This window comes from Enterococcus plantarum (assembly GCF_001730295.1).
Taxonomy (GTDB): Bacteria; Bacillota; Bacilli; order Lactobacillales; family Enterococcaceae; genus Enterococcus_L; species Enterococcus_L plantarum.
In genome coordinates this window covers 1-57671 of record NZ_MIKA01000013.1, presented here as the reverse complement: position 1 = coordinate 57671, position 57671 = coordinate 1, and the positions used below count along the sequence as shown (strand labels likewise).

At 36.1% G+C, this 57671-nt stretch carries 48 protein-coding genes and 2 pseudogenes; 42 read left to right on the top strand and 8 right to left on the bottom strand.

The window, feature by feature from the left end:
- Nucleotides 1-418: 418 nt before the first annotated feature.
- The 3 genes from BCR22_RS07145 to BCR22_RS07135 all read right to left on the bottom strand — a co-directional run bounded on the left by BCR22_RS07145 (nt 419) and on the right by BCR22_RS07135 (nt 3026).
- A complete protein-coding gene (locus BCR22_RS07145; protein WP_069654262.1) occupies nt 419-1549 on the bottom strand; it encodes a baeRF6 domain-containing protein in 1131 nt (376 codons plus the stop codon).
- Between the two features lie 417 nt (nt 1550-1966).
- Nucleotides 1967-2644 (bottom strand): ImmA/IrrE family metallo-endopeptidase, encoded by a 678-nt coding sequence (locus BCR22_RS07140; protein ID WP_069654261.1) that lies wholly within the window; start codon nt 2642-2644, stop codon nt 1967-1969.
- 4 nt (nt 2645-2648) lie between these two features.
- Nucleotides 2649-3026: a helix-turn-helix domain-containing protein gene (locus tag BCR22_RS07135; RefSeq protein WP_069654260.1), complete on the bottom strand. Its 378-nt coding sequence runs from the start codon at nt 3024-3026 to the stop codon at nt 2649-2651.
- Between the two features lie 443 nt (nt 3027-3469).
- Between BCR22_RS07135 and BCR22_RS07130 the strand changes: the two genes are divergently transcribed.
- Together BCR22_RS07130 and BCR22_RS07125 are read left to right on the top strand one after the other, a co-directional pair.
- Nucleotides 3470-3889 (top strand): ArpU family phage packaging/lysis transcriptional regulator, encoded by a 420-nt coding sequence (locus tag BCR22_RS07130; protein ID WP_069654259.1) that lies wholly within the window; start codon nt 3470-3472, stop codon nt 3887-3889.
- 178 nt (nt 3890-4067) lie between these two features.
- On the top strand, nt 4068-4451 hold the full coding sequence (locus BCR22_RS07125) for a phage holin family protein (RefSeq protein WP_373681192.1): 384 nt from the start codon (nt 4068-4070) through the stop codon (nt 4449-4451).
- A 68-nt stretch (nt 4452-4519) separates the two neighbouring features.
- Here BCR22_RS07125 and BCR22_RS14980 read toward each other — a convergent pair.
- Nucleotides 4520-5022, bottom strand: a pseudogene (locus tag BCR22_RS14980) (MFS transporter); the annotation flags it as partial.
- A 536-nt stretch (nt 5023-5558) separates the two neighbouring features.
- Here BCR22_RS14980 and BCR22_RS07115 point away from each other — a divergent pair.
- From BCR22_RS07115 to BCR22_RS07100, 4 genes are all read left to right on the top strand, one after another.
- Nucleotides 5559-6881: a DRTGG domain-containing protein gene (locus BCR22_RS07115; RefSeq protein ID WP_069654256.1), complete on the top strand. Its 1323-nt coding sequence runs from the start codon at nt 5559-5561 to the stop codon at nt 6879-6881.
- Between the two features lie 13 nt (nt 6882-6894).
- On the top strand, nt 6895-7851 hold the full coding sequence (locus tag BCR22_RS07110; RefSeq protein ID WP_069654255.1) for a DHH family phosphoesterase: 957 nt from the start codon (nt 6895-6897) through the stop codon (nt 7849-7851).
- Between the two features lie 199 nt (nt 7852-8050).
- Entirely contained in the window at nt 8051-8893 is an 843-nt protein-coding gene (locus BCR22_RS07105) for a histidine phosphatase family protein (RefSeq protein ID WP_069654254.1), read from the top strand.
- A gap of 112 nt (nt 8894-9005) precedes the next feature.
- A complete protein-coding gene (locus tag BCR22_RS07100; protein WP_069654253.1) occupies nt 9006-9350 on the top strand; it encodes a zinc ribbon domain-containing protein YjdM in 345 nt (114 codons plus the stop codon).
- A 137-nt stretch (nt 9351-9487) separates the two neighbouring features.
- Here BCR22_RS07100 and BCR22_RS07095 read toward each other — a convergent pair whose 3' ends face one another.
- On the bottom strand, nt 9488-9811 hold the full coding sequence (locus tag BCR22_RS07095) for a hypothetical protein (protein WP_069654252.1): 324 nt from the start codon (nt 9809-9811) through the stop codon (nt 9488-9490).
- A gap of 188 nt (nt 9812-9999) precedes the next feature.
- Here BCR22_RS07095 and BCR22_RS07090 point away from each other — a divergent pair, with 188 nt between their 5' ends.
- Both BCR22_RS07090 and BCR22_RS07085 read left to right on the top strand, forming a co-directional pair.
- Nucleotides 10000-11175, top strand: coding sequence for a VanZ family protein (locus tag BCR22_RS07090; RefSeq protein WP_069654251.1), 1176 nt, complete (start codon nt 10000-10002; stop codon nt 11173-11175).
- 66 nt (nt 11176-11241) lie between these two features.
- Entirely contained in the window at nt 11242-12594 is a 1353-nt protein-coding gene (locus BCR22_RS07085) for a DEAD/DEAH box helicase (RefSeq protein ID WP_069654250.1), read from the top strand.
- A 28-nt stretch (nt 12595-12622) separates the two neighbouring features.
- On the opposite strand, the gene BCR22_RS07080 is transcribed toward BCR22_RS07085, so the two are convergent.
- Nucleotides 12623-13057: a GNAT family N-acetyltransferase gene (locus BCR22_RS07080; protein WP_069654249.1), complete on the bottom strand. Its 435-nt coding sequence runs from the start codon at nt 13055-13057 to the stop codon at nt 12623-12625.
- Between the two features lie 127 nt (nt 13058-13184).
- On the opposite strand from BCR22_RS07080, the gene BCR22_RS07075 reads away from it, so the two are divergent.
- From BCR22_RS07075 to BCR22_RS07030, 10 genes are all read left to right on the top strand, one after another.
- Nucleotides 13185-14291: a DUF7278 family profilin-like fold-containing protein gene (locus tag BCR22_RS07075; protein WP_069654248.1), complete on the top strand. Its 1107-nt coding sequence runs from the start codon at nt 13185-13187 to the stop codon at nt 14289-14291.
- A 366-nt stretch (nt 14292-14657) separates the two neighbouring features.
- A complete protein-coding gene (gene alaS / locus BCR22_RS07070) occupies nt 14658-17297 on the top strand; it encodes an alanine--tRNA ligase (RefSeq protein WP_069654247.1) in 2640 nt (879 codons plus the stop codon).
- 460 nt (nt 17298-17757) lie between these two features.
- Nucleotides 17758-18468 carry a tRNA (adenine(22)-N(1))-methyltransferase gene (locus tag BCR22_RS07065; RefSeq protein ID WP_069654246.1) on the top strand — a complete coding sequence of 237 codons (711 nt, stop codon included), beginning with the start codon at nt 17758-17760 and terminating at the stop codon, nt 18466-18468.
- Nucleotides 18458-19576, top strand: a complete 1119-nt coding sequence (locus tag BCR22_RS07060) for a Nif3-like dinuclear metal center hexameric protein (RefSeq protein WP_069654245.1) — start codon at nt 18458-18460, stop codon at nt 19574-19576. The genes BCR22_RS07065 and BCR22_RS07060 overlap by 11 nt, the downstream gene beginning before the upstream one ends.
- A gap of 22 nt (nt 19577-19598) precedes the next feature.
- On the top strand, nt 19599-20828 hold the full coding sequence (pepT, locus tag BCR22_RS07055; protein ID WP_069654244.1) for a peptidase T: 1230 nt from the start codon (nt 19599-19601) through the stop codon (nt 20826-20828).
- Nucleotides 20829-20958: 130 nt separating this feature from the next.
- Nucleotides 20959-21867, top strand: coding sequence for a diacylglycerol/lipid kinase family protein (locus BCR22_RS07050; protein WP_069654243.1), 909 nt, complete (start codon nt 20959-20961; stop codon nt 21865-21867).
- Between the two features lie 85 nt (nt 21868-21952).
- Nucleotides 21953-22231, top strand: a complete 279-nt coding sequence (locus BCR22_RS07045; RefSeq protein WP_069654242.1) for a DUF1294 domain-containing protein — start codon at nt 21953-21955, stop codon at nt 22229-22231.
- Between the two features lie 30 nt (nt 22232-22261).
- Nucleotides 22262-23308 (top strand): lysylphosphatidylglycerol synthase transmembrane domain-containing protein, encoded by a 1047-nt coding sequence (locus BCR22_RS07040; RefSeq protein WP_069654241.1) that lies wholly within the window; start codon nt 22262-22264, stop codon nt 23306-23308.
- A gap of 130 nt (nt 23309-23438) precedes the next feature.
- The gene (locus BCR22_RS07035) at nt 23439-24881 is read left to right on the top strand and encodes a catalase (protein ID WP_069654240.1); all 1443 of its coding nucleotides are present in this window, start codon (nt 23439-23441) and stop codon (nt 24879-24881) included.
- 397 nt (nt 24882-25278) lie between these two features.
- The gene (locus BCR22_RS07030) at nt 25279-26712 is read left to right on the top strand and encodes an amino acid permease (protein ID WP_069654239.1); all 1434 of its coding nucleotides are present in this window, start codon (nt 25279-25281) and stop codon (nt 26710-26712) included.
- Between the two features lie 49 nt (nt 26713-26761).
- Here BCR22_RS07030 and BCR22_RS15930 read toward each other — a convergent pair.
- Nucleotides 26762-26941 (bottom strand): annotated as a pseudogene (locus BCR22_RS15930) (hypothetical protein).
- Between the two features lie 200 nt (nt 26942-27141).
- Between BCR22_RS15930 and BCR22_RS07025 the strand changes: the two are divergent.
- The 15 genes from BCR22_RS07025 to BCR22_RS06955 all read left to right on the top strand — a co-directional run bounded on the left by BCR22_RS07025 (nt 27142) and on the right by BCR22_RS06955 (nt 46979).
- Nucleotides 27142-28650, top strand: a complete 1509-nt coding sequence (locus BCR22_RS07025) for a hypothetical protein (protein ID WP_069654238.1) — start codon at nt 27142-27144, stop codon at nt 28648-28650.
- A 289-nt stretch (nt 28651-28939) separates the two neighbouring features.
- Nucleotides 28940-29692, top strand: coding sequence for a trypsin-like serine peptidase (locus BCR22_RS07020; RefSeq protein WP_240485863.1), 753 nt, complete (start codon nt 28940-28942; stop codon nt 29690-29692).
- Between the two features lie 412 nt (nt 29693-30104).
- Nucleotides 30105-30821, top strand: a complete 717-nt coding sequence (locus tag BCR22_RS07015) for a YcjF family protein (RefSeq protein ID WP_069654236.1) — start codon at nt 30105-30107, stop codon at nt 30819-30821.
- Nucleotides 30822-31233: 412 nt separating this feature from the next.
- A complete protein-coding gene (locus BCR22_RS07010) occupies nt 31234-31737 on the top strand; it encodes a DNA topology modulation protein (protein WP_069654235.1) in 504 nt (167 codons plus the stop codon).
- Between the two features lie 195 nt (nt 31738-31932).
- Entirely contained in the window at nt 31933-34701 is a 2769-nt protein-coding gene (locus BCR22_RS07005; protein ID WP_069654234.1) for a helicase C-terminal domain-containing protein, read from the top strand.
- A gap of 76 nt (nt 34702-34777) precedes the next feature.
- Complete coding sequence (locus tag BCR22_RS07000) at nt 34778-35284, top strand: cell wall elongation regulator TseB-like domain-containing protein (protein ID WP_069654233.1); 507 nt, start codon at nt 34778-34780, stop codon at nt 35282-35284.
- A gap of 145 nt (nt 35285-35429) precedes the next feature.
- On the top strand, nt 35430-36620 hold the full coding sequence (locus tag BCR22_RS06995; protein ID WP_069654232.1) for a pyridoxal phosphate-dependent aminotransferase: 1191 nt from the start codon (nt 35430-35432) through the stop codon (nt 36618-36620).
- Between the two features lie 49 nt (nt 36621-36669).
- Entirely contained in the window at nt 36670-37968 is a 1299-nt protein-coding gene (asnS, locus tag BCR22_RS06990; protein WP_069654231.1) for an asparagine--tRNA ligase, read from the top strand.
- Nucleotides 37969-38128: 160 nt separating this feature from the next.
- A complete protein-coding gene (locus tag BCR22_RS06985) occupies nt 38129-39055 on the top strand; it encodes a hypothetical protein (protein ID WP_167351513.1) in 927 nt (308 codons plus the stop codon).
- 240 nt (nt 39056-39295) lie between these two features.
- A complete protein-coding gene (gene murC, locus BCR22_RS06980; RefSeq protein ID WP_069654229.1) occupies nt 39296-40633 on the top strand; it encodes a UDP-N-acetylmuramate--L-alanine ligase in 1338 nt (445 codons plus the stop codon).
- Between the two features lie 140 nt (nt 40634-40773).
- Nucleotides 40774-41256 (top strand): MaoC family dehydratase, encoded by a 483-nt coding sequence (locus BCR22_RS06975; RefSeq protein WP_069654228.1) that lies wholly within the window; start codon nt 40774-40776, stop codon nt 41254-41256.
- The gene (locus tag BCR22_RS06970) at nt 41249-41929 is read left to right on the top strand and encodes a Bax inhibitor-1/YccA family protein (RefSeq protein ID WP_069654227.1); all 681 of its coding nucleotides are present in this window, start codon (nt 41249-41251) and stop codon (nt 41927-41929) included. The genes BCR22_RS06975 and BCR22_RS06970 overlap by 8 nt, the downstream gene beginning before the upstream one ends.
- A 236-nt stretch (nt 41930-42165) precedes the next feature.
- Nucleotides 42166-43323 carry a bifunctional glutamate N-acetyltransferase/amino-acid acetyltransferase ArgJ gene (gene argJ / locus BCR22_RS06965; RefSeq protein ID WP_069654226.1) on the top strand — a complete coding sequence of 386 codons (1158 nt, stop codon included), beginning with the start codon at nt 42166-42168 and terminating at the stop codon, nt 43321-43323.
- 146 nt (nt 43324-43469) lie between these two features.
- A complete protein-coding gene (locus BCR22_RS06960) occupies nt 43470-45827 on the top strand; it encodes an ATP-dependent DNA helicase (protein ID WP_069654225.1) in 2358 nt (785 codons plus the stop codon).
- Between the two features lie 186 nt (nt 45828-46013).
- Complete coding sequence (locus BCR22_RS06955) at nt 46014-46979, top strand: asparaginase (protein ID WP_069654224.1); 966 nt, start codon at nt 46014-46016, stop codon at nt 46977-46979.
- 56 nt (nt 46980-47035) lie between these two features.
- Here BCR22_RS06955 and BCR22_RS06950 read toward each other — a convergent pair whose 3' ends face one another.
- Nucleotides 47036-47530 carry a YajQ family cyclic di-GMP-binding protein gene (locus BCR22_RS06950; protein WP_069654223.1) on the bottom strand — a complete coding sequence of 165 codons (495 nt, stop codon included), beginning with the start codon at nt 47528-47530 and terminating at the stop codon, nt 47036-47038.
- A 273-nt stretch (nt 47531-47803) separates the two neighbouring features.
- On the opposite strand from BCR22_RS06950, the gene BCR22_RS06945 reads away from it, so the two are divergent.
- The 9 genes from BCR22_RS06945 to BCR22_RS06905 all read left to right on the top strand — a co-directional run bounded on the left by BCR22_RS06945 (nt 47804) and on the right by BCR22_RS06905 (nt 57524).
- Nucleotides 47804-48739 (top strand): YitT family protein, encoded by a 936-nt coding sequence (locus BCR22_RS06945; RefSeq protein WP_069654222.1) that lies wholly within the window; start codon nt 47804-47806, stop codon nt 48737-48739.
- A 228-nt stretch (nt 48740-48967) separates the two neighbouring features.
- Nucleotides 48968-50581 (top strand): alpha-glucoside-specific PTS transporter subunit IIBC, encoded by a 1614-nt coding sequence (locus BCR22_RS06940; protein ID WP_069654221.1) that lies wholly within the window; start codon nt 48968-48970, stop codon nt 50579-50581.
- 22 nt (nt 50582-50603) lie between these two features.
- On the top strand, nt 50604-51935 hold the full coding sequence (locus BCR22_RS06935) for a 6-phospho-alpha-glucosidase (protein ID WP_069654263.1): 1332 nt from the start codon (nt 50604-50606) through the stop codon (nt 51933-51935).
- A gap of 102 nt (nt 51936-52037) precedes the next feature.
- Entirely contained in the window at nt 52038-52811 is a 774-nt protein-coding gene (locus tag BCR22_RS06930) for a MurR/RpiR family transcriptional regulator (protein ID WP_069654220.1), read from the top strand.
- Nucleotides 52811-53260, top strand: coding sequence for a hypothetical protein (locus BCR22_RS06925; RefSeq protein ID WP_069654219.1), 450 nt, complete (start codon nt 52811-52813; stop codon nt 53258-53260). Before BCR22_RS06930 ends, BCR22_RS06925 begins: the two co-directional genes overlap by 1 nt.
- A gap of 214 nt (nt 53261-53474) precedes the next feature.
- Nucleotides 53475-54341: a class II fructose-bisphosphate aldolase gene (locus BCR22_RS06920; RefSeq protein ID WP_010760933.1), complete on the top strand. Its 867-nt coding sequence runs from the start codon at nt 53475-53477 to the stop codon at nt 54339-54341.
- A gap of 245 nt (nt 54342-54586) precedes the next feature.
- Complete coding sequence (locus BCR22_RS06915) at nt 54587-55867, top strand: UDP-N-acetylglucosamine 1-carboxyvinyltransferase (RefSeq protein WP_069654218.1); 1281 nt, start codon at nt 54587-54589, stop codon at nt 55865-55867.
- A complete protein-coding gene (rho, locus tag BCR22_RS06910; protein ID WP_069654217.1) occupies nt 55864-57156 on the top strand; it encodes a transcription termination factor Rho in 1293 nt (430 codons plus the stop codon). Before BCR22_RS06915 ends, rho begins: the two co-directional genes overlap by 4 nt.
- Nucleotides 57157-57254: 98 nt before the next feature.
- A complete protein-coding gene (locus BCR22_RS06905) occupies nt 57255-57524 on the top strand; it encodes a type B 50S ribosomal protein L31 (RefSeq protein WP_069654216.1) in 270 nt (89 codons plus the stop codon).
- Nucleotides 57525-57671 lie beyond the last annotated feature (147 nt).

Sequence of the window (57671 nt, the reverse complement as noted above, 5' to 3'; positions counted from 1 at the left end):
GGAAGATGTTTATTTGAAACAGCTACACATATATTACCGAACAAAAACTACACTCTTACTATAGCATATTTAGGCCCACTTGGCTAGTAATATCTCTCCTAAAAATAAAAATTTGTTAAGAAATGAGGATTAATTGTCAAAATAAGTGTATTTCTGTTATAGTATAGTAGTATTGAGCGTTAAATATGAAAGTAATGATAGAGTTATATCGTAGAAATCTATTCCGAAGGCGCAGCCTTGGAGCTGCATAGATTTGAAAGTAGGAAGGGTTCAGATTGTTTAGATGAGAATAAGGTTATCCTTACTAATAGATAGTTTTTACATGGTTTTATAGCTAACAAAATATTTAATTAACTTAATTAAAGAGCCACTCAACGTATCTGTTGAGTGGCTCTTGTCCATTTCATAGGTGAAATTCTTAGTAGCGCAGAATCGCTAATAAAGTTTTTTCATCTGGAGCGGCTTTTTGATCTAACACAAACACTTTTCCGCCTGTTCTAAGAACATTATCGGTTACTTTGTTCAAGACTTTTCGACGGTCAAATTCTTCTGTTGACATGTCAGTTGTTTCATTAACAAAATTAGCCGTGGAGATGAAGAAATGGGATACCTTCCCTTCATCAGAAGCAGGTACGATATCAACAAGTTGATCAACGAATTTTTTGTCTAATAATTGATTATAAGCTGCTGTTTCTATTGCTTCTAATTCTTGATTGATTTTATAAGCACCTTTTTCGATGTCCTGAAATGAAACTTGGGCAGGAGAAAGTGAAACAGAGGCATCTGTTACGAAGTAAGGATTTTTTGCAATTTTTTTAAATAATGTTTGATTTTCAGGCAAAGCGTATAAGCGAATAGGTAAATTATCAGGGTTTGAGAATGTGTCCTTTAAGTAACTATCGATGGCTTGATAATAGTTAGTCCAATCAATTTTTACTTCTTCATCTTTGGTGTTGACACCATGATAAGCAACGCCTTCTTTAGATGAACCATTGTACCCGTTTCCGCCTTGAATAGAGTAGTTCATACTGCCACCAGTCAACTCATCACCTAAAGTGCCCACAAGATCAGTTGGTGCATCAGCAGGTAATTCAATCGCTTTTACCCGATTGTTTTCAACTAAATACAGTTGCATAGCATCACGGTTTAAAGCCATTAAATAGTAACGATAGTTGAATTGGTTATTTTTGATGATGCCTAGGAGATAAGGTCGGTCGTCAACGTAATATTGATTATCAACGGGAACATTTAATCGATGAATAAAGATGTCTTTTTCACTTATAATGATGGATACACTTTTTGTTGCATTACGCCAAAATGAAGCATCAGCAAGCAATGCATCGATTTTTTCTTGAAATGGCACCCAAGACAAGTCAGTATACTTTTTTTCGAAGCGGACTTTTGCAGCTTTAGCAAAATTTTTTAATACTAAAGAATCTTTTTCGACATCTTGGTGAGCGACATGAGTATTTAGAATAAATGTTACAAAGGGACCTTGAACTTCGTCAGAGAACAGAACAGATAAATTGTCTTTTTCTTGATCTAACATAATACATTCCTCCTAAATTTAAAGATGTAACAAGCTATTCGATGAAGCCTATAATGCTCAAGTAACCATTAGTAGCTACTATTAAAAGTGTAGCACAGGCATAAAAATGTTGGAACTAATAAGGGTTAGAAGAATAGAAACAAAAGCAAATCATAAAGAATCATTGTATGAGTAATTCCTCATAGTTTTTTTATGAAATACAAAATAGGGATTCATTTTTATTTTAAGGAGAGATGCTAATATGTCCTCATGCCAATTATCCCGAATTGGTTTTTCATACTTACTCCTACCAAGAGTAAATAACAACCTTCATTTCCACCACAGACGACGGTCGTGGTGGTTTTTTTGTTTTAGTAGACAGAAAGAGTGGAGCTAAAATCAAAAAAATGATTTTAGCTCCACTTTTTTCATTTGTAACTACAATGCTTCAATAAATCGATTTGTTCGAAACAATCGTGTTTCCAAATTTTTTCCTAATTCAATAGCCGCATGTTGCCCTTTACCACTAAATTTATACCGAATAGCATCTGCATTTGTTTTGGCAGCGATATAAGAAACACCAAAATTAGCCTGCATTGTATGAATCAAACGAATATAAAGGGCACTTTCTGATATCCCAAAACGACTCGACAGTTGTGATAAATTCCATCCTTCTTTTAAAAAGCGAAAGAATACCACATCAGGTACAAGGATTGCAGAAGCGCCAATATTTGCTTGGAACTCATGAAGTACTTCATTATAAGAGTAGTGCAAACTACGTTCTGTATCAGTAAAAATCGTATCATTTTCAGTCATATGAAATAAATAATGCGTAATCTCATGACTGATTGTAAAGTTCTTTCTTTTTTCACTCATGTTTTGATTATAGCCAATCGTTGTCTCTAAAGAGTCTTTAACAATCATACCAGAAATACGATCTCTTGCGACACCATCAAATGGAAAACTGCGCATTGAAACTCCCTTAGATCTTACGAAATCCCAAAGATAGGAACAATCGTAATTTTCATAACCGATATTATTTGCGACCATCAAAGCCGAGATATAATCGTTTATTTTATCCGAAAAACTAAGATATTCATCAATTTGCTCTGTCATCCAATCACGCCTTGTCGTCTTGTTTTAATTCTCGTTCTCGTTCGATTTCTGACCGTCTGAAACGCAAAAACCGATTTACTTCATCTTTCAATTCATCTACTTCGTTTTCAGATAATCCTTCGGTATTCATCCGAAACATGATTTGGGAAGAAAGATGTTCTTCTTGATGTGCTTCTTTAATAGAAGGTATTTCCGATCTTCCTAATAAATAGTCCGTTGATACGTCAAAATAATCGGCCACTTTTTGGATATTTTCTATTTTAGGGGAAGAAGTATCCCAGCGACGAATTTGCCCGTTTGAAATACCTGTATTTCGTTCGATTTCAGCAAATGTAACTTTTTTCTTGTCTGCGAGCTCTTTGATTCTGTAAGTTAAACTCATGTTTTTCAACCTTTCATAAGCTTAAATGAAAAAAATGTTAGCTTTTAAGCTATTTTTAGTTGACAATTAGCTTTTAAACTATTAGTATATTCTTATAAGCTAATTTATCAGTAGATAGTTAGGCAAAGCCATTCTAGCAGTCAATTTCTAAAATCAGAAAGCGGCGGAAGTAGAATAGAGCTTATTTAACTATACTTACATGATAGCGTAAATGCTAATTTTAGTCAATGATTTTATCGTATAATAGCTAATTCACTAAAAATCAAGAGACAAAATGGAGGGCATAAAAGAACTGTGCGGTACTAACGTATTACTTTGATTTACTTCAGCAGTATCAGAGGACTACCTTAGGGTCTAAAGAGAAGAAATTCAAACCATCATACTATCAAAAAAGAGTTGCTATTGTGTTGAGTCAAACCATTAAGAAAAGGAGAGGATAAAAGATGCTATTATTTCCTGAAATCGATCGAAAGAAAACAAAAAAGAAAGTTCATGCTTTATTAAAGACTTACCGTTCCTTAGTAAGAATCGCTGGTGAAAAACATTCGCCTAAAGTAACAGCAGCCTATACATTTGAAATGAAAAATGCCAATGGAGAATTTTCCCGTAAAGTTGATAAAGTAGTGGACCGAAAATATCTTGCTGAAGTTGAGCTAGCCAAGATTATAGAGGCTATCAACCAGTTGGATACTTATGATAGACAACTATTGTACGATAAGTATATGGACCGCAACTTTACAACAAACATCGCGATTTATATGAAGCATCACATGAGTGAAAGTAAGTTTTACCGAGAACTAGATAAAGCGATGATCCGATTTGCGGAGTCATATGAAAGCGGGAAACTCTTGAGTGAAAAGTGACATCATTATGGGAGAGATATGCCAGTTTCATCATAGAAAAACCGAGTAAACTATTCTTATAGCGTTAGTTAAACAATGATCAAAAATAAACGAGAAAAGGCATTAGGTTTGAACTATCGTTTCTATTCAAAAGCAATAATAACTGTAGGAAAAAAAGTAAAAGGTGGTAATTATGAAGATGTTTGAGTATTTAGATCGTTTTTTAGTTGATACAGATCATAAAGCAATTTATGTTTTAACCTTGATTTGTATCGCGATGATCATCGATTTTTTAAGCGGCAGCTTAGCTGCAAAAATCAATCCCAAGATCGATTTTTTAAGTAAAGTAGGAATCAATGGCATTTTAAGGAAAGTGGCTAGTATGGTTTTGCTGATGTTTTTTATTCCCTTAGCGCCATTGATTCCAGGTGGAGCAGGTGTAGGATTAATTTATGTGTTATATGTTGGTTATCTGTTAATGGAATTAAAGTCCATTCTTGAAAATTATAAAAAGATGGGGATCGGGACCGAATTATTTGAGGATTTTATCAAAAATATTAAAAGTGGCAATGAAGATAAATAGCTCTACATAATGTTGGGTCCATAAAAAATGAAACTGTAATCAGATGTATCTGCCAGTTTCATTTTTTTCTATTTCATTTTCTCAGCTTTGAATGAACGAAAGAACGTTAGTCCTAAAGCCGTTAAACATAATATAAAAGAACCAAAAAAGTGATTCTCATTCCAAAAATAAAGACATCAGGTCGCTCACTTATAGACGTTGTGACACGTTGACCATAAACCGCGCTCATCGCGTTATAAAAAATGGTTGTAGCTCTAACCCAATACCTAGAACCATTCCTACCTTACGAGCAAAGGAGTCCATACTTCCAGCTACACCAAAATCTTCTTTTGAAATACTACTCATGACGGTCGTGTTATTGGGAGGTTGGAACAACACATTACCTAATCCCATAATGCTAGTCGCTAAAATATAATACCAAAGTGGAGATCCTTGATTTAAAACCATATACATTAAAGTGGTGACCGACAACAAGACTAAGCCAGAAAACGCTAGAATTTTTGTTCCGATTTTTATCCGTTAAAAAACCACTGATTAGAGAGCCAATAACCATTAATAAAGGAAAGACCATCCGATTTTTTTGTACAAGGGGATTCTCTTGAAATTTATTCACTGATTCCATATAGTCATCTCCTTAAAAAAGTATAAACAGTCTGCTATTATCTTACTCCTTTTTAAAAAAGGAGTGAAAAAAGCTTAGTTTTGTTTTCAAAAGTCAGATCATAAATGAATTTAGGAACTTTGGAGCAAGGAAAGGCAAATTGAATAGAAATTAAGTTTGTTTATTTTTAACTTCTGTTACAATAAAAGAAGAATAACTGTACTAAAATATCTATTTTTTTGTTATACTTTTTAAATGAAGTCAATAACTGAGGAACTTGTATCTGTTTCAAAATCTCCTTAAGAGACATTAAAACAGATTGCGTATTCAAAAAAGAAAGCTCCTGATTTCTATAGAAACTAAAATCGATTAATGACGACTGAAAGTAGTTCCAATGACTAGATACTTAAGACTATGAATTTTGATTTATCTTCATGAACCTACTTTTTAGGGAAAGAAATAAAAACGGAATGCGCTCATTGTGCGTATAGAATAAGGAGGATATTATGGCGACGAAACATGATCAAATATTAAAATATATTGAAGGTTTACCGATTGGGGATCGTATTTCAGTTAGAAGTATTGCCAAAAATCTTGGTGTTAGTGAAGGAACAGCTTATCGTGCAATCAAAGATGCTGAAAATATCGGATTGGTTTCAACGATTCAGCGTGTCGGAACGATTCGGATCGAGCGCAAATTAAAAAAACATATTGAAAAATTAACATTCGGCGAAGTAGTTCGAATCATCGAAGGTGATGTTTTAGGGGGCTCAGCTGGTTTAGATAAGGTTTTAAATAAGTTTGTGATCGGTGCGATGACTGAAAAAGCAATGACTCGCTATATTACCCCAGGCTCATTGATGATTGTCGGAAATCGCCAAGGCGTTCAAAAATTAGCCTTAGAAAACGGGGCTGCTGTTTTAATTACTGGTGGATTTGATACAGAAAACGAAATTGCTGAACTGGCAGATGAATTAGAAATGCCTGTATTAAGAACAACGTACGATACGTTTACCGTAGCGACAATGATCAATCGAGCGTTAAGCGATCAATTAATCAAAAAAGATATCATGTTGGTCAGTGATATTTATACAACCTTAGAAAAAACAAACTACTTATTTTCAACCAATACCATTGCGGATTACCAAAAACTTTCTGAAAAGACGCATCATTCTCGTTTCCCTGTAGTCAACAAGAGTCTAAGATTGGTCGGAATCGTTACAGCAAAAGATGTTTTAGGCAAATCAGAAACTTTAACGATGGACAAAGTTATGACAAAAGATCCAATCGTTGTGAAAAAAATGATGAGTGTAGCAAGTGTCAGCCATCAAATGATTTGGGATGGATTGGAAGTCATGCCGGTTGTTGAAGATGATTTATCTTTAGTGGGCTTTGTTTCTCGGCAAGATGTGATGAAAGCGATGCAATTGGTTCAACGGCAACCGCAGATTGCAGATACGATTTCGGATCAAATTTCTGGTGAAGTCATGCCAATTGAAGAAGTAAGTAAATCAGATGAGCCACAATTTAAATTCTCAGTCACGCCTCAGATGGTCAATAGTGTAGGGACAATTTCTTTCGGTGTATTAAGTGAAATCATCTCAAATGTGACTCAGCGCACGATGATCACCAATCAACGAAGAAATGTCTTGATCGAACAAATGAGTTTGCATTATCTGCGTTTGATTCAATTAGAAAGTGAACTGGATATTCGTCCAAGAGTCTTAGAAATCGGTCGTCGTTCGGCCAAATTAGATATTGAAGTTTATTTAGAGAACGCTCTTGTAGCCAAAGCAATCGTGGTGTGTCAAGTGATGGAACGGACATAGGAGGAAATAGAATATGGATGTTGTAAAAGAAATTTTAACAAAAATAAAAGCGTATCAAACCATTATTATTCATCGTCATCAACGACCTGATCCAGATGCAATTGGTTCACAAGTTGGCTTAGCTGAAATCTTGAGAGCAAGCTTTCCAAATAAGAAGATTTATCAAGCGGGTGGTTCGGTTGAAGGGTTAGAATTCTTAGCTGAAATGGATGAAGTGTCTGACGCAACCTATCAAGGGGCATTAGTTATTGTTACTGATACAGCTAATTCTCCTAGAATCAGTGATGAGCGCTATCATTTAGGGGCAGAATTGATTAAAATTGATCATCATCCTAATGACGATCCATATGGTGACATCGTTTGGGTCAATACGAAAGCAAGCAGTTGTAGTGAGATTATTGCTGATTTTTATCATCTAAATGAAGATAAGCTGATTATGAGTAGTAATGCTGCTCGTTTGCTTTATGCTGGCATTATTGGTGATACAGGGCGATTTTTATACCCTGCAACAACACCGCATACTTTAGAAGTAGCTGCCAAATTGAGGACATATAAGTTTAATGCCGCTGAGCTGACTCGTGAATTAGAACAAATTCCGATGAACGTGGCGAAACTAGCGGGATATGTGTATCAAAATATTGAAGTAGATGACTATGGTGCAGCGAAAGTTATGCTACCTCAGGCATTACTGAAGGAGTATGGGATAGTGGATTCAGAGACGGCTGCGATTGTATCTTTACCAGGCGTGATCGACGAAGTTTTAGCATGGGGGATTTTCGTAGAGCAGCCAGAAGGCTATTATCGAGTACGTTTACGTTCAAAAGGACCTGTGATCAATGAGTTGGCCAAGGAGCATCATGGTGGTGGGCATCCTTTAGCTAGTGGAGCTAATGCCAAAAATCAAGAAGAAATCGATGCTATTTACAATGAAATCAAACAATTATGCAAAGAATTTAAAAATAACAGCTGAAAGCATTTACATATACAGCGATATCCGTTATACTAAAGCTAGTTAAATAGCGGATAGTGATTGTTTATAACAAGCTAAACCTGATTATGCCAAATAACGTTATTTGGTGTAGTTGGGTTTTTTCTTTTTTTCTAAAGGACAAAAAGTATCCAAAAATTATTTAACTAAAAATAAGGAATAGCATGGAGGAGAAAGAGTGATGAAATTTAAAAAGATGGTTGTTGGTGCAGCATTATTGTCGATGGTTTTAGTTGGATGTAGTAATGGCACTGCAAAAGAAGAAAAGAAAACCAATGCAAAAGAGAAAGAACATTCGGAAGTGGTGGTTTATCTTGCTCGTCATGGTAAAACAATGTTGAATACCGTAGATCGCTCTCAAGGATGGATCGATGCACCATTAACACCGGCTGGCGTTGAAGTGGCGGAGCAGTTAGGAAAAGGGTTGTCTGATATTACCTTTGATAAAGTCGTGACAAGCGATAGCGGACGAGCAATCGAAACGGCTGAATTAGTCTTAAAAAATAATGGTCAAGAAAAAATGATGAAAGAAATGACGAAAGACAAACGTTTAAGGGAATATAATTTTGGTACGTATGAAGGCTTGATGAACGAAGAGATGCAGACAGCTGTAGCGAAGGAACAAGGAAAAACGTTTGAAGAATACAATGAATGGATGAAAGAAGTCGGTTTTTACAAAGGTATTATCGAATTTGCCGATGTATTGTCTGGATTAGATAAGAAAAATGTGGAAGAAGGCGTGAACTGGCCAGCAGAAGATAGTAAAACAATCGTTGCTCGTTTAACAGCTGGATTAGATGATATCGTGAAGGACGCTGAGAAGGAAGGCGCAAACAACGTATTGGTTGTGTCCCATGGAATGAGTATTATTACGTTATTAGGTGAATTAGATGCAAATGCAGACCTACCAGACGACGGATTAAAAAATGCGAGTATCTCAAAAGTAACGTACAAAGACGGTAAATACACAATCGATAGTGTCAATGACCTTTCTTACGTTGAAAATGGCAAAGAAAGTAAATAAATCCAATTAACGTTACTATTTGTAAATAGAATAGTTCTTTTCTTTCGTTTAGAAGTACGCTAAAATGAAGTGATAACACTTTAAAAGAGAACGATAATGAAGGAGAATTTAAATGGAAAATTTACCAAGTTGCCCTGAATGCGGCTCAACATACACTTATGAGGATCGTGGCATGATGATTTGTCCAGAATGCGCACATGAATGGTCAGAAGCAGATGCTACAGAAGATAAAGCGACGGTGATTAAGGATTCAAATGGCAATGAGTTAGCTGATGGCGATAACGTGACAGTTATTAAAGATCTAAAAGTCAAAGGGGCAAGTGGTGCAATCAAACAAGGAACGAAGGTTAAAGGCATTCGTTTAGTGGTTGATGCGGCAGATGGTCATAATATTGATTGTAAAGTTGAAGGCTTTGGTCCGATGAAATTGAAATCTGAGTTTGTGAAGAAGAATTAATAATTACTGATTTTTAGAGGAGGCTGGGACAGAAGCTTATTTCCGAAAGGATTGCTTCTGCTCCCACCGTTTATTCGCATTTAGGGTGTGAAACAAAAGTGATTTCTACTTTTGTCTCACACCCCTCTTGTGTACTCTTAAGTTGAACCCTCTCGAAATGACTTCACTCTTTTCACTCCGCGCCAAAGATTCACAATAGCTAATAGACCACCCAAAACAAGTGGAATCCATAATAGTTCAGACGAGTAATTCAACTTATCTAGTTGCTCAATAGCATGACTCTCTTCCAAAGTCCATAAACCTTGTAATACTTGGAAACTAAATGCCATCATAAATGTAGCAATCAGTAAAAGAACAAACCCAATATAATGAAGAGTGCTTTTTTTTCTAATGATAGCAAAAACAACATATAAAAAAAGTAGAAAAACAGGAACACCAAAAGCAAAATATGGATTTAACATAAAACAAGCCTCCGTAAGTAAAAATTGAATAGTTTAATCCGGTGGAGCATTCTTATCTAGTACTCTACAACACAATCATACTGCAATTTTTTCAATTTGCAAAATATATTTTTTGTTAAAGCTATAGTTGTTAGAAATGACAAAGCGTTTAATTTCTACTAAACTAAAGAAGAAGGAGTGATTTCTAGATGTCAGCATATGCCGTACCAATCAAAACAGCGATAATCGTTTTTCCTTTTTTAGCCTTTGCGATTTCATTTGTGCTTGTGATTCGTGAATACCGGAAATACGGAACATTTTTATTCAGAAGAGCACTAATACTTTATTCATTTGTTTTCTATTTATTATGCGCTTATTTTTTAATTATTTTACCTTTGCCGCCTCGATCTGAAGTGGCCCAATACACAAGTCAAATGTTAGAATTACGGCCATTTTATTTTGTCAGTCGCTTTTTACAGGATACAGTATTGAATATCCATGATCCAAGTACGTTTATCCCAGCTTTAAGACAAGGCGTCGTGTTGGAGCCGGTCTTCAATGTTCTATTGCTGGTTCCTTTTGGGGTGTATTTACGCTATTATTACAAACTTTCATTCAAAAAAGTCGTTCTCGCTAGTTTTCTCTTATCTTTATTTTTTGAGTTGACGCAGCTGAGTGGGTTGTATTTTATTTATCCTAGACCATATCGATTAGCGGATGTAAATGATTTGATCAACAATACTTTTGGTGGAATTGTCGGATACGCGATCACACCGATGTTGACCTTTTTATTTCCAACAAGAGATGAATTGGATGAAGCGGCGTACGAAAAAGGGCAATCAGTCAGCTTGTTTAGACGTTTTGTGGCGTTTCTAATTGATTGGTTTGTGATCTCAATTGTCCAAACAATACTGATGCTTCTTTTTAATTTAATTCCAGAGTATCATCAATGGTTTTCAGGTTATTCTGCATTTGAAAATCAAGTCTGGTTTTTCCTTATGGTATTTATCGTATTTATGTTGATACCTAAACTTACAAATGGCGAAACAATCGGTAAGAAAATCGTTCGTATTCAGATAGTAGAAGAAGGGTATGAAAAAATTCGTTTTAGAGCGTTATTTATCCGTTATGGCTACTTATATTTTGTTTATGGGTTGATTAGTTCATACTTGACAAGTTCTGCTGGCTTGTTGAATTCAAACAATCGGATGTTGCAGCTAGTGAGTTTTATGCTATTTCTATTTTGTTCATTTTTACTGCTTCTGTTTTTCATCAATGTATTATATGTATTGGTCAGAAAGAAACGGCGCCTGTTTTATGAAAAAGCAAGTCATACCTATACGATCAGTACGATAAAAAGAGAGAAAAATACAGAAAATCAATAAGGATTTGCGGTTTTTGTGGTATAATGCATGAGGACTTACACAACAAGTTTGAAAGAGGTGAGGTAAATGAGTTCATTTAAACAATTTCAGTTCAACGATTTTATCATGGAAGCATTAGCAGATAAAGGGTTTGAACAACCAACAGAAGTACAAGAAAAATTGATTCCAGTGATTACAAAAGGCAAAAGTGTCATCGGTCAATCCCAAACAGGAAGCGGTAAGACCCATACATTTTTATTACCTTTGATGAATAAAGTAAATCCTCAATTGGATGAGGTACAGATTTTGATCACGGCACCTAGTCGTGAGTTAGCGAACCAAATTTATCAAGAAGCGATCCAAATCGCAAAATTCAGTCAGCCTGAAATTCGTGTGACAAATTTTGTAGGTGGAACGGATAAACAACGACAAATTGCTAAATTAAAACATCAGCAACCACATGTGGTTATTGGGACACCAGGTCGTATTTTAGACTTGATGAACGAGCAAGCGCTAAAAGCACATACCGCATTTGCTTTTGTTGTCGATGAAGCTGATATGACGCTGGATATGGGCTTTTTAGAAGAAGTGGATCAAATTGCAGGACGTTTGCCTAATAAACTACAAATGTTAGTTTTCTCTGCGACGATTCCAGAAAAATTGAAACCTTTCTTGAGGAAATACATGGAAAACCCAGTTATAGAGCATATTCAACCGAAAAACATCATCTCGGAGACAATCGATAATTGGCTGATTTCTACAAAAGGAAAAGATAAAAATCGTTTGATTTACCAATTATTAACGATTGGTCATCCGTATTTAGTGATTATATTTGCTAATACGAAACAACGTGTGGATGAAATCACTGATTATTTAAAAGATCAGGGCTTAAAAGTAGCGAAAATCCATGGCGACATTTCTCCGAGAGAACGCAAGCGTGTCATGCGCCAAGTGCAAGATCTCGAGTTTCAATATGTGGTAGCAACTGATTTAGCTGCACGTGGAATCGATATTGAAGGCGTTTCTCATGTGATCAATGCGGAAGTCCCAAGTGATTTAGATTTCTTTATTCATCGTGTCGGTAGAACGGGACGAAACGGATTGGATGGAACAGCGATTACACTTTATTCGCCGGCAGACGAAGAGGCGATTTCTGAAGTGGAACAATTAGGAATTGAGTTTCATCCAAAGGAAATCAAAAATGGTGAAATGATCGATACTTATGACCGTAATCGAAGAACCAAACGTGAAAAATCAAAAGATGCTTTGGAAGATCCGACCTTGATTGGGTTGGTCAAAAAGAAAAAGAAAAAAATCAAACCAGGCTATAAAAAGAAAATTGAATGGGCAATTTCTGCTAGCAATAAGCAAAAACGCAAGGTAGAACGCCGTCAGCAAACTCGGACAGCGAAAAAGTCTAAAAAAAATAGTTATAAATAATAGTAAGCAGCGAGATGAGTAGTTCATCTTAGCTGCTTAATTTTTTGATCATTTCTACGCAGACAATGCCATCTTCTAGATACTCTTTAGAATTTATTGAGTAATTTAAGGCTTGATAAAAAGACAAAGCAGTTTTTTCAGCAGAAAGAATACTATATTTAAAGCCATCTTTCATAGCTTTATCTTCTAAAAGCAGCAATAAATTTCTGCCAAGGCCTTTGCCACGATATTCTTTTCTTACACAAAAACGATCTGGTTGAATCGTGTCATCGTCTTTTTTTTGATAACGAATCGTTGCAACGGCAAGTGACGCTTCATAAACAACGAAATAATTACGCTCTTCTATATCTAGTTCATCAAATTCATTCTGTAATGAAATTCCTTGCTCTAAAACAAAAACATCATAACGTAGTGCAAAGGCTGCGGCTTGGTGCCAGCGTTCACAACCAAAGTGAGTATGCATATAATTCCTCCAGATAATATTCTTATAGAATGTTTCATTCAATGGTATACTTAATCATAGCAGATAGTTTTGATGTCATCTAGCTTTAGTGACTAGCTCTGTTGTTAACATACGAGGAGGGGTTAGCTTGGATCTGTTTGAACAAATTGAGTGGGCAAATTGGAAAAACTTAAAAGATGCTGAAAAAGAAGCACTTTTACACCAATTATTGATGTATTTTGTTCCACCTACAATAGAAATTAATTCAATGGAACTAGTAAATTTTGAGCTCTATGGCATTAAATGCCGTACATTTGAATTAGAATTAGATGGTGAACTATTTATTTTTATTCCTGGAAATAAAGAAGCAATCCTCGGCTGGGATTTAGGCGCAGAAGGGTTACGACCTCATGAATTGTTAGGTTTTGATGCGGCGCATTTTGCCAAGAACACCTTTAAAACCACGCTGACAAATGAAGCCATCGATTCTGTCGCTCAGTGGACTGAAAAAGAATCGACGGATGAGTTGACTTCCTTGGAAGGCATTTCAGCATACATAAACAAACATACAACAGACTTAAGAAAAGTTAAGATTCCTGCGATGATAGTTCAGAAATATGCCTTACCAGCAGGGACAGAGTTTTTAGGGATCTTTGATACAGTCACAGGGACCTTTGAAGGAGAAATTGAGCAGTATGTTCCCTATGAAAAAGAGATTTGCGAAACATTCTTTCCAAGACTGTCCGCTGCCGAAAGCCTCAGTTGGTCATTTCCTAAAACTATGTTAATAAAAAATAAAGTGTATTTGGAATTTTTGCCTGAATCAGATTATTATTTCGTCTATAGTCATTCAGATTGGACTCATGATGAATTGAAGCATGCTCTTAAGCGTGAGGGTTTTGATTTATTATCAGAAGATCAGTGGGAATATGTCGTTGGTGGGGGGACTCGACGCTTATTCCGTTGGGGCAATGAGTTATTACTCCAAGAGAATGAGTCTGGTCGGCAAATCAAAAATAAGATGGATGGCGCCAATATGTTTGGATTAATGATTCCTACGGAAAAAAATCGTTTTGAGCTAACGGATGATCGAACAATTGTTAAATTAATGAAGCAATCAAAAGATAAAACGCATTTGATTGAAAAAATGTTGCCTTTATCAAGCTATTTTCGATCTTCAAACCCAGTATCTCTCAATCAAAAACTAGATCCGAATGATTATCTATATCGAAAAGTAATCAAAGTTGAGGGATAAATTGATCTAAGTAGATTGAATGATCGTAATCAACAATGAAAAAAAATGAATCCATTGACATTTTTTTGAAACTTCATTATAATTTGTAAGGAAACTAAAGGATATGGTTCGTTTTCTCGTGCTTACAGAAAGTTCTTCATTGCTGAAAGAAGAATAGCTCAAAAACGTAATTGCTCCCTTTACGTCATTTTTGATAGAAATATCAACGCTACTCTGCGTTATAGAGTTTAAGAGGTAATGAATGGTTCAAGTGATTTCATTGCAAACAAGGTGGTACCGCGATTTTTCGTCCTTGTATTGCAGTGAGTATCACTTTTTTTATTGCTTAAGATCAACTAATCCAGTGAGGAAAGTAGGAATCGAACAATGAAACAATTATCAAGTAGTCAAGTTCGTCAAATGTATTTAGATTTTTTCAAATCAAAAGGACACTCTGTGGAGCCGAGTGCTTCGTTAGTGCCTGTCAATGATCCAACCTTATTATGGATCAATTCAGGTGTTGCAACATTGAAGAAATATTTTGATGGCTCAGTCGTTCCAGAAAATCCAAGAATCACGAATGCGCAAAAATCGATTCGTACCAATGATATTGAAAACGTTGGGAAAACAGCGCGTCATCATACCATGTTTGAAATGTTAGGGAACTTCTCGATCGGTGATTATTTTAAAACAGAAGCAATCCATTGGGCGTGGGAATTTTTAACGTCTCCTGAATGGATGGCCTTTGATCCTGAAAAATTATATGTCACAGTTTACCCAAAAGACACCGAAGCAAAGCGGATTTGGCATGAAGAAGTCGGGTTATCAATGGATCATATCATTGATATTGAAGATAATTTTTGGGATATCGGTGCAGGGCCTTGTGGTCCAGATTCAGAAATCTTCTACGATCGTGGTGAGTCGTTTAACGATGTTGCCGAAGATGATCCAGAAAATTATCCTGGTGGTGAAAATGAACGTTATTTAGAAATTTGGAACTTAGTATTTTCTGAATTTAACCACCAAGCAGATGATACCTACGAGCCGTTACCTCATAAAAATATTGATACGGGCATGGGCTTAGAGCGTATGGTCTCCATCGTTCAAAATGCACCGACGAACTTTGAAACAGATTTATTTATGCCAATCATACATGCAGTAGAAAAATTAAGCGGACGAGTAACCTATGGCCAATCACCGCAAACGGATATTTCATTTAAAGTCATTGCTGACCATATCCGTGCATTATCGTTTGCAATCGGTGATGGAGCGTTACCATCAAATGAAGGTCGTGGCTATGTCTTGCGTCGTTTATTACGTCGTGCGGTTATGCATGGCAAAAAATTAGGAGTTAACGAAGCTTTCTTGTACAAACTAGTTCCGGTAGTTGGCGAAGTAATGGTAAGTTATTATCCAGAAGTACTACAACAAAAAGAATTTATCGAAAAAGTTGTACGCACAGAAGAAGAACGTTTCCATGAAACAATTAATGAAGGATTAGATATTTTAAATGAGTTGATTGAAAAAGTAAAAGCGACCAAGGAAGATACGTTAAATGGAAAAGATATCTTCAAATTGTACGATACGTATGGTTTCCCTGTGGAATTAACAGAAGAAGTTGCAGAAGATTCAGGCTTGAAAGTAGATCATGCTGGATTTGAAAAAGAAATGGAAGCTCAAAGAACACGGGCTCGTTCTGCTAGAAGTAAAGCAACATCAATGGGTGTTCAATCGGCTGTTTTAACGGATATTAAAGTTGAAAGTAAATTTGTCGGGTATAGTCATTTAGAAGGGACAAGCAAACTTTTAATTATTTTAAAAGAGGAAGAAATTCTTAGCGAGCTTTCAGAAGGGACAGCTCAACTGATTTTTGCTGAAACGCCTTTCTATGCAGAAATGGGAGGACAAGTTGCCGATCACGGAACAATCAAAGATCAAAATGGCACGATTGTAGCTCAGGTAGAAAATGTCTTAAAAGCACCAAATGGCCAATTCTTACACACGGTTCAAGTGACTGGAAAACTAGTTGAAGGTGCAATGTACGAATTACATGTAGATGAAAAAATGCGCAATCGTATATTGAAAAATCATACTGCGACGCATTTACTACACCGCGCATTAAAAGATATTTTAGGGGATCATGCGAATCAAGCAGGTTCATTAGTTGCTCCAGGACATTTACGTTTTGACTTCACTCATTTTGGTCAAGTGACAGCAGAAGAGTTAGTTCAAATGGAAGCGATCGTTAACGAAAAAATCTGGGAAGCAATTCCTGTTGAAACAGTCGAAACAGATATTGACACAGCGAAAAATATGGGTGCTATGGCTTTATTTGGTGAAAAATACGGGAAAGAAGTCCGTGTTGTCAATATAGGTGGCTATTCAATCGAGCTTTGTGGAGGGACGCATGTAACAAATACAGAAGATATCGGTATTTTCAAAATCGTTTCTGAATCAGGAATCGGTGCCGGTGTTCGCCGAATCGAAGCTGTTACAAGTAAAGAAGCGTATGAATTAATGAATGAAGAAGAAAAACAATTAAAAGCAATTGCAGGAATCGTTAAATCACCTCAATTGAAAGAAGTTGTGTCAAAAACGGAACAATTACAACAACAATTACGTGATTTACAAAAAGAAAATGAGCAACTGGCTGGCAAATTAGCCAATCAACAAGCTGGTGACATCTTTAAGGAAATCAAAGAAGTTGCTGGTACAACGTATATTGCCGCACAAGTAAACGTAAAAGATATGAATCAATTGCGTCAGTTAGCGGATCAATGGAAACAAAAAGAATTGTCAGATGTCTTAGTTTTAGCAACAGCGCAAGAAGACAAAGTCAGCTTATTAGCAGCGATGTCTAAGGCAGCGAACGAAAAAGGTCTAAAAGCTGGCGACTTGATCAAAACAATTGCACCAAAAGTAGGTGGTGGCGGTGGTGGCCGTCCAGATATGGCACAAGCTGGTGGTAAAAATCCAGCAGGAATCAGTGATGCTTTGAAAGAAGTCGAAAACTGGTTGTCAAAATAAAATGAATAGCAGAGGTTCGGATGTAGCTGGAAGAGTTAGATCCGAACCTCTTTTTTATGATAGAGCACAAACCAAGAAATCGATCTGTATTGGAAGGATCAGAAAATGTGGAAACACTTAGTGAAAACAGCAAAGGAAGAAAATTTTTATTTGCAGAAATGAAGTCGATGATACTTGGATTAATATCAAAAATCAGTTGATCCTCACAAAGTAGGCACCTAGCTGTAGTAGAAAAAATGCGCCAAGAAACACCGTTGAAAGCAACGCTTTTTGGATCGCAATTATTCAATTAAAATGAAGGAGGGCGCTAAATATAAGGCAAAAAAGCTGATTGTTGTACTATGTTTGTATCAGCTAAATCATTTAATTGAGCTGAAAAAGAAATTGTAACTAAATTCCTTCTTTCAACGTTTTCAACCTGATTTTTGAATGGTATAATAACCACGGAGGAATATGTCAAATGAATGAAAATCAATTATCAAAACGTTTAGCACGTGTGGGAGAATTAGTTCCTGAACAAAGCCGTTTAGCAGATATCGGTTCTGACCATGCGTATTTACCAGTAGCATTAGTTTTACAAAAGAAACTTAATTTTGCGGTGGCGGGGGAAGTCGTAACAGGTCCGTATGAAGCAGCCAAAAAACAAGTGAAGAAAAATGGTTTGACAGATCAAATCGTTGTTCGCTTAGCGGATGGTTTAGATGCTATAGAGAAATTAGATAAGATCACAGCTGTTACAATTTGTGGTATGGGAGGTGTCTTGATTCGTGATATTTTAGATGCAGGTTGGAATAATCAGCGTCTTCAAGGAAATGAACGTCTTGTTCTACAACCCAATATTGGGGAGAAACCATTGCGTGATTGGTTGACAGTGCACGGGTACACCATTATAGAAGAAGATATTTTAGAAGAAAATAATAAAATTTATGAAATAATTGTAGCTTCTAGACAAGAGGTAAGAGTCGCATACTCAGAAAAAGAGCGACTTTTCGGCCCTATTCTACTAAAAAAGCAATCACCTATTTTTCAAAAAAAATGGCAAGGAGAATTAAAACAGAGAGAAACCATTTTAGCACAATTAGCTAAAGCAGCTGGAGATCAACAAGCAAGAATACAACAAATAGAAAATGAACTCACTGAAATCAGGGAGGTTTTGCAAAATGAGTCTTGATGGGCCTGTTTTTATTGAACGTTTTGAAGAGTATTGTCCGCAGTGGCTAGCTGAAGCAGGTGATCCTGTAGGGTTACAGATTGGAACAGTGAATAAAAAGATCGATCGAGTGATGGTGACACTGGATGTTCGACCGGAAGTAGTTGCTGAAGCAATCGAAAAAAACGTTGACTTGATTATCGCCAAGCATCCCCCTATTTTCAGACCAGTCAAACGGTTAGATACAAATGATTTACAAACCAACATGTACGCTGATTTATTAAAACATGATATTGCTGTTTTTGCAGCGCATACGAATATGGATATTATTGATAATGGCTTGAATGACTGGTTTTGTGAATTGTTGGGGATTCAAGATACGAGTTATCTAACGAAAACGCATACGATAGCATATAAAAAATTAGCTGTTTTTGTACCTGTAGATGATGCAACAAAGATGCGTAAAGTGCTAGGTCAAGCAGGTGCAGGACTTCAAGGGGATTATATCAATTCAAGTTATTCATTGATTGGAACAGGACGATTCACACCAACGGTTGGTGCGAATCCAACAATTGGCTCGATTGGCAAAGAAGAAGCAGTACAAGAAGCAAAAATCGAAGTGATATTCCCAGAAACAATCGAAGAAAACGTCATTCAAGCAATGTTGGAGGCACATCCTTATGAAGAACCAGCATATGATGTGTACCCAATAGAAAATATCACTAAAGAATACGGTTTGGGCCGAGTTGGAAACTTAAACAAAGCAGTCTCTTTAAAAGAGTTTGTTTCCTCTATAAAAGAAACCTTTGATTTAGATGGTCTGAGAATTGTAGCTGAAGATGAGAACAAGCGGATTCAACGCGTTGCAATTTGTGGGGGCAGTGGTGAAAAATTCTTCCGAGATGCCCTTAAAAAGCAGGCAGATGTTTATATTACAGGAGATGTCTATTATCATACTGGGCATGATATGTTAACAGAAGGATTAACTGTAATCGATCCAGGGCATTATATCGAACAATTATGCAAACCGAAGTTGGTCGAACTATTCAATCAATGGAAAAAAGATTATAATTGGGATATAACCTTTATCGAATCAGAAGTAAATACGAACCCGTTTAAATTTAGATAATGTAGAAAGAAGGAACCGACGAATGTATGAAAATTTATTGCCACGTTTTTTACGCTACGTAAAAACAGAAACACGCTCTAATCCAAAAAGTGAAACAACGCCTTCAACGCAAACGCAAGTTGATTTTGCCCAAACGCTAAAAAAAGAGTTGGAAGAAATTGGTATGAGCGATGTTGTATATAACGAAACAAATGGTTTTGTGTTGGCTACTTTACCGAGTAACGTAGACAAAGAAGTTCGTTCAATCGGCTTTATTGCTCATATGGATACAGCAGATTTTAATGCGGTAAACGTTAATCCACAAATTATTGAAAAGTATGATGGTGAGTCAACAATCAATTTAGATAGCGAAGGGAAATACACGTTAAATACGAAGGATTTTCCGAACTTAAAAAACTATGCCAATCAAACGTTAATCACCACAGATGGTACGACGCTTTTAGGTGCCGATGATAAATCTGGGATCGCCGAAATTATGACAGCTATGGAAATTTTGATTAAAAATCCCTCAATCAAACATGGAACGATCCGAGTAGCTTTTGGTCCTGACGAAGAAATCGGTGTTGGAGCGGATAAATTTGATGTAGCGCAATTTAATGTTGATTTCGCTTATACAATGGATGGTGGTCCAGTGGGTGAATTACAATATGAAACATTCAACGCAGCACAGGCTGAAGTAACGATACAAGGGAAAAATGTACATCCAGGAACAGCCAAAGATACGATGATCAATGCGCTACAATTAGCAATCGATTTTCATAACCAATTACCGCAAAATGAAGTTCCTGAAAAAACGGAGGGTGACGAAGGATTTTTCCATTTAGCACAAATGAGTGGAACGCCAGAAGAAGCGCAAATGACGTACATCATTCGTGATCATAATCGTGAAAAATTTGAAGCACGGAAAACATTGATTCGTAACATTCAAGAAATCATGAATCAGCCATTTGACCATGAACGAGTTCAGATTGATTTGTTTGATCAATATTACAACATGGGGGAAATAATCGAGAAAGATATGAGCATTATTGAATTAGCGAAAAATGCGATGATCGAGCTTGATATCGAACCATTAATCGAACCTGTCCGAGGCGGAACGGATGGCTCTAAAATTTCATATTTAGGTATTCCAACACCTAATATTTTTGCTGGTGGCGAAAATATGCATGGTCGTTTTGAGTTTGTCTCATTACAAGCGATGGAAAAAGCAACGGATGTTATCGTGAAAATTGTAGAATCCAACGCAAAATAAAGGAAATCACTATTCATAATTGTAGTAAAATTTAAAAAGAGGGAGTAATGTTACAGGTAGTGACTTACTTCCTATTTTTCTGTCAGAGCAGGATGAGCCCGCTATACTTTAAATTTTAGGAGGAACTTAAATGGAAAATGTAATGATACTTTTTAATAAAACATCTGGTAAAGATAAAGGCAAAGAATTAGCCGAACAGTTTGTAGACTATGCCAAAAATCATGGTCAAACAGACACGCATTTTCTATTAGAACAAGTTGGTCCAGATTGTGATAGTCAAAAGACCGTTAAAAAAGCAAAGACTGAAAATATCGATACACTAATCTTTATCGGTGGTGATGGTACGATCAATCATAACGTTGAAGACTTTCAAAAAGAATTACCACATCTAAATGTTGGATTATTGCCTGGTGGTACTGTTAATAATATGGCAAGGGTTTTGGGGATCCCGCTAAAATTTGAAGCAGCCGCTGATGTGATTTTAGGTGGAGTAACAAGAAAAATCGATTATGGCATGATCAATCAAAAAGTCATCGTTAGCACCATGACGATCGGTATTTTAGCAGATACAGCGGCTCGAATTAGCCAAAAAGAGAAACAAAAATATGGTAAACTTATTTTTATTAAAAACTTTTTCAAATTACTCGCAAAGAAAAAACGTTATCGGTTAGAAATCAAAACAGAAAAAGAGCAGTGGCAAGGGAAAACACAGCTTGTTACCGTGACGATGACTAATTCTGTGGGTGGCTATACGAATTTTGATAATTCAGCATCTCCAGATGATGGTTTGTTTCATCTAACGATTTTACCAAAATTAAACTTTTTTAAACTAGCTTTTTACCTACCCAAAATTATTTTAGGCAAAATCTATGAACTTCCTGGAATCAAGTATATGACGGCAGCTGAAATAACCATTAAAAGCTTGAGCGAAAAGAAAGTTGGGACTCGTGTCGATGGAGATCCAAGTGAGGATCTACCGATTCAAATGAATGTTATTAAACACGGCTTGACCGTATTTGTTCCAGAAGAACAAGTGTAAATTTTTATGAAATGATCAAATTAACGTTACATGACTTGGTCTTTCAATATGTTCCATTAAGAGACTAAAAGTTGGAGGAAAATCAATGACAGGTTTGTTGAAACATTTGCCATGGGTGTATTTGCTCATCGTAAATTTGGTTGAATTTTTTGTGATGTATCTTGATAAACAACGAGCTAAAAGAAGAAAATGGCGGGTTCCTGAATTTGATCTTTTGTTTATAGGGTTGATAGGTGGAGGAATGGGCGGCTTACTCGCGCAACAACTTTTTCATCATAAAACGAGAAAATTACGCTTTTATTTTTTCTTTATCTTTGGTACACTTGTAGCTATTGCAATTAGTTTTGTTAGTTATAAAAGATAATCGTGAATTTAAATTTAGTAAGGAGAGACTATGAAAAGCAATTCAAAAACAAAGGTTTTCCTGAATATCGGCTTGTTGGCCATTATTATCGGAGTAATTATTTATGTAATGGATAATTCTCTTAGCGATATATTTGCTCAATTGATGAAAACAAGTTGGATCGTTGTCGCTCTTGTTATTTTGTTAGGTGTCATTTATCAAATTGTTGAAGGTCGCTCTATCAAAGAGATTGCTTCTTATTTTCAAAAGGATTTCTCAACAAAAGATGGTTTTTTCACGTCTTGTTACGTGGCCTTTTATCGTGTGATCTCGTTTGGAACGGGAACATTACTTTCTGAAATTTACTTTTATAAGAAAAAAGGATTGGCCGTTTCTCAAGGAGTCGGTGTAACGGCCTTGCATATGATTATGTATAAAGCTGCTGTTATTTTTTTATCAGTCCTAGGACTGATTGTGCAATTTTCATTATTTTATGAGCATGCACCAAAAATGATTCCGTTCATTTTAGTAGGTGTTGTTTTGACGTTTGTGATTATATTGTCACTACTGATTCTTTCAAGTAGTATCAATCTTCAAGTTTTATTGATTAGTTGGAGTAACAAGCATTTTAAGAGAAAAAAATTGCGAGATTGGGTAGATAAGTGTAATTTGCAAATCTATTCATTGAGAGAAACAGTTCAAACAATTACGAAAGATCGTTCAGCGATGATTCGGATTTTCGGTTGGAATGTAGCGAAGTTACTTTTTTGGTACGTGATTCCATATGTTGTATTGGTTGAAAATCATCCGAATATTGATTTACTGCTAGTTCTTTCTTTTACCAGTTTTTCAGTTATTTTATCGGGAGTATTTCCAACGCCAGCTGGAATTGGTCCATTTGAATTTGTGTATTTATTACTATTTAAACCTTTAGTGGGAACGGTCGATGCAGTGTCTTCTTTGTTATTGTACCGTTTTGGTAGCTTTGTATTACCATTTTTGATTGGGTTTATCTACGTTTTAGTTCAAAAAAGACAAGAGATAAAACTAGGGCTTCATGCTGTTAGAGAAGAAAAAAACGAAGCTGCTGATGAGTAATGCAGCTAAAACGATTAATAGAAGGAGAGTCGGTTGAAACCTTTACGTTTCAACCGACTCTCTTTTATTTGAACAAAAATCTCGTTAGAGTTATTATTATTATGTAAAGAATATATAGGAGAGTGAAAATATGAGTAAAAAAATGACCACAAGTGAAGGACAACCTATTGCCAATAATCAACACTCGCAAACTGCGGGAAAAAGAGGACCAGTATTGATCCAAGATGTTCACCTTTTGGAAAAACTAGCTCATTTTAACCGCGAAAGAATTCCTGAAAGAGTCGTTCATGCTAAAGGAGCTGGTGCTTTTGGGGAGTTTGAACTAACAAATGACATGAGTAATTACACAAAAGCTGGACTTTTTAACGGGGTAGGAAAAAAGACAAGAGTTGCGATCCGTTTTTCTCAAGTTGCTGGGGAATCAGGATATATCGATACGTACCGTGATGTCAGAGGTTTTGCAGTCAAGTTTTATACAGAAGAAGGAAATTATGATATTGTCGGCAATAATACACCAGTTTTTTTTGTTCAAGATCCATTGAAATTTCCTGATTTTATTCATTCTCAAAAGCGCGATCCTAAAACACATTTACGCGATCCGTATATGCAGTGGGATTTTTGGTCTCATTCCCCTGAATCTGTCCACCAGGTAACGATTTTGATGGCTGATCGTGGCATCCCTGCAAGCTACCGCACGATGCACGGATACGGTAGTCACACATTTAAATGGGTTAATGATCAAGGCGAAGTATTTTGGGTAAAGTATCACTTTAGAACCAATCAAGGAGTGAAAAACTTAACAGATGATGTTGCTGCCCAAATTGCTTCTCAAAACACAGATTATTTGATGGATGAACTATTTCAAGCGATTGAAACTGGAGACTATCCTTCATGGAAACTTTGTGTGCAGCTCATTCCATACGAGGAAGGGTTGAACTACAAGTATGATTTATTCGATGTAACGAAAGTCGTTTCACAAAAAGAGTATCCCTTAATCGAAGTCGGTACGATGACATTAAACGAAAATCCTCAAAATTATTTTACAGATGTTGAAGAAATCGCTTTTTCACCAGCAAACTTAGTGCCTGGGATAGAAGTTTCACCAGACAAGTTATTACAAGGAAGACTATTTGCCTACAAAGATGCAGCTCGCTATCGTCTAGGTGTTAATTACGATCAATTACCTGTCAATAAACCACACAATGAGGTCAATAACTATGAAAGAGATGGGTTCATGCAAGGGAATAATCAGGGTGGGGCAGTTAACTATGAGCCAAATAGTGAAGGAGGACCCGTTCAAGACGAATCTGCGGCGATTACGCCATTTGATGTAGAAGGGCAGGCTGGTACGTATGAATATGGACCAGACCACTATACTCAAGCTGGTGACCTTTATCGTTTGATTCCAGAAGATGAAAAAGAACGTTTAGTTCAAACCATTAAATCAAATTTAGGCCAAGTGGACAATCGAGAAATACAGATTTTAGAAATCAAACAATTTTATCAAGCGGATAAAGACTATGGGACAAGAGTTGCTAAAGCGTTGAACATTCCAATAGAGGAAATTCAATAGTAATCTATAGTTTAAACAAATACCATGGGAGTCACTTTGGTCCAGGCGCTCGTTTGAAGGGACCCTTTGAATCTGAGAGTTATTGCTCTTTTATGCTTAGAACAGTTCATTGGTTAAATTTAGTTTTATTCTTAATGGTCAATCTCTAATCTTCATGAGAAAAAAGTAAATAATCTATACAGTAATATATAAGACTGAACCTTTGTTTATCAAGGTTTCAGTCTTATTACATATTAAAGAAAAAGTGAATCATTAAAAAAGATGAATCATTGGATTTTTTTTCTAATAAATTGCTGATAAGATCGATATTTAGGCATGTGAATGCTTGTTTAAAGTCTTAAAAATGATTATGCTTAAAAAGTAATTTTATACTTAATGATGGATAGGAGCTGTTTTGATGGAACAAAAGCAGATGCGGTGGTTTACCGTTGGTCTGATAGCGTTCAACATGGTTTGGGGCTTGGGGAATGTCGTGAATAACTATGCACAACAAGGCATATCAGTTGTAACATCCTGGATCTTGATTTTGGTCTTATATTTTATTCCGTATGCATTGATTGTCGGACAACTAGGTTCAACATTCAAAGATAGTAGTGGGGGTGTCAGTTCCTGGGTTCAAAATACTAGTACGAAGCGTTTAGCGTATTACGCAGCTTGGACATATTGGGTCGTACATATTCCCTATTTAGCTCAAAAACCTCAGTTAGTATTGATTGCCTTTGGTTGGGCAATTCAGGGAAATGGCGATATTGTGAATAATTTTTCAGTTGTAGGTATTACAGTAATCTCGCTTGCCATTTTCTTACTCTTTTTACTATTGTCGACGAGAGGGTTAATGACATTAAAAGTTATTGGTGGCATGGCCGGAACTGCAATTTTTGTGATGTCGATGTTATTCATTCTTTTAGCAATTGGTGCGCCAATGATGAATTCTACAGTTGAATTTGCAACGCCTCACATGGATAAAATCAGTACGTATATTCCTAAATTTGATTTTAGTTACTTTACGACTGTTTCCATGCTGGTCTTTGCTGTTGGTGGAGCAGAAAAGATTTCACCTTATGTCAATTCAATGAGAAATCCAGCAAAAGAATTTCCTAAAGGAATGATTTTTTTAGCGTCAATGGTTGGTGTTTCAGCTGTATTAGGCTCTTTTGCCATGGGTATGTTATTTGCAAGTAATAATATCCCAGAAGATTTAATGGCAAATGGTGCGTATACTGCTTTCCAACTATTAGGTGAGTATTATGGTGTTGGAAATTTATTAATGATCATTTATGCAATCACAAACGGTATCGGACAAATTTCAGCATTGGCTTTTTCGATCGATGCACCATTACAAATCCTTTTAGCCGATGCAGATCCAGATTACGTTCCTGCGGCGTTACGTAAGAGAAGTAAAAAAGGAACGTTGATCAATGGGTATCTATTAACGGGTGTTTTAGTGAGTATTATCATCGTACTGCCAATGTTTGGGATCGACAACATCAAAGAACTAGTGAAATGGTTGACTAACTTGAATTCAGTTGTGATGCCAATGCGTTATTTATGGGTATTCTTTGCTTATATGATGTTAAATAAAGCGTATAAAAATTATTCCTCTGAATATAAGTTTATAAAAAATCCCAAAATCGCCTTTGGTTTTGGGGCATGGTGTTTCTTATTTACAGCGTTTGCTTGTATTTTAGGAATGGTTCCGAAATTTGATTTTGCAGCTGACCCTAAAGCTTGGCTCTTCCAATTAGGTTCTAATATTATCACACCAGTTGTCTTGATTTTACTAGGGATGATTTTACCAGCTATAGCAAGACGTGAAAAAAAGAATGCATAAATCAATCAAAGAGAGTGAAAGGGTCACAACTTTTCGAGTCGTATCTCTCTCATGGAATCCGGATAAACGGTGGGAGCAGAAGTAACCCCTTCGGAAATAAGCTGAAATTGCTGTAAAACACAACAAGGAACAAGTTGATGTTGCACAGTACCTACTTGGTCACAAAAATTTGAAGAACAATTTTCGTAAATTTCCTCTTATTTCTCAGGGTTAAACACTTCTGTCCCATCCTCTTTTTTTCTTTTAAATTGCGGAGTTAAGTATTTTTTAGGTGTTAAAAATATGATTTCGAGCGTTGTTTTTCTTTTAATTTAATATATTTGTAAAAAAATGAGAACATTTTTTTATTTTTATCGGTATAATAGAAGTGGAAGTCTGTTTTTTTTTCTAAAAAAATGATACGATTTAGACAGGAAAAAAATTGAGGAAGTGAGAACAATCAGTAAACGACAACGTCAATCAATAAAAGAAGAAAGATCAACCTATATTTGTAAAGAAGTTGATCCTGATTATCTTGGGCGTGAGATATATGCCGATAATGTGGATACGCCATATTCATTTTATTTAGTTCGAAAATTGAATCTAGCAAAAGATTATCAAAATCTAGCTGAAGGAGAGGCCTTTTTTGATGCAATTTGTGACAGCTGGGATGAAACGGAAGAATTCGAAGAATTAGTCGTTAAAAAGATTTATATGTATGTTGAAACGGAAATCATGTTTTACACCTTATTGATAGGTAGTTTTGAACCAACTAGAAGAGAACTTCGCATGAACTTGAAACAATGGTTTGAAGAAATTGCGCTTGACAAAGAAGAGCATTCACTGGTTTATCGAAGTGAAGCGACATTGAACGCTGGAGAGATACAGGGAATGATGAAGCAAATGCTCGAGACGTCAAATGAGATTTTTCGTCTACGGAAAATGATGAATGATTTAACAGAAACAATCAATCAAGGAAAAGTTGAATGGCATGCACCGAAAAATAATCCGATTATCTCTAGAAGTATTCAGACAATCCATCTTAAAAGAGCGCAACCTTTAGTTGTTGAAGAAGATAGAGACGAAAAGCCAACGATTGAACAGACTGAAGCGGATAAAAGTGTAGATGTCGAGTTTGATTTGATTGATAAGGCGTTAGTTGAAGAAGCTGTCGAACAAGAACCAGCGGAAGAATTAGGCGCAGAAACGGAAAAAAAGTTGCCGAACGAATTGGCGAAAAAACCAATTCAAGAAGATTTCCAAGTAGAAGACGAGCCTACAATATCACAAGACCTAGACGCGGAAAATAACGAAGCACCAAAAAAAGAACGTACTTCAATCAAATTGAAGCGTCAACAACTAGAGACAACAAAAGCAAGTGTCGAGTCGGATGTAAAAAAAAAAACAGAAGAGCAAATTGGTGCGCTTGAACCATTAGATCTGGATTTGTTAGTTTTCAAAAAAAGAAAAACGCAAAAGGCAACGCCAAGCAACTGGCCACGTTTCTCTAAGCAACTGAAATTAAGAAAAAGAATTGTAGCTCCTGCGAGAATTCCAAATTTTTCTAAGAGTGAGATGGAAAACTTAGAAGATGAAATTTATTTGTGTTTTATGAATAAACGCATGCGATTAGGGACAAAGAAAAATAAACCACAGAAAAAAAATATCCTCCGTTCAGAGTTACTTGCTCAAATCAGCCAGGCAGAATATTTAAATTATTCCTGGGGGCAAGTATTAAGACAACGAAAAGAAGATGTCTTGATATGTGGTCGCTTAAGTTGTGGAGAGTTAGTATCTTCTTTAGATGACTTTTTACAAGAAATGCGTGAAATTGCCTACAGTCGTTCGTTGTTTGGTAAAAAAGTTCGCTGTTCAGTTGACTTATTACGTCGCTTAGAAGGATATATTTTAATGGATCAATATATGCAAAACCTAAGCTTGATGCCAGTTGAAAAATAACTACGAGATAGAAAAAAGTGAATTAGATGTTTAAAAGACTAGGGGAAAACTGGATCAGTTTTGCTCTAGTTTTTTTGGTGAGTGTGACAATTCACAGGTCTCTATTTTGCGATACGTTGAAAGACGATCCATTACTGTTTTTATTTAAAAAGGGAGTAGATGATAGCTATTTTAAAAAAACTATATAATACTTATTGGCAGAAATAATTTTATGTATTACACTTTTATAAAAGTACTATCCTATATTTAATAGGTGAATATTTTTAGATAAAGAAAGGGGTTAATTCGTTTGAAATTGTTAAAAATAGGTTTTATTGGTGTGTTTTTATTAGGTGCTACATTTTTTAGTTTTGCTCCTAAATCAGAAGCGGTAGGTGTAGAACACCGTTCCATTATTGGTGTCGATGAACGTTCTAGAGTTTTTGACACCACACTTGCACCTTATCAAAGTACGGTTTATGTCTCATCAAATGGATACATGGGATCGGGTGCTGTTATTGGGAAAAATACTGTATTGACTGCTGCACATGTTGTAAAAAGAATTATGGAAAATCCGACCAAAGCCACTAATTATGTTATTCCTGGGAGAAATGGCGCTACTCTTCCTTATGGAAAGTTCAAAATCAAACAAGTTCACATTCCTCAAAGATATTTGGATAAAGTAGATCTTGACCATGATATTGCTGTACTTACACTTGAAGAAAACAATGGTCACAGTATTGGCGATGTTGTTAAGCAGAATCCAATGGTTCTAACTAATACTGTATCGATTGGAAATACCATTTCAAGTATGGGGTATCCTGGTGACAAACCGTTTGGAACGATGTGGGAGTCCAAAGGAAAAATTATAAGACAATCGACGAATCGCATCGACCATGATATTGATACTGTTGGTGGACAATCTGGTTCACCCATTTTCAATGAAAATCACGAAATAATAGCTGTACATGTTTCAGGCGGAAAATATAATAATTCAAGTGTAAAATTAAACACAGAACATATTGAATTTGTTTTAAAATACATTGGTGATACTTCAAACTAGTCATTATATGCGTTGAAAGGGAAGCAATTATCGACAGATGACGTGATGTAAACAATAGAGCGCCTATAGCATAATGAGGAACAAAATTATAATTATGCATGTAGATGAGAAAAATGCAAAAGACCATTATTCATATAGAAATGAAAGCAATTAGTGAGAATAAAAAAATCCAGGTATCAGTCATATGTGATTGATACCTGGATTTTTTAGAAGAATAGTTATCCTGACCGTCTGTAAATGAATAAGCAAAGAAAAAATTAGCGCTTATTTTCATTCGATAACAGACTTTTATTTTCAGATTATATTCAAAAGTGCTGTCTTTTGGTGAAATAAGATTTCTATTGTATGATTAGAGTATAAAAGCATTGAGTGTATGTATACATAGTTTATGAAACATAATTGGAGGTAATGAATGGTGAAGAAACGTTTAAAGAAAAAAACGACAGATGAAAAAAAATCATTCCTAAAAAAGAGCAAAACGAATACACAACAATATGAAGAAAAAAACGCAAGCTCAGATGAAAAAGAATTTGAATCATTTTTTTCTGAAGTAATAAAAAAATTTCCAGCAAAAACATCAACAGTGATCCTAAATAGTTATGGGAAATCGAAAGATCGTGCTGAAAAAATCTTGGCTAAAAGCAAAACGCAATTCGATAGTATTTTTGATGAATTTTTGGAAGGTGTCGATGAAGAAACGAAAAGAAAATGCCATAAAATAGTCCATGCGGCGTCATTAACAGCTGCTATTATAGGCTGTTCACCAATTCCTTTTTCAGATGCCTTGTTACTTGTCCCTATCCAATTGACTATGATGGCTCGTTTGCATAAATTATTTGGGCAATCTTGGTCTGAAAGTATGGGCAAGAGTATTGGGAAAGAAATTGTTGTCGTAGGGCTTGGGAAAAGTGCAGTTGGCAACTTAATAAAACTTCTTCCAGGTGTGGGAACAGTTGCTGGTGCTGCCATAAATGCTACTGTTGCAAGTTCGATTACAGAAACGCTTGGTTGGGTGACTGTCAAGATGTTAAATGATGGAGAAGATATTTTTGAGCAAACAATGACATTTAAAGGTCAGTTCCAAACATTGTTTAAAGCAGTCCAAAATTCAAGCAAAAAGTCAAAATAGAGAGTACGGATAAAATAATAGATTAGTAGATTTAAAATTTGAAAGAAATTTTTTTAAACAATCAACCATTCACATAGCTTAAGTAGTTGATGATCAAGACGAAGCAATTGCTTTTTACACTTTGATAGAAAATATATCCCCACCTTCTCCCCTCTGATATGTTTCAATTACTGATTTTTAAAGTCATAATCATATTTAGCCACTATAAAAAGCCCCCTAAGTTAGATTTTCTGGTCTAACTTAGGGGGCTCATTTCAGAACTTTGAACGGCTCTTTTTTTATTAGTTTCAAAAGTAGTATATGTTAAAAAGTTCCTTTATAAGCTGTACGTTCAGTTTGACTAAACCATACCAAGTTACGTTATTGATGGTATAATAAAATTTCCAAAAAAATTTTATTGGAGGGAATACCCATGAAAAAGATTATTTTAATCGGCTCAAGTGGAGCTGGTAAGTCAACCTTGGCACTTAGATTAGGTGAGAAGTTAGGTATTGAAGTTTTTCATTTAGATAAGTTACTTTGGAAACCGAATTGGGAAATGACAGATAGAGAATACCAAATTGAAGTACAAAATAATTTGATCATGAAACCTTCATGGATCATTGACGGAAACTATGGCGCAACACTTGGTATGAGAATCAAAGCGGCAGATACTATACTATTTTTAGATAGAAATAGATATGTATGTATTTATCAGATTTTGAAAAGAGTAAAAAAATTTAACGGTTTGACCAGACCTGATATGCAACCGAATTGTCCTGAGAAGTTTGATTTAAGTTTTTTAAAGTGGGTATGGAATTTCCCGAACAAACAAAAGGTTGAGATTCTTGAAGAGATACAAAACCTTCCTAAAACTAAAAAAGTAATAGTTCTAAAAACTAAAAAACAGATTCAACTTTTTTTAGACGAGCTATAAAAAATCAAAAGAATCATTCTAACAACTAATCAAGAATGATCCTTCTTTTGATAACCAGAAAAGAAACGAATGTGACAGTTGGACAGAACTAAGATAACCAAAACATCTTCACTACCAAACCTTTCAAACTAATACTAAAAAAAAAGTTCATTTTGTAGTATAATTTTCAAGGGTAGAGGAAAGGCGGGGAAGTCCATGAAAAAAAAGCAGACATATGCAGTAGTTGATCTTGAAACAACTGGGACCGATCCGTTGGTCGACCGGATTATTCAATTCGGCTGTGTATTGATCCAAGAAGGAAAAATCGTTTCCCGTTTTGCGACTGATATCAATCCTAATCAGGCGATCTCCAAACAGATTCAGCAACTTACTGGTATTAGTAATTCACGTGTGCAAAAAGCGCCATACTTTGAAGATATGGCACTAACGATTTATAATTTACTAGCAGATACAGTATTTGTTGCACATAATATTTATTTTGATTACTCCTTTTTAACACAGGAATTGCTTCGTTGCGGTACACCTAAATTAAAAATTCCTGGAATTGATACAGTGGAATTAGCTCAAATATTTTTACCAACAGAAAAAAGTTTTCGTTTAGGCGATTTATCTGAAAGTTTAGGGTTGATTCATGACAATCCTCATCAGGCAGACAGTGATGCACAGGTGACGGCCGAACTTTTGTTATTGATTGAAGCCAAGATGCGCCGCTTACCACTGATTACGATGGAAGCAATCGATCATTTGAGTCAGCAAACAGGCATGGATACAAGTGCTTATATCCATCATATATATGAAGAAATGAAACAGGATATTCAACCGCTAGCAAAAGAACAACACGTTGTGTCAGGCATTGCTTTGAGAAGAAAAGAAGTTCCGCTTTATGAAGAAAAGTTATATGGAAAATCAAGTTTCCCGCAAAAGAAAAAAGCAAAGGAAAAAGTTTTTGCAGATACAATCGGCTATCGTTCAGAGCAGAGCCGGATGATGAATTTAGTTTATGAACATTTTACGAATGATGAAAATAAAAATTTGTTTATTGAGGCTGCGACAGGAACAGGAAAAACATTAGGTTATTTATTTCCATTAAGCTATTTAGCTACACCAGATAACCCAGTTATTATCAGTACAGTATCGATTGTTTTGCAAAATCAATTAATGGAAAAAGATATTCCACTAGCAAACCAAATTTGTCCCAAGCCGATTCAAGCTGTAATCATTAAAAGTCATCGTCATTACATCGATTTACAACGATTTAAAGCTACGTTAAAAAATCCAATACAGCAAAAGCAATATGCGTTGTATCAAATGGGTGTTTTAGTATGGTTGGTGGAAACAGAAACGGGAGATCTTGATGAATTACAATTAACGAACTTTAACCATATCTTTTGGCGGGATGTTGCCCATCGAGGCATCGATTTTTTATCAGATCAAGATGCGTTGTATCAAGAAGATTTTGTGCGTTTTCTCTATAAAAAAATTAGACAAAGCAACGTATTGATTGTCAATCATGCATTTTTGGCACAGGAAACGCTCAGAGAATTGCCACTTTTACCGAAAAGTTCGTATTTGATTATTGATGAGGCTCATCATCTACCGGATATTGCAGGGAAGATTGCGAATCGTCAATTTAACTATGTTTCCTTTAAAAAGCAGGCAAGTCTTTATCTGGAAGAAGATCAGTTGTTTGATCAAGTCAACCAAATTTTCGAATCTGAAACACAAGAACAGCGTTTGTTGCGGATTTATTCTAAAGCATTAAATGATCTAGTGGAAGAATTTAGTGATTTATTTTACGAAATAAATCAGCTCTTTAACAAGGATCATTCATCTAATTTAGAAGCAATGTTGCTAACAAAGCCGATATTTGATCATTTATCACTTAGTGGTGAGACGTCGATTCAAAAGATAGAGATTCTCTTAACTGAAATGCAAGAAATTCAAAATAGGTTGAATCAGTCGATTGTGAATGCTTTGGAAAAATATACTGCTTCAGAGCGAATTATATTCGTTAGTTTGCTGCAATTCTTTGAACGGATTGAACGTTTAGCGGATTGTTTTGCTATTTATGTCAATGAATGGCATCCACGTTGGATCAAGGAATATAGCATCACACCACAAGGATACGGGCTGCTTGCATTAAATGATTTAGAGGCAAGTATATTGCCAGAGACGACTTGGTATGATCGTTATCAACGAATTTTATACACAGGTGGAACCTTGAAATTTGGGAATGATAAGAAGTATTTGCCTAATAAATTAGGATTAACAGATGTGTTGTTTAAAACGTTACCTGATCCTTATGATTATGAGCAAAATGCACGTTTGTATATTCCAACAGAAGCAATAGCAATCAGTCAGGCGAATGCTACAGAATTCTCAGCTTATATCGCATCCGTGATTCAAGAATTGTCACAAGAACATGACCGATCCATTTTGGTTTTATTCACGTCGCATGAGATTTTATCTAGTGTTTATTATCGTTTGCATCCTCAATTTTTAAATGAAGGAAGAGACCTTTTAGCCCAGAGAATTAGCGGTAGTCGGGAAAAAATTCTAAAACGTTTCGCGCATTCAAGAAATAGCGTCCTACTTGGAGCTGACAGTTTTTGGGAAGGTGTCGATTTACCTGGGGAAGCATTATCTCTGTTGATCGTGACACGTTTACCATTTGAAAATCCTAAACGACCGTTTGTCAAAGCACGTTATGACTATCTTGAAGAAAAAGGAATCAATCCCTTTACTCATGAGGCTTTGCCAAAAGCCGCGTTACGATTACGTCAAGCCTTAGGCCGCTTGATTCGTTCCGATGATGATAAAGGAGCTCTAGTTGTCCTAGATAGGCGTTTAGTAACAGCTAAGTATGGCAAGCGGATGGTAAAGGCTTTGCCAAAAGATTTGGTAGTGAAAGAAGAATCATTAACTGAAATAGCATCAGAGCTAAAAGAATTTTTAAATAAATAAATTTAGTTACTACCTATTAAATCAAACCGATTTTCTGCTATAATGGTAGCCAGTAAGTTTGGAAAGGGCGAGAAGAGTGCAAGAACAAGAAGAACTCAGAGAAGCGAGAAAAACCAAGATTTTAGTTGGTGTAATTGCGGTTTTATTAATGATTATTGTCCTAATCACTATTTTCTACATTCGCTCAACACAGCCAAGAACACAAGCGAAAAAAGAAGCGACAGAAATTGCTAAAGAATATGCAAACTTGGAGACAGTGGATCACTTTTATTGGTTTACCCGAAAAGATACGTACTTTAGTGTGACAGGTAAAGATAATAAAGGGGAAGAATTAGCTGTGATCATCCCGAAATCGGGGGACAAAGTGACTGTTTTAAATCAGAAAGATGGTGTTGACGAAGACCACATCCGCCAAATCGTTGAAACTGATTACAAAGAGAATAACATCCAAAAAGTCAGCTTAGGTCTGTATAAGGATAAACCAACGTGGGAAGTCGTTGCAAAAAACGATGACGGATCATTAAGTTATTATCTATTAACATTTGATAAAGCTGAAGAAATTATGATCATCAAAAATGTCTGACGAGACGTTTTAATGAAGAGCGTTAGCTAAAATCAAATAAACTTGAAGAATTAGCTGATGAATCAAGATAGACAGCGGTAGGAAATGAGCTCGATTGTTAGAATAGAATCCCTACCGTGCTCTAGAAAATGAAGGGAGCAATCATATGGACATATCAAAACGCGCACAAAAATTAGAACCCTCTGTTACGTTAGCAGCTGCTGCCAAAGCCAACGCATTAAAAGCAGAAGGAAAAGATGTTCTAAGTTTAACCGTAGGTGAGCCGGATTTTAGCACACCAAAAAACATTCAACAAGCAGCGATTCAAGCCATCGAAAGCGGAAAAGCAAGTTATTATACACCTTCTGCTGGGATCAAAGAATTGCGAGAAGCTGTTGTCGAACATATTGAAACTTACTATAACTTGAGTTATCAAGTCAAAAATGTAATCGTAACAGATGGTGCAAAATTTGCATTGTATCTTCTTTTTCAAGCGGTATTAAACCCAAATGATGAAGTCATCATTCCAGTGCCATATTGGGTAAGCTACGGCGAGCAAGTAAAATTAGCTGAAGGAGTACCTGTTTTTATCTCATGCGATCAGGAAAAAGAATTCAAAGTAACGGTGGAACAATTAGAAGAAGCTAAAACAGATAAAACGAAATTATTGATTTTAAATTCCCCTTCTAATCCAACGGGAATGATTTATTCTGAAGTAGAATTACGTAAAATAGGTGAGTGGGCTGTCCAAAATGATATTTTGATTGTATCAGATGATATCTATGGTAGACTCGTATATAACGGAGCCACTTTCACACCAATAGCAACATTATCCGAAGCAATCCAAAAACAAACAATCATTATCAATGGCGTTTCTAAAAGTTATGCGATGACAGGTTGGCGTATCGGTTATGCTGTCGGTGATGAAACGATCATCTCAGCAATGAATGATATCGCATCACAATCAACCAGTAATCCGACGGCTGTCAGTCAATACGCTGCGATTGAAGCATTGATCGGTGAACAAGATACAGTTGAAATCATGAGACAAGCATTTGAAGCACGTCTAAATGAGATTTATCCGTTGTTTGCAGCGTTACCTGGGTTTAAAATCGAAAAACCGAATGGTGCATTTTACTTATTTCCAAATATCAAAGATACCTTAACAATGTGCGGCTATACAGATGTTACGCAATGGGTAGATGATTTATTGACTGAAGCGCAAGTTGCACTAGTTACGGGTGCAGGATTTGGCGCACCTGAAAACGTTCGGATTAGTTATGCAACCGATTTAGATACATTAAAAGAAGCCGTTAAACGTATAAAAGCCTTTATCGAGAAAAAAGCAACAAACTAAACTACTTAATTCGGGATAGGTAAAAGAATAAATGAATGGAGAGACGATTGTGGAACAAATTCAAATTATTGATTCAAAAAATCATGTAGGGGAAACAGTAAAGATAGGGGCGTGGATTGCAAATAAACGTTCAAGCGGGAAAATTGCGTTTCTACAATTGCGTGATGGGACAGCTTATTTTCAAGGAATTGTAGTGAAAAGTGAAGTTTCAGAAGAAGTCTTCCAGTTAGCGAAAAGTCTAACGCAAGAAACCTCTGTTTGGATCACTGGTGAAATCAGAGAAGATAGCCGTTCAAAATTTGGCTACGAGATCGGAGTAACAGGAATCGAAGTCATTGGTGAAAGTCATGATTATCCGATCACACCCAAAGAGCATGGAACAGACTTTTTGATGGATCACCGTCATTTATGGTTGCGTTCATCTCGTCAGCATGCAATCATGCAAATCCGTAACGAAATCATTCGCGCGACATATGAATTTTTTAATAATCATAACTTTGTTAAAATCGACCCACCAATCCTAACTGCAAGTACAGCAGAAGGGACGACTGATTTATTTGAAACAAACTATTTTGATCAAAAAGCTTATCTATCTCAAAGTGGACAATTGTATATGGAAGCCGCAGCATTAGCTTTCGGGAAAGTATTCTCATTTGGACCAACATTTAGAGCTGAAAAATCAAAAACGCGTCGTCATTTGATTGAATTTTGGATGATCGAGCCTGAAATGGCGTTTATGCATCAAGAAGAAAGTTTAGAAGTACAAGAACAATACGTCGCATTTCTTGTTCAAAGCGTGCTAGACAATTGTGATCATGCCTTAGATGTTTTAGAACGTGATAGAGAAGTCTTGAAAAAATATACACAATTACCTTTCCCACGTATTTCATATGATGAAGCAGTGGAATTATTAAAGAAAAATGGGTTTGATGATATTGAATGGGGCGATGATTTTGGCTCGCCGCATGAAACGTTTATTGCCAACTCATTTGATCGACCAGTCTTCATTTTAAACTATCCAAAAGCAATCAAAGCTTTCTACATGAAACCACATCCTACTCGTGATGATGTTGTAATTTGTGCAGATATGATTGCACCAGAAGGGTATGGAGAAATCATTGGGGGTTCTGAAAGAGCAATTGATCATGATTATTTGTTAGAACAAATTCGTAACCATAATCTAGATGAAAAAGAATATTCTTGGTATTTAGATTTACGTCGTTACGGTTCGGTTCCACATTCAGGTTTCGGCCTAGGATTAGAACGTACGGTTACATGGTTAGCTGGAATTGAGCATGTTCGTGAAGCAAGCCCGTTCCCACGCTTGTTAAACCGTATTTACCCATAGCAATATAAAAAAATTAGTCATTGAAACTTGGTTTCAATGACTAATTTTTATTGAAACTGAAATTTTCAGTTAAATTGCAACAAGAAAAAAGAAAAAGTAAGGTAATATGTTTAGAATTCTATTGTTTTATGGTAGAATTGACACAAAGTACAATAAAGGAATGACTCGAATGGGAAACCCAACTCAAATTAAACGAAAACATTTTCGCTTTCCAGCCTTTGATGATGAATCAGGTGTGAAATTAGTTTCTGAAAATAAACGAACATTATTTCAAGATGAGCCGATGCTTACTAAAGCGGTGACACAGACAACCAATCAAGCACAAAGACAGCCAAGTGCGCCGGTAATAGATCCAATAACCGTTCAGCCAGTACTGCAAAAACAACCAACTCAAACAAATAATCAACATGTGTCTCATAGTGAAGAACAACTAGCAGAATTAGCACGTCACAAATCTAATCTGCCTAATTACATGATGGCACACAATAAACCAACATCACCAAAACAAAAAAATAATTTATTTGGCAATATGCCAAAAAGAAGTTCATATGGTTTCGGTTCACAGCAAACTTCTAACAAAAATAAAGCCGCGTTTTCAAAAGATTTTACCTATGATACCCGATCGTATTTTGTACCGAAATATATTCCAGCATCTGTTATTCCAGAGGAGAAAACACCCACTTTGACAGAGCAGGACTTAACCGAAGCAATGAAAAAAGATCAAAATTCTTATTTGCTTTTTGACGATGAACCAGCAGCTTTTCAAGTGAAAGGGAACGAAGATCCGACCGTTCAAAAATTCAATATTCCTAAAGGTTCACCAGAAATTCCGGTAACAAGACGCCAATACCAACAAATCAAACCAGACATGGAACGATTTGGCAAAGAAGAAGATATTAGTCATTCTTTACCACGCTCTCGAAAAGAATTAAAAACAGCTAAAGAAAATGCCAAAAGCCAAACGGCCTATGGACAAAAAGTGGCGGAAGCTGAACAGGACAAAAAACGTGGAATATTAGATAAGTCGTTAAGCGGTATAATTGAAGATTCAAGTATGGAACTAGAAAATAGCAAGTATTTTAAGTAAACATGATCTGAGACAAAACTCTATTTGGTTTTGTCTCAGCTTTTTACTGCAAATCAAGACGAACACACTAATATAGAGATACGCAACTATCAATACAAGGGAGTCTCTTTAACTCTTGTAAGAAGAGGCGCAGCTTTTTTTGGTTGATTATTTCACAATTTTGTATGATAATGGGTTCCGTATGATTGAAAAAGACCTAAAAAAGACGTTTTATATAGAGAATAAGAGAAGAGGATTAAAATGAGCAATCAAGAGAATAAATTACATCATTTTGTCGGGATCAAAGGATCAGGAATGAGTTCGTTGGCGCTTGTGTTATTTGAAAAAGGATACCAAGTACAAGGTTCTGATGTGGATGAATATTTTTTCACTCAACGTGATTTAGAAAAAGTTGGTATTACAATTTTACCATTCAATGCGGACAATATTGCAAGAGATATGATCGTTATTGCTGGAAATGCATTTCCAGATACACATGAAGAGTTGGTTCGTGCCAAAGAATTAGGTGCGGAAATCATTCGTTATCATGATTTTATAGGACGTTTTATCCAACCGTACACAAGTGTTGCTGTAACAGGTTCACATGGGAAAACAAGCACAACAGGTTTACTTTCTCATATTTTGACAGGGATCGCGCCAACAAGTTATTTGATCGGTGATGGGACAGGTCATGGTGACCCTGATGCTGAATTTTTCGCTTTTGAAGCTTGTGAATACCGCCGTCATTTCTTAGCGTATTCTCCGGATTATGCAATCATGACGAATATCGATTTTGACCATCCTGATTATTTTAAGAGTATAGAAGATGTATTTTCTGCATTTCAAACAATGGCAGATCAAGTCAAAAAAGGAATTTTTGCTTATGGTGATGATAAGTACTTACGCATGCTAAAAACAGATGTACCGGTCTATTATTATGGCTTAGCAGAGGACGATGATATTCAAGCTAAAAATATTAAACGGACAACACAAGGTTCTTCTTTTGATGTTTACCATAAAGACGATTTCGTTGGGCATTTTGTTTTACCTGCCTTTGGTCAACATAATATTATGAATGCGTTAGGTGTAATTGCTGTAGCGTATTTTGAAAAATTAGATATGGAAAAAGTAGCAGAAGAGATGCTAACATTTGAAGGGGTTAAACGCCGCTTTACAGAGAAAAAAGTATCTGACATGATCATAGTGGACGATTATGCTCATCACCCAACTGAGATTATTGCAACGATTGATGGGGCGCGTCAAAAATACCCAGATAAAGAAATTATTGCAGTATTTCAACCACACACGTTTACACGTACAATTGCATTGATGGACGAGTTTGCTGAAGCATTAGATTTGGCGGATGCTGTTTACCTTTGCGATATCTTTGGCTCTGCCAGAGAACAAAAAGGTGATGTTAAAATTGAGGACCTAGGAAATAAAATTCAAAAAGGTGGGCAAGTCATCAAAGAAGATAATGTATCTCCACTTTTAGATCATGAAGATGCTGTAATGGTCTTCATGGGTGCCGGTGATGTTCAAAAATTTGAACAAGCATACGAAACATTATTAAGTAATACAACAAGAAGCGTATTATAAAATAATTCTTTCTTAAAAAGCTATTGCTAAGAAGGGATTTCAACGAAGAGTTTCAGGATTTGTTGAAGCCCCTTCTTTTTAACTTGCCTTTTGTCGTCATTTTGGTACAATTATCTTATCATTAGTGGAGGTGTACTAATTTGAATATCGGAAAACCGAGAAAATTAGGCAAAACCATCGAAGATATTGAGGAAGGCGATTCGCTGTCTTTAACCGAATCCATTGAAGATAAAGAGTTACTTCTTTATTTGGGCTTAACAAACGATGCCAATCCTTTATATATCCAACATGATTATGCCCAAAAAACAGAATATGGCAAACCAATCGTTCCATCGATCATGCTGATGGGAATTATTACGAGTGCTATTTCAAAGCATTTACCAGGACCAGGATCTCATGTGGTCAATTTTTCGGTGAATTTTGTAGAGCCAGTATTTCATTATGAAACGTTGACATTCAAGTTCGAAGTGATCAAAGTGGATAAGATGAAAGACGTTGTAACGATTTCGATTGAAGTCGTAAATGAGGAAGAAGATCGGGTACTTGATGCGGTTGTAATGGTGCAGCCACCTCAAGTGACAATAACAGATTTAGAAGAGAAAGAAGGAGAAATAAATGAATAATGGAGCAGTAGCCAATGTTGGCTTGAATAAATTTTATTCGAAGATTTATGCGTTTTTAGCGATGGGAATCGGCGTTAGTGCTTTAGTTTCTTATCTGATTTTAAATGTATTTCCAATGGTTCTGGTAACATTGTTGAATTCAACAGCGTTGTTTTTTGGCTTATGGATCGTCCAAATTGGGCTAGTACTATTTCTAGGAGTTCGAGCACAAAAGAATCCTAGTTTAGCGGTCGGTGGATTTTTAGTTTATTCTGTTTTAAATGGTGTAACAATATCTGCGACACTGCTACTATATGCGCAAGCAACAGTTGTGAGTGCATTTGTTAGTGCGGCAGCAACATTCGGTGCAATGTCACTAGTTGGTATGTTTACGAAAAAAGACTTATCTGCAATGGGTCACGCAGCGTATAGTGCGTTGTTCGGAATTATCATTGCAATGGTGATTAATTTCTTTTTCCTACGCAGTAGCGCAGTTTCATTTTTCATCTCAATTTTGATGGTGTTGATTTTTGCAGGAATTACAGCGTATGACAATCAAAGAATTCGTCAAGTTTACAATGAGACTGGTGGACAAGCAGGTACAGGTATTGCTGTATTTTTCGCATTACAGTTATATCTTGATTTCATTAACTTGTTCTTAGCATTCTTACGTATTTTTGGTAAAAATAATTAATTCGTCGATTGACTTGAAAACACCCAGATAAATCTGGGTGTTTTTTTGTATGTGAATACTCTTTTTAGTACATTTTTATGCGTAATATTCCTATTTAATTGCATAAAAAAACTTTATTAAGTTAAAAAGTGATATAAAATACATTGACTATCTTCACTTGTTGTTTTATACTTTTATAAAATTGGATAAATAAATTTTTTTAAAGTAAGTTGATCATGTACGGGAAGGTGTTATTAATGAAAGAGTATGAAGTTACACCAAAGGGATTTAAGTTCTATGGGACACATGTTGGGATCAAGAAAAAAAGAAAAGATTTTGGGTTGATCGTAGCAGATAACGTCTGTCACGCTGCGGCCGTTTTTACAAAAAATACATTTTGTGGAGAGTGTATTTCCATCGGCAAAGAACACGTGAAAAATGCTGAATTACAAGCAGTCGTCGTCACAAGTGGTATTGCGAATGTTGCGACTGGTAAAATAGGCAGAGAAAATGAATATAAAATTTTAGATAAACTATCAAAGCAGTTCACAATCAAAAAAGAAAATATCTTACCTTCTTCTACAGGTGTAATTGGACCACAGCTTCCTATTGATAGTATTGAGAATTTTTTAGATGCGGAGTCAATTGATTTACAGGAAAATTATGAAGATTTCGCACATGCGATTTTAACTACGGATCAACGAATCAAGGTACGTAGCTTGTCGGTTGGCGATGCAACGATTTTAGGGATCGTCAAAGGTTCAGGTATGATTGAACCGAACATGGCAACGATGTTGGCATATATTTTAACAGATGCAAAAGTAGCAAAACAAGAGATTTATCCTATGTTGAAAATAGCGGTTGATCAATCATTTAACACCATCAGTATCGATACAGATACAAGTACAAGTGACACAGTAGCCTTTTTAGCCAGTGGTCATCATGAAGTCGAAAATACGGAAATGCAAAGTGCCTTGAATCAAATCTGTAAGGAATTAGCGTTAGATATAGTAAAAGATGCTGAAGGCGCAACGAAGACGATGTTTGTCACTGTCAAAAATGCAGAAAATAAAGAGCAAGCCAAGAATGCTGGAAAATCGATTATCAACTCTCCTTTAGTAAAAACCGCGTTATTTGGCCATGATCCTAATTGGGGACGTATTGCAATGGCACTTGGTAAAACAGAAGGATTAGTTTTTGATCAGAATAATGTAGAAATCTATTATGGCCATTATCCAATTTTCTCAAAGAATAATGAAGAGAAACAAAATATAAATAAGATTGCTGAGTACATTAAACAAAATGAAGATATTTATTTAACAATTGATTTGCATCAAGGGAAGGAAACAGTTGAAGTGATTGGTTGTGATTTAAGTTATGAGTATGTCAAAATAAATAGTGATTATTCAACTTGAGTTCCTCCTTTCGGAAGTAAGGCTTTTCAAAAGAGAATAGAAATGTTTGAACTCCCCACCTTGATTCTAAAAATAAAAGTTTCTTTCTCCTCTTTTATTTTGCGAATGTATGTTCTATAATAAGAACATGATAGGTGGGATCGAACATGCAGAACACGCAAAGAATCGCAGTCCGCAGATTAGTGGAATTTATTTTGCGCAGAGGGAGTATCAACGCTAGGCATACAAGTGAACATACAGCGCTGGAAGGAGCAAAGATCCATCGGAAGCTTCAAAAAACAGCCGGAGAGAAGTATCAAAAAGAGATCAAACTTGCTATAAACATAGAATTAAACGAACAAACATACATAATTGAAGGTCGTGCAGATGGAATTTTTATTGATGATAAAAAACGAACTGTAATTGACGAAATCAAAACCTCGGAACCAGCTTTTTCGGAGTTGTTGCAAGAGCAAATAGATATGTATTGGTATCAAGTGATGTGCTATGGACATATTTATTGTCAACAAGAAGACTTGGCTGAAATCACGTTACAGTTGACCTATTACCAAACGACAACCGAAGAAATTACTCGACAAGAACAAACATTGACGAAAGAAGAGCTCAAAGGATTCTTTGATGAGTTAACACAGAAATACGAACAGTGGCTGATTTTTAAAGCGAATTGGCGCAATATTCGGAATCGATCTTTGCAACAATTGCCTTTTCCTTATGGCGATTACCGAACTGGTCAAAGGGAATTAGCTGTTGCTGCTTATAAAACGATACTAAGTGATCAAAAACTATTTGTAGAAGCACCAACTGGAACAGGTAAAACGATTTCGACATTATTTCCCACCCTAAAAGCAATCGGTGAAGAACATGCAGAAAGAGCTTTCTATTTAACGGCCAAAACAATCACTCGTCAAGTCGCGGAAGATGCAGTAGAAGCAATGAAACAAAAAGATATGCAGTTAAAAAGTGTCACGTTAACAGCTAAAGATAAAATCTGTTTTTTAACAGAACAAAATTGTACACCAGAAGCTTGCCCTTTTGCAAATGGGTATTATGATCGTTTGAATGAAGGGTTGTGGGATTTATTAAACAACGAAAATCAATTTACACGTGAAACCATTGAAAGATATGCGCGCAAGCACACTTTATGTCCATTCGAATTGTCATTAGATGTCAGTTTGTGGTGTGATTTAGTGATCTGTGATTATAATTATTTATTTGATCCAGTTGTTTATTTAAGACGCTTTTTTGATGAGCAGACCGAAGTAAAAGAAAATATCTTTTTGGTAGATGAGGTTCATAATTTAGTTAATCGTTCTAGGGAAATGTATTCAGCCGTTTTGTCTAAAAGTAAGCTACTATCACTGAAGCAGATACTGGGAAAAAAGCAGACTAAATTGATCCGAGCATTGAATAAAGTTGAAAAAGAATTTGAAAAAATCAAGCAAGTCTGCGATGAAGAAGGAAAAGAGTTTTTACACCAGAATGCGCCGATTGACTCTCTTGTAAAAGCTGCTTATGGACTAGCTGAAAAAATCAAAGAATGGCTCCCCGAAAATCAAGAGCATGTTGAGCTAAATCAAATCTTGTCCATTTATTTTGAGTTGCTGAATTATACGAAAATCAGTGAGGGGTACGATGATCATTATTGTACATATGTGAATTGTCAAAATTATGATATCCTCGTCAAGCAATTTTGTATCGATCCAAGCTATCTCTTGCAGCAAAAGTTAGACAAAGGAAAGGCCAGTATTTTATTTTCAGCAAGTTTAACCCCATTAGATTACTATCAGGAAATTTTAGGGGGAGGAGAGGAGAGTTTACGTTATCGAATTCCTAGCCCTTTCCCAAAAGAAAATCAATTATTAGTGATTGAGAAGTACATCCAAACGACCTATAAAGAACGTGAAAAGAGCTATGAAAAAATCATCGAAAGTTTGACGAACATGATTGAGCAAAAGCAAGGCAATTACTTCGTTTTCTTTCCGTCCTATTCCTATATGGATATCATTTATGAGCAGTTCCGAGAAAGAAATCCCCACATTAAAACAAAGATTCAAGCGAGTATGATGAATGAAGCAGAACGAGAAGCCTTTTTAGGGGACTTTGTTCTAGAACCAACAGAAACAGTCGTTGGCTTCTGTGTTCTAGGTGGTATTTTTTCAGAAGGAATCGATTTAAAAGGCAATCGCTTGATCGGCACGGCAATCGTTGGTGTTGGTTTGCCGCAAATCAATCATGAACAAGAATTGGTCAAAGGTTATTATGATCAGCAGAAAAATCAAGGCTTTCAATTTGCGTATCAAATTCCTGGAATGAATAAAGTATTGCAGGCAGCAGGGAGAGTTATTAGAGATACAGAGGATAAAGGCGTCGTATTACTTTTAGATCAACGTTTTTCAACAGCTGCTGTTCAACGATTTTTTCCTCCTCATTGGAATCAGGTTCAAATATCTAGTTCCCATGAGCAGACCAAGCATCTTATACAGCAGTTTTGGGATTTAAATTAAGCAGAAGATAATAGGAAAAAAGCTCTCTTACTGGTATACTAAAAAAGAGTTGAGTTGTAAAATTTACTCTTTGTTTTTTATTAAGTATAATGACTATAAAAAAAGCCGAAGGTCTAATTATCGGCTCTTTTTTGAGCAAAAATCCACCAAAATATCTGAATAAAATGATTATAGGGAGACTAAAGTATGAAAACAATCCTAGTATTACATACAGGTGGCACGATTTCGATGTCAAAGGAGGTAGATGGCAATGTCACGACAAACAATAGGAATCCGCTTCTCAATCAAGAAGAATTAGTAGCAGGGAAAGTAAATTTAGTTGTAGAAGCCATTTTTAATATTCCTTCACCTCATATGACCTTAGAAAGGATGTTGGAATTAAAAGAGCGAATCCAAAAAGCATACACAGAAAATATCGATGGAGTCGTGATCACGCATGGCACAGATACATTAGAGGAAACAGCCTATTTTTTAGATATTACGCTTGAAAACGAAATTCCTGTTGTCCTAACAGGCGCTATGCGTTCAAGCAACGAAATTGGGACAGATGGTTTATACAATTTTATTAGTGCAGTTTGGACAGCATGTTCAGATGAATCTTTTGGTAAAGGTGTGCTTGTTGTGATGAATGATGAAATTCATACCGCTCGTTATGTCACGAAAACCCATACTACAAATGTTGCAACGTTTCGAACACCGACATTTGGTCCAATTGGTATGATTGCGAAAGAACGAACTTTTTTTGCTAGTGAAGTACGCCCGCAAGAAGTCTGCGATATCCAAAGTGTGACGGGCGAAGTATACGTGATCAAAGCCTATGCTGGAATGGACGGTAGTTTATTTGATTTAGTGGATAATGATCGGACAGACGGTATTGTGATAGAAGCTTTAGGTGCGGGGAATCTTCCGCCAGAGACATTACCATCATTAGAGAGACTCTTGGCTAGGAATATCCCTATTGTTTTAGTTTCTCGCTGTTCGAATGGAATTGCTGAAGATATTTACGACTATGAAGGCGGCGGTGTTAATTTAAAGAAAATGGGTATTATTTTTTCTAGAGGATTAAACGGACCAAAAGCTCGAATTCGCTTGATCGTTGGCTTAAATAGCGGGAAAGATCAACAGGCGTTAGATGATTTTTTGAGTGAATAAAACAAAAAGCATAACAAGCTTAGAAACAAATTGTTTCAGCTAGTTATGCTTTTCAATTAACGGAAATTCGTAAACTGTAATTCTACAGGTAAATCTAAATTTCGAAGCAATGTAATCACTTTTTGTAAATCATCACGACTTTTCCCGGTGACTCTGATTTGATCTTCTTGAATTTGTGATTTGACTTTGATACCAGAATTTTTGATTGCGACATTGATTTTTTTAGCATTATCACGATCGATCCCGCTAATTAAATCACCATACTGACGTGCAGAACCACCAAGTGCTTTTTCACTTTCTGAGAAATGGATGTTTTTTATCGGAACTGCTCTTTTAACTAGCTTACTAAACAAGACATCTTTTACTTGTTCAATTTTATAGTCGTCTTCTGCGACTACCATTAACTTGTTATTTTCTAATTTTATATCAGCAATCGAACCTTTGAAGTCAAAACGATTTTTGATTTCTTTCAGTGCGATTTGGATCGCGTTTTTGACTTCTTCTATATTCATTTCAGATGTTACATCGAAACTTGCTTCTTTTGCGGCCATTGGGTGATCTCCTCTCATTATTTCTTACTTTATAGTACCATTAAATAGGGAAGAAACAAGTCTAAAATACTTTTTTAAGACAAAGTTCTGTTCTAGAAAAAGAAACGATGGAATTGAGAGTGAGTGAGACTAAAATAATCCTCATTTTTATCGTTTTTTCTTTTCTTTTTTTTGGCAAACTGTTATTCTAATTCGTGGGAATTTATCTATTAAAGTAAGTACCCTATCTATTAATGTAGATTGAGGTTTTTCATATAAGGAGGCGGTTTTGGGATGAGTAAATGGGTTATTTCATATAAACAAAGTGAGACGTTGAAAAAGTTCGCTGTTATTTTTGTGACTGGGATATTAGTAGGAATCAGTTTGAATTTCTTTTTGATTCCAGCAAAAGTTTTTTCTGCTGGTATGAATGGTGTTGCGCAAATCATCGCAACTTTATTGTACACACATCTTGGAATTACTATAGATACAGGTCTATTTATTTTGTTATTAAATATTCCGATTTTTGTTTTAGGGTTTATGAGGCTTGGGAAAGAATCAACAATTTACAGTTTTCTAAATGTCGCATGGGTTTCATTAACGACTATTTTGATCCCAATCGAAGTGATTACTACCAATCCATTGATGAATGCCATTGCAGGTGGCGTACTGATTGGCATCGGTGCAGGTTTATCTCTTAAAATGGGGTTTACAACTGGAGGAATGGATGTTATTTCATTAGTTCTATCGAAGACGACTGGGAAAACAGTTGGTAATTATATGTTTATGTTGAACGGTATCATTGTGGCGATAGCTGGTTTTGTTTTTGATTGGGAAAGTGCATTATATACGATTATTTCAATTTATTGTATGACCCAAGTTGTTGACACGATCCATACGAGCCACCAAAAAGTTACCGCAATGATCGTAACCGTTCAGCCTGAGGTTGTGACTCAAGCGATTTCAAAACAAATGATTCGTGGGATGACGTTACTACCATCAATGGGCGGTTATTCTGGTGTCGAAGGACGGATGATCATGATGGTGATTACGCGTTACGAACTTTATGATTTGGAGCAAATCGTTTATGAAGTGGATGAGAATGCTTTTATGAATATTATTCCTACCAATTCTGTTTTAGGACGCTTTGCCAATGAAGATGAACAACGAATTTTTAAAAGTACTGGCAGTTTCCCGGAAATGAAGAAACACAAAACAAAACAAAAATAGAATCGCTTTTTCAAGTTCCTCAAAAATTCCGGAATCAATCGGCGTTTTTGAGGAACGTTTTTCTTTTTTTAAAAGGCAATAGTTTGTCTGATAAATTTCCCAGACATTGACACTTTTTCTCTATCAAATAACTAGCTTCCCAGAACCTCTTCAATCTATTGATAGCGGATTCATACGATGGTATAACTAACTTGTAAAACAAATGAATAGAAGGAGGGTGTTTCACTAGTGATGGAGAAGGTGCAACGATTTGGAGGCGCAATGTTCACCCCAGTCTTATTATTTTCATTTTCGGGAATAATGGTAGCGCTTGCGATTATTTTTAAAAATCCAATGATTGTTGGAAATATCGCAAATGAGGGAACGGTTTGGTATGGTGTCTGGTCTGTTTTAGAAAGCGGTGCGTGGACAGTATTCAATCAAATGGAATTATTATTTGTTATTGGGTTACCAATCGGACTTGCCAAAAAAGCCAATGCTCGAGCAGCAATGGAAGCTTTTGTGATTTATCTGACCTGTAATTACTTTATTAGTAGTATGCTAGAATATTTCGGTCCATTCTTTGGTGTCGATTTTGCCCAAGAAGCTGGTGGCGATAGCGGGATGAAACTGATTGCTGGCATCAAAACATTGGATACAGGTATTATTGGTGCCATTTTTATTTCAGCAATCGTAGTTTGGCTGCATAATCGCTACTTTGATACTAAGTTACCAGATTTTTTAGGTATTTTCCAAGGGTCATCGTTGATTGCGATTTTAGGATTTTTCGCGATGTTGCCGATCGCGTTTCTAATCTGTCTCGTATGGCCAAAAATTCAAATGGGTATCGGCTCCATGCAAACTTTCTTAGCGAGTGCTGGTACGTTCGGTGTTTGGTTGTATACATTTTTAGAAAGAATCTTGATCCCTACTGGGTTACATCATTTCATCTACACACCATTTGTGTATGGTCCTGCGGTGGTTGAGAACGGTATTACAAAATATTGGATGGCTCATCTTAATGAGTATGCACAAACGACAACGCCGATTAAACAGCTATTTCCACAGGGAGGCTTTGCTTTACATGGAAATTCAAAAATTTTTGCTTCACCAGGAATAGCAGCAGCGTTTTATTTTACTGCAAAGCCTGATAAGCGAAAAAAAGTATTAGCGATCTTGATTCCAGTAACATTAACAGCTGTTTTAGCAGGTATTACTGAACCGTTGGAGTTTACGTTCCTATTTGTGGCACCGCCGTTATTTGTTTTACATGCAGTTTTAGCAGCAACGATGGCAGCAACGATGTACTTCTTCGGTGTGGTAGGAGATATGGGCGGTGGTTTCATTGATTTATTGGCAAAAAACTGGATTCCGTTATTTGCCAATCACAAAGGGATGATTTTTACCCAGTTGATTATCGGGTTATCCTTCACGTTGATTTATTTTGTCGTTTTTAGAGCCTTGATTTTGAAATTTAATTTTGCGACTCCTGGAAGAGAGGAAGATCAGGAAGTTAAATTGTATAGTAAAAAGGATTATAAGGAAGCAAAAAAAGCTGGCACTTTAGGTGACGTTGCAATTGCAGGAGCGAATCAATACACAGATCAAGCAGCTGTCTACTTAGAAGCTTTTGGCGGTAGTGATAATATCGAAAAAGTAACAAATTGTGCAACACGTTTGCGGATCACTGTGAAAGATGAAGGAATTGTGTTGCCTGATGGCGCCTTTAAAGAAGGCGGGGCACATGGTGTGGTCAGAAATGGAACTGCTTTTCAAGTCATTGTCGGTTTGGATGTGCCACAGGTCAGAGAGCAATTTGAGAACTTATTAGCATTAGGAAATGAACATCAAATAAATGATTAAACATGAAGGAGCTGGACAAAAAATGAAAAAATTTTCAATCGTAATTGCAGGTGGAGGAAGTACTTTTACCCCAGGAATCGTTTTAATGTTATTAGATAATTTAGAGAAATTTCCGATTCGACAAATCAAATTTTATGACAATAATCCAGAAAGACAAAAACAAATTGCTGATGCTTGCGAAATCATCATCAAAGAGCAAGCGCCAGACATAGATTTTCTGGCAACAACCGATCCAAAAACTGCATTTAGTGATGTTGATTTTGTAATGGCGCATATTCGTGTCGGTTTATATGCGATGCGAGAAAAAGATGAGAAAATCCCTTTGAAATATGGGGTGATTGGACAAGAAACATGTGGACCAGGAGGGATTGCTTATGGCATGCGTTCTATTGGCGGTGTATTAGAATTGATCGATTATATGGAAAAATACTCTCCAGATGCGTGGATGTTGAACTACTCAAATCCAGCAGCAATCGTGGCTGAAGCTACGCGGAAGTTACGTCCTACTACTAAAATTATCAATATTTGTGATATGCCGGTTGGGATTGAAGAGCGGATGGCAAAAACTGTTGGGTTAAGTTCTAGAAAAGAAATGGTGGTTCGATATTATGGGTTGAATCACTTTGGTTGGTGGACAGACATCAGAGATAAAGAAGGCAATGATTTAATGCCAAAAATCAAGGAGCATGTGAGAGATTACGGATATTCTTTGAAAGAAGAAATCGAAGAATCACAACATACAGACGCTAGTTGGATGCATACGTTTGCTAAAGCAAAAGAAGTCTTTGCAGTTGATCCAACAACACTACCAAATACGTATCTGAAATATTATTTTTATCCTCAAGATGAAGTAGCTCATGCAAATCCAGAATATACCCGAGCAAATGAAGTAATGGCTGGACGTGAAAAGCATGTCTTTGGAGAATGTAATCGTATTACTAAAGTAGGAACAGCGAAAGGAACGACATTGGAAGTAGACGAGCATGCATCTTATATTGTGGATTTAGCAAGAGCAATTGCCTATAACACTCACGAAAGAATGTTATTGATCGTAGAGAACCAAGGAGCTGTTGTCAATTTTGATGAAACAGCAATGGTAGAAGTTCCATGTATTGTAGGCAGTAACGGACCAGAACCGGTCGTTCAAGGAAAAATTCCTCGTTTTCAAAAAGGACTCATGGAGCAACAAGTGGCTGTCGAAAAATTAGTTGTTGAGGCTTGGACAGAAGGATCGTATCAAAAATTATGGCAAGCCTTAATGTTATCTAGAATTGTGCCAAATGCTCGAATTGCCCAAGAAATACTAGATGATTTAGTGGAAGCGAATAAAGAATTTTGGCCTAAATTGTCGTGATCACCTTTCAGAATAGTTTTCCTTAGTAGATTCCCTTAGTATCGTTTTGAATTTTCATCCTTTATACTAAGGGAAGAATACGAAGGAAAAGAGGGATCAGTTATGGATTTAGAAACATTGATGCAAAAACATCAAAAACAATTAAGTGAAATGGATTGGACTATTTTAGGGTATATTTTGGAAAATGAACAAGATCTTATGCACCTGAGCATTATTGAGTTAGGTGAAAAAGTCCATAGTTCTAAGTCTTCGATATTACGTTTAACAAAAAAATTAGGATTTTCTGGTTATTCAGAGTTTAAATATTTTATGCGGCAATCCAAGCAACATACTATTGCCACAACTGGAACAGATTTAATCGCTCTACAAACAAAAGATATTGAAAATACAGTCAAGTTGGCGCAGCAGACAGATTTTACGTTACTAAGTAAAGCAATTCAAAAAGCCAATACTGTTTATTGTTACGCAACAGGTTATTCACAAAGAAAAGTAATTGAAGAATTTTCAAAGATGTTGATGATTTGTGATAAGCGCTCAATTATAATCCCTGTTAAAACAGAACTGGATATTAGCATGTCAATGATCACAAAAGAAGATATTGTGTTGTTTGTTTCTTTAAGTGGTGAGACGGATGATGTCAAACAAAATATTTTATCGTTAAATGCAAGAAAAATCCCAGTGGTAGCAATCACGACGTTTTCACATAATTTTTTTGCAGAACATGCACAATATGCTTATTTTTATTATTCAACCCCGTTCACTGTTTCAGGGAAAGAACACATTGCTCAGTCATTAGTTGGATTGAGTGTATTGGTGGATTTGATTTTTAGAAAATATGTGACATATTTGAATAAAGAATTTGAGGAGGGGATGTAATGGCATTGTTTCTGCAACCAACTAAAATGAGGCAGCTATTATGTGGATACTGGTTGCTCGTTCCGTTATTATTTGGTGCATATCTTTTCACTTTAGCAACAGTTAAAAATGTTCCAGTGGGGATGATTTTTACGAGTATACCAAGTTTGACTTTAGCGAGCATTGTAGTGTTGTTGATGATTTTTCAGTTGTATGGCCTGTACATCATTGGTCATTCAAGTGAAAGTCGGCATTCTTTATTGGGGAGTTATTTAATAGTCAATACCATTCAGCAATTATTATCCTTTAATATTCCTGGATTCGTTATATGTTTGCTTTTTTATCGAAGTTTACACAATGAGAAAGAAAGATCAATAGTGCCGAAACAAATTAAATGGACCATCTATGGTTTAATGAGCTTTATTTCTTTCATGACATTGATAATTCTTTGGCTTCAATTATCGTTATAATGTTACGAATAATGTGAGTGTAGCAGCTTAGCTGATACACTCTTTTTTATACAAAAAGCAGTAAGTGTCTACAGTTTTGTGAAAGTCTGGACAAAAGTTTTCTGAAAAAGTCAATTTTAGTAGAAAAGTACTAAAAAGTCTGCTAAAATATAACTGTTGATTAAGGATATCCTTAACAAATAAAGTTTTTTTAAAACTTAGGAGGAATTTTATTATGCCATTAGTATCAGGAACAGAATTTCTTAAAGCAGCTCGCAAAGGCGGCTACGGTGTCGGAGGATTTAACACAAACAACCTAGAATGGACAAAAGCGATTCTTGAAGCTGCAGAAGCTAAAAAAGCGCCAGTTTTGATCCAAACTTCTATGGGTGCGGCTAAATACATGGGCGGATACCAAGTATGTTACGATTTAGTAAAAGACTTAATCGATTCAATGGGTATTACTGTACCAGTAGCTCTTCACTTAGATCACGGTGAGTATGAAGATGCATTAGAATGTATCGAAATCGGCTACACATCAGTTATGTTTGATGGTTCACACTTACCATTCGAAGAAAACATCGAAAAAGCAAAAGATGTTGTTGCAAAAGCACACGCTAAGGGTGTTTCTGTAGAATGTGAAGTTGGTTCAATCGGCGGCGAAGAAGACGGAATCATTGGTTCTGGCGAATTAGCTGACGTACAAGAATGTGTACAAATGGTTGCTACAGGTATTGATTACCTAGCATGCGGAATCGGTAACATCCACGGTTCATACCCAGACAACTGGACTGGTTTAGCATTTGACCACTTACAAGAAATCGCTGACGCTGTTGGTGACATTCCATTAGTATTACATGGTGGATCAGGTATTCCTTTAGAGCAAGTTCAAAAAGCAATTTCTATGGGCGTTTCTAAAATCAACGTGAATACTGAGTGTCAAGAAGTATTTGCTGCAGCAACTCGTAAATACATTGAAGAAGGCAAAGATCTTGAAGGTAAAGGCTTTGACCCTCGTAAATTATTAGCACCAGGCACAAAAGCTGTTACTGAATTAGTAGAGCAACGTATTGAATGGTTCGGTTCTGCTAACAAAGCATAATGAATTAAAAAAAGAAATAACAGCATTGCTGTTGTTTCTTTTTTTTGTTTTGGAAAATAATCGTCTAAATCTCATGTTTTGCTCGAAAATATTCGAAAAATACATTAAAATCGAGTAAATCAATGAAAATAACGAAAAGCGAATCACTGTTGCCTTTTTTATTGTCCTTTAATGTGTTAGAATAGTTTGGGTATATTACAAAAAAATAAAACTATTTGTTTTACATAGATAGGTGAGAATAATAAATGAAAAAAATCGTAATCAATGGCAATCGTCCATTAACAGGAGAAGTATGTATCAGCGGCGCAAAAAACAGTGCAGTGGCATTGATTCCCGCAGCTATCTTAGCTGATTCACCAGTAACATTAGATGGTGTACCTGATATTCAAGATGTTCATTCTTTAATTGAAATATTAGAAATTATGGGTGCTAAAACAACCTTTACAGATAATACACTAGTGATCGATCCAACAGAAATCGTTTCTGTTCCCATGCCTAAAGGCAAAATCAATAGTCTTCGTGCGTCCTATTACTTTATGGGTTCATTACTTGGAAAGTTTGGTGAAGGGGTGGTTGGCCTTCCAGGAGGCTGTTACCTTGGACCACGTCCAATCGATCTTCATATCAAAGGATTTGAAGCACTTGGAGCTCAAGTGACAAATGAACATGGTGCCATGTATTTAAGAACAGAAGACGGACTTCATGGAACGAGAATCTTTATGGATATGGTTTCAATCGGAGCAACGATCAATGTGATGTTAGCGGCTGTTAAAGCAGAAGGCAAGACAATTATTGAGAATGCTGCACGTGAACCGGAAATTATCGATGTTGCAACATTATTGAACAACATGGGGGCAAACATCCGTGGTGCTGGAACAGATATCATTAGAATCGAAGGTGTCGAAAAATTACATGGTTGCCGCCATTCCATCATTCCTGATCGAATCGAAGCGGGTACTTACCTAGCGTTGGCTGCTGCGATGGGTGAAGGAATCAAAGTTCGTAATGTGATTTATGAACATCTAGAAAGTTTTATTGCGAAATTGCAAGAAATGGGTGTTAAAATGACGATCGAAGAAGATATGATCGAAGTCCACCCATCTCATGATTTAAAAATGACTACAGTCAAAACATATCCTTATCCAGGTTTTGCAACTGATTTACAACAACCAATTACACCTTTGATGTTAAAAGCTAAAGGAACAGGTGAAGTTATTGACAGTATTTATGCGCAACGCACGAAGCATATTCCAGAATTAGTGCGTATGGGAGCAGATGCATCGATAGAAGGTAATATGATCGTGCTCAATGGCCCTACACAATTACATGGAGCAGAAGTTGTCGCGTCAGATCTTAGAGCCGGTGCTTGTTTAGTAATCGCTGGATTAATGGCAACAGGTACAACAACGATTTACAATGTAGAGTATATTTTGCGTGGCTATGATCATATTATCGAAAAATTAACAGCACTTGGTGCTGATATCCAAATGATTGAGACTGAGGAAGAAAACGAGGTGGCTAAATGAGTGACTATTTAACAATGGCGGAACTTGAAAATAGTACATTAAAAGATATCTATTCTTATGCTAAAGAATTCAAGATCCCTTATTATAGTCAAATGAATAAAAAAGAGTTATCTTTAGCTGTTATTAGAGCACAAGCTGAGAAACAAGGTTTTTTCTTTATGGAAGGAATTTTAGATATTGTCTCTCAAGATGGCTATGGTTTTTTACGCCCAATCAATTATGGACCTAGTGCAGAAGATATTTATATCTCATCTTCTCAAATACGTCGATTTGGCTTACGTAATGGGGACAAAGTTGCAGGAAAAGCTCGTCCGCCTAAAGAATCAGAACGTTATTATGGCTTGATGCATGTTGAAAGTGTCAACGGGAAAGATCCAGAAGAAGCAAAAGAGCGGCCGCATTTCCCAGCATTAACACCGCTTTACCCCGAAAAACAAATCAAATTAGAAACAACTCCTGGTAGACTATCGACGCGTATGATCGACATTTTTTCTCCTGTTGGATTTGGTCAACGTGGATTGATCGTTGCACCTCCAAAAGCAGGTAAAACAAGCGTGTTAAAAGAAATTGCTAATGGTATCTCGGAAAATTATCCAGATGTAGAATTAATCTTATTATTGATCGATGAACGACCTGAAGAAGTGACCGACTTAGAACGTAGTATCAAAGGTGATGTTGTCTCTTCGACATTTGATCAGCAACCACAAAATCATACTCGTGTTTCTGAACTAGTTTTGGAACGAGCGATGCGCTTGGTGGAAGATAAACGAGATGTGGTTATTTTGATGGATAGTATTACCCGTTTAGCTCGTGCCTATAACTTGGTGATCCCAGCTAGCGGTCGTACATTGAGTGGAGGGATTGACCCTGCTGCTTTTTATAAACCTAAGCGTTTCTTTGGTGCTGCTAGAAATATTGAAGAGGGCGGAAGTTTGACGATTCTTGCCACTGCTTTAGTAGATACGGGAAGTCGGATGGACGATGTTATTTTTGAAGAATTTAAAGGAACAGGGAATATGGAACTACATCTCTCTCGTGATTTGGCAGATCGTCGTATTTTCCCTGCAATTGACATCAAAAAATCAGGTACACGAAAAGAAGACTTATTAATGTCAGCGGAGCAGTTAGAAGAGACATGGAAACTGCGTAATCATATGACAGGTGATTCTTTAGAATACACAGAACAATTCGTTAAATTTTTACGTAAAACGAAAAACAATCAGAAATTCTTCGAAGAATTTCATGATGTTTCTTTCGATCGACAAGCAAAAAAAAATATTAAAAGATAATTGCATCGATAAACAAATCATGCTATTATAGTACTGTTGTATACCGACAAATAAACTCTGATGCAGCAAATGGATCAGGGCAAAGGAGCGAAAAGACTATGAAACAAGATATCCATCCAGAATATCACCCAGTTATTTTTATGGACTCAACTACAGGTTTTAAATTTTTATCAGGTTCTACTAAGCACTCTGATGAAACAGCTGAGTGGGAAGACGGAAATACTTATCCAGTAATCCGTGTCGAAGTTACATCTGACTCTCATCCATTCTATACTGGACGTCAAAAATTTACACAAGCAGACGGACGTGTGGACCGTTTCAACAAAAAGTATGGTATCAAAGATGCCAACGCCAACCCAGAAGGTTAATTCAAACTGCAATAGTTATAAGACTCAGCTCATTTATGAGCTGGGGCTTATTTTTTTGTGTGTTCTGAAAACCACCTGCTATGCGGGTGGTTCCATAGAGCTTCCAGCGAGGTAATAAAAAAGCCCCCTAAAATGTTAAACTGATAT

Coding starts and splice junctions, on each gene's coding strand:
- BCR22_RS06915 (WP_069654218.1), top strand. CDS start 54,587: ATGAAAAAAATCGTAATCAATGGCAATCGTCCATTAACAGGAGAAGTA.
- BCR22_RS07090 (WP_069654251.1), top strand. CDS start 10,000: ATGTCAGCATATGCCGTACCAATCAAAACAGCGATAATCGTTTTTCCT.
- murC (WP_069654229.1), top strand. CDS start 39,296: ATGAGCAATCAAGAGAATAAATTACATCATTTTGTCGGGATCAAAGGA.
- BCR22_RS07135 (WP_069654260.1), bottom strand. CDS start 3,026: ATGAGTTTAACTTACAGAATCAAAGAGCTCGCAGACAAGAAAAAAGTT.
- BCR22_RS06935 (WP_069654263.1), top strand. CDS start 50,604: ATGAAAAAATTTTCAATCGTAATTGCAGGTGGAGGAAGTACTTTTACC.
- BCR22_RS06945 (WP_069654222.1), top strand. CDS start 47,804: ATGAGTAAATGGGTTATTTCATATAAACAAAGTGAGACGTTGAAAAAG.
- BCR22_RS07095 (WP_069654252.1), bottom strand. CDS start 9,811: ATGTTAAATCCATATTTTGCTTTTGGTGTTCCTGTTTTTCTACTTTTT.
- BCR22_RS07040 (WP_069654241.1), top strand. CDS start 22,262: ATGAAAAGCAATTCAAAAACAAAGGTTTTCCTGAATATCGGCTTGTTG.
- BCR22_RS07145 (WP_069654262.1), bottom strand. CDS start 1,549: ATGTTAGATCAAGAAAAAGACAATTTATCTGTTCTGTTCTCTGACGAA.
- BCR22_RS06985 (WP_167351513.1), top strand. CDS start 38,129: ATGACTCGAATGGGAAACCCAACTCAAATTAAACGAAAACATTTTCGC.
- argJ (WP_069654226.1), top strand. CDS start 42,166: ATGAAAGAGTATGAAGTTACACCAAAGGGATTTAAGTTCTATGGGACA.
- BCR22_RS07060 (WP_069654245.1), top strand. CDS start 18,458: ATGAGTCTTGATGGGCCTGTTTTTATTGAACGTTTTGAAGAGTATTGT.
- BCR22_RS07110 (WP_069654255.1), top strand. CDS start 6,895: ATGGATGTTGTAAAAGAAATTTTAACAAAAATAAAAGCGTATCAAACC.
- BCR22_RS07130 (WP_069654259.1), top strand. CDS start 3,470: ATGCTATTATTTCCTGAAATCGATCGAAAGAAAACAAAAAAGAAAGTT.
- BCR22_RS07100 (WP_069654253.1), top strand. CDS start 9,006: ATGGAAAATTTACCAAGTTGCCCTGAATGCGGCTCAACATACACTTAT.
- BCR22_RS07085 (WP_069654250.1), top strand. CDS start 11,242: ATGAGTTCATTTAAACAATTTCAGTTCAACGATTTTATCATGGAAGCA.
- BCR22_RS07105 (WP_069654254.1), top strand. CDS start 8,051: ATGAAATTTAAAAAGATGGTTGTTGGTGCAGCATTATTGTCGATGGTT.
- BCR22_RS07005 (WP_069654234.1), top strand. CDS start 31,933: ATGAAAAAAAAGCAGACATATGCAGTAGTTGATCTTGAAACAACTGGG.
- BCR22_RS07080 (WP_069654249.1), bottom strand. CDS start 13,057: ATGCATACTCACTTTGGTTGTGAACGCTGGCACCAAGCCGCAGCCTTT.
- BCR22_RS07115 (WP_069654256.1), top strand. CDS start 5,559: ATGGCGACGAAACATGATCAAATATTAAAATATATTGAAGGTTTACCG.
- BCR22_RS07125 (WP_373681192.1), top strand. CDS start 4,068: ATGTTTGAGTATTTAGATCGTTTTTTAGTTGATACAGATCATAAAGCA.
- BCR22_RS07065 (WP_069654246.1), top strand. CDS start 17,758: ATGAATGAAAATCAATTATCAAAACGTTTAGCACGTGTGGGAGAATTA.
- BCR22_RS07035 (WP_069654240.1), top strand. CDS start 23,439: ATGAGTAAAAAAATGACCACAAGTGAAGGACAACCTATTGCCAATAAT.
- BCR22_RS07140 (WP_069654261.1), bottom strand. CDS start 2,644: ATGACAGAGCAAATTGATGAATATCTTAGTTTTTCGGATAAAATAAAC.
- rho (WP_069654217.1), top strand. CDS start 55,864: ATGAGTGACTATTTAACAATGGCGGAACTTGAAAATAGTACATTAAAA.
- BCR22_RS06970 (WP_069654227.1), top strand. CDS start 41,249: ATGAATAATGGAGCAGTAGCCAATGTTGGCTTGAATAAATTTTATTCG.
- BCR22_RS07010 (WP_069654235.1), top strand. CDS start 31,234: ATGAAAAAGATTATTTTAATCGGCTCAAGTGGAGCTGGTAAGTCAACC.
- BCR22_RS06925 (WP_069654219.1), top strand. CDS start 52,811: ATGGCATTGTTTCTGCAACCAACTAAAATGAGGCAGCTATTATGTGGA.
- BCR22_RS07050 (WP_069654243.1), top strand. CDS start 20,959: ATGGAAAATGTAATGATACTTTTTAATAAAACATCTGGTAAAGATAAA.
- BCR22_RS06995 (WP_069654232.1), top strand. CDS start 35,430: ATGGACATATCAAAACGCGCACAAAAATTAGAACCCTCTGTTACGTTA.
- BCR22_RS06950 (WP_069654223.1), bottom strand. CDS start 47,530: ATGGCCGCAAAAGAAGCAAGTTTCGATGTAACATCTGAAATGAATATA.
- BCR22_RS06920 (WP_010760933.1), top strand. CDS start 53,475: ATGCCATTAGTATCAGGAACAGAATTTCTTAAAGCAGCTCGCAAAGGC.
- BCR22_RS06955 (WP_069654224.1), top strand. CDS start 46,014: ATGAAAACAATCCTAGTATTACATACAGGTGGCACGATTTCGATGTCA.
- alaS (WP_069654247.1), top strand. CDS start 14,658: ATGAAACAATTATCAAGTAGTCAAGTTCGTCAAATGTATTTAGATTTT.
- BCR22_RS06960 (WP_069654225.1), top strand. CDS start 43,470: ATGCAGAACACGCAAAGAATCGCAGTCCGCAGATTAGTGGAATTTATT.
- BCR22_RS07045 (WP_069654242.1), top strand. CDS start 21,953: ATGACAGGTTTGTTGAAACATTTGCCATGGGTGTATTTGCTCATCGTA.
- BCR22_RS06930 (WP_069654220.1), top strand. CDS start 52,038: ATGGATTTAGAAACATTGATGCAAAAACATCAAAAACAATTAAGTGAA.
- BCR22_RS06905 (WP_069654216.1), top strand. CDS start 57,255: ATGAAACAAGATATCCATCCAGAATATCACCCAGTTATTTTTATGGAC.
- BCR22_RS07015 (WP_069654236.1), top strand. CDS start 30,105: ATGGTGAAGAAACGTTTAAAGAAAAAAACGACAGATGAAAAAAAATCA.
- BCR22_RS07030 (WP_069654239.1), top strand. CDS start 25,279: ATGGAACAAAAGCAGATGCGGTGGTTTACCGTTGGTCTGATAGCGTTC.
- pepT (WP_069654244.1), top strand. CDS start 19,599: ATGTATGAAAATTTATTGCCACGTTTTTTACGCTACGTAAAAACAGAA.